General features: G+C 71.8%; 33 protein-coding genes. 23 read left to right on the top strand and 10 right to left on the bottom strand.

Going from position 1 to position 41,150, the window contains the following annotated elements; translation table 11 throughout:
* Window positions 1–378, top strand: a 378-nt coding sequence (locus ADY59_RS26895; protein WP_049567291.1) for a helix-turn-helix domain-containing protein, incomplete at its 5' end; no start/stop codon positions are given.
* Window positions 379–437: 59 nt separating this feature from the next.
* Here ADY59_RS26895 and ADY59_RS26890 read toward each other — a convergent pair.
* Window positions 438–932, bottom strand: coding sequence for a DUF2087 domain-containing protein (locus ADY59_RS26890; RefSeq protein WP_049567271.1), 495 nt, complete (start codon window positions 930–932; stop codon window positions 438–440).
* 17 nt (window positions 933–949) lie between these two features.
* Here ADY59_RS26890 and ADY59_RS26885 point away from each other — a divergent pair, with 17 nt between their 5' ends.
* The gene (locus ADY59_RS26885) at window positions 950–1,519 is read left to right on the top strand and encodes a sensor domain-containing protein (protein ID WP_049567270.1); all 570 of its coding nucleotides are present in this window, start codon (window positions 950–952) and stop codon (window positions 1,517–1,519) included.
* 120 nt (window positions 1,520–1,639) lie between these two features.
* Here the strand turns inward: ADY59_RS26885 and ADY59_RS26880 are convergent, their stop codons facing one another.
* Complete coding sequence (locus ADY59_RS26880) at window positions 1,640–4,138, bottom strand: DEAD/DEAH box helicase (RefSeq protein ID WP_049567269.1); 2,499 nt, start codon at window positions 4,136–4,138, stop codon at window positions 1,640–1,642.
* Between the two features lie 44 nt (window positions 4,139–4,182).
* Window positions 4,183–5,439 (bottom strand): acyltransferase family protein, encoded by a 1,257-nt coding sequence (locus ADY59_RS26875; RefSeq protein WP_049567268.1) that lies wholly within the window; start codon window positions 5,437–5,439, stop codon window positions 4,183–4,185.
* 185 nt (window positions 5,440–5,624) lie between these two features.
* On the opposite strand from ADY59_RS26875, the gene ADY59_RS26870 reads away from it, so the two are divergent.
* Window positions 5,625–6,872, top strand: coding sequence for a sensor histidine kinase (locus tag ADY59_RS26870; RefSeq protein WP_049567265.1), 1,248 nt, complete (start codon window positions 5,625–5,627; stop codon window positions 6,870–6,872).
* A complete protein-coding gene (locus ADY59_RS26865) occupies window positions 6,863–7,510 on the top strand; it encodes a response regulator transcription factor (protein WP_049567262.1) in 648 nt (215 codons plus the stop codon). Before ADY59_RS26870 ends, ADY59_RS26865 begins: the two co-directional genes overlap by 10 nt.
* A gap of 156 nt (window positions 7,511–7,666) precedes the next feature.
* On the opposite strand, the gene mihF is transcribed toward ADY59_RS26865, so the two are convergent.
* The 3 genes from mihF to ADY59_RS26850 form a co-directional block, all read right to left on the bottom strand.
* Entirely contained in the window at window positions 7,667–7,972 is a 306-nt protein-coding gene (mihF, locus tag ADY59_RS26860) for an integration host factor, actinobacterial type (protein WP_049567253.1), read from the bottom strand.
* 105 nt (window positions 7,973–8,077) lie between these two features.
* Window positions 8,078–8,461, bottom strand: a complete 384-nt coding sequence (locus tag ADY59_RS26855; RefSeq protein ID WP_049567250.1) for a heme-binding protein — start codon at window positions 8,459–8,461, stop codon at window positions 8,078–8,080.
* 132 nt (window positions 8,462–8,593) lie between these two features.
* Complete coding sequence (locus ADY59_RS26850; RefSeq protein ID WP_063780796.1) at window positions 8,594–9,799, bottom strand: ROK family protein; 1,206 nt, start codon at window positions 9,797–9,799, stop codon at window positions 8,594–8,596.
* A gap of 24 nt (window positions 9,800–9,823) precedes the next feature.
* Between ADY59_RS26850 and ADY59_RS26845 the strand changes: the two genes are divergently transcribed.
* The 14 genes from ADY59_RS26845 (at window position 9,824) to ADY59_RS26780 (ending at window position 34,150) form a co-directional block, all read left to right on the top strand.
* Window positions 9,824–11,044, top strand: a complete 1,221-nt coding sequence (locus ADY59_RS26845) for an MFS transporter (protein WP_231618905.1) — start codon at window positions 9,824–9,826, stop codon at window positions 11,042–11,044.
* A gap of 198 nt (window positions 11,045–11,242) precedes the next feature.
* A complete protein-coding gene (locus ADY59_RS26840; protein ID WP_082310423.1) occupies window positions 11,243–12,352 on the top strand; it encodes a LacI family DNA-binding transcriptional regulator in 1,110 nt (369 codons plus the stop codon).
* Complete coding sequence (locus ADY59_RS26835) at window positions 12,349–13,260, top strand: carbohydrate ABC transporter permease (protein ID WP_049567243.1); 912 nt, start codon at window positions 12,349–12,351, stop codon at window positions 13,258–13,260. Before ADY59_RS26840 ends, ADY59_RS26835 begins: the two co-directional genes overlap by 4 nt.
* Window positions 13,257–14,075 carry a carbohydrate ABC transporter permease gene (locus ADY59_RS26830; protein WP_049567241.1) on the top strand — a complete coding sequence of 273 codons (819 nt, stop codon included), beginning with the start codon at window positions 13,257–13,259 and terminating at the stop codon, window positions 14,073–14,075. Before ADY59_RS26835 ends, ADY59_RS26830 begins: the two co-directional genes overlap by 4 nt.
* A gap of 10 nt (window positions 14,076–14,085) precedes the next feature.
* Window positions 14,086–15,396: an ABC transporter substrate-binding protein gene (locus ADY59_RS26825; RefSeq protein ID WP_049567239.1), complete on the top strand. Its 1,311-nt coding sequence runs from the start codon at window positions 14,086–14,088 to the stop codon at window positions 15,394–15,396.
* On the top strand, window positions 15,393–16,388 hold the full coding sequence (locus ADY59_RS26820) for an ADP-ribosylglycohydrolase family protein (protein ID WP_049567236.1): 996 nt from the start codon (window positions 15,393–15,395) through the stop codon (window positions 16,386–16,388). The genes ADY59_RS26825 and ADY59_RS26820 overlap by 4 nt, the downstream gene beginning before the upstream one ends.
* 5 nt (window positions 16,389–16,393) lie before the next feature.
* Complete coding sequence (locus ADY59_RS26815) at window positions 16,394–17,362, top strand: ADP-ribosylglycohydrolase family protein (protein ID WP_049567235.1); 969 nt, start codon at window positions 16,394–16,396, stop codon at window positions 17,360–17,362.
* Entirely contained in the window at window positions 17,359–18,498 is a 1,140-nt protein-coding gene (locus ADY59_RS26810) for an ADP-ribosylglycohydrolase family protein (RefSeq protein ID WP_049567234.1), read from the top strand. The genes ADY59_RS26815 and ADY59_RS26810 overlap by 4 nt, the downstream gene beginning before the upstream one ends.
* Window positions 18,498–19,826 (top strand): ADP-ribosylglycohydrolase family protein, encoded by a 1,329-nt coding sequence (locus ADY59_RS26805; RefSeq protein WP_049567233.1) that lies wholly within the window; start codon window positions 18,498–18,500, stop codon window positions 19,824–19,826. Before ADY59_RS26810 ends, ADY59_RS26805 begins: the two co-directional genes overlap by 1 nt.
* Window positions 19,823–20,707, top strand: a complete 885-nt coding sequence (rbsK, locus tag ADY59_RS26800; protein WP_082310422.1) for a ribokinase — start codon at window positions 19,823–19,825, stop codon at window positions 20,705–20,707. Before ADY59_RS26805 ends, rbsK begins: the two co-directional genes overlap by 4 nt.
* A 213-nt stretch (window positions 20,708–20,920) precedes the next feature.
* Window positions 20,921–21,151 carry a hypothetical protein gene (locus tag ADY59_RS26795; RefSeq protein ID WP_049567232.1) on the top strand — a complete coding sequence of 77 codons (231 nt, stop codon included), beginning with the start codon at window positions 20,921–20,923 and terminating at the stop codon, window positions 21,149–21,151.
* A 471-nt stretch (window positions 21,152–21,622) separates the two neighbouring features.
* Window positions 21,623–27,484 (top strand): LamG domain-containing protein, encoded by a 5,862-nt coding sequence (locus ADY59_RS26790; RefSeq protein WP_156325752.1) that lies wholly within the window; start codon window positions 21,623–21,625, stop codon window positions 27,482–27,484.
* Window positions 27,485–27,542: 58 nt separating this feature from the next.
* Window positions 27,543–33,593, top strand: a complete 6,051-nt coding sequence (locus ADY59_RS26785; RefSeq protein ID WP_053175182.1) for a polymorphic toxin-type HINT domain-containing protein — start codon at window positions 27,543–27,545, stop codon at window positions 33,591–33,593.
* Between the two features lie 92 nt (window positions 33,594–33,685).
* Complete coding sequence (locus ADY59_RS26780; protein WP_197093872.1) at window positions 33,686–34,150, top strand: hypothetical protein; 465 nt, start codon at window positions 33,686–33,688, stop codon at window positions 34,148–34,150.
* A gap of 34 nt (window positions 34,151–34,184) precedes the next feature.
* Here the strand turns inward: ADY59_RS26780 and ADY59_RS26775 are convergent, their stop codons facing one another.
* Window positions 34,185–34,874, bottom strand: a complete 690-nt coding sequence (locus ADY59_RS26775; RefSeq protein ID WP_049567230.1) for a FadR/GntR family transcriptional regulator — start codon at window positions 34,872–34,874, stop codon at window positions 34,185–34,187.
* A 203-nt stretch (window positions 34,875–35,077) separates the two neighbouring features.
* On the opposite strand from ADY59_RS26775, the gene leuA reads away from it, so the two are divergent.
* Window positions 35,078–36,775 carry a 2-isopropylmalate synthase gene (gene leuA / locus ADY59_RS26770; protein WP_082310420.1) on the top strand — a complete coding sequence of 566 codons (1,698 nt, stop codon included), beginning with the start codon at window positions 35,078–35,080 and terminating at the stop codon, window positions 36,773–36,775.
* Here the strand turns inward: leuA and pyrF are convergent.
* Window positions 36,739–37,545: an orotidine-5'-phosphate decarboxylase gene (gene pyrF / locus ADY59_RS26765; RefSeq protein ID WP_049567225.1), complete on the bottom strand. Its 807-nt coding sequence runs from the start codon at window positions 37,543–37,545 to the stop codon at window positions 36,739–36,741. The two genes, leuA and pyrF, sit on opposite strands and share 37 nt — an antisense overlap.
* 179 nt (window positions 37,546–37,724) lie before the next feature.
* Between pyrF and ADY59_RS26760 the strand changes: the two genes are divergently transcribed.
* On the top strand, window positions 37,725–38,201 hold the full coding sequence (locus tag ADY59_RS26760) for a DUF2283 domain-containing protein (RefSeq protein ID WP_049567222.1): 477 nt from the start codon (window positions 37,725–37,727) through the stop codon (window positions 38,199–38,201).
* Here ADY59_RS26760 and ADY59_RS26755 read toward each other — a convergent pair.
* Complete coding sequence (locus ADY59_RS26755) at window positions 38,198–38,557, bottom strand: hypothetical protein (protein ID WP_231618903.1); 360 nt, start codon at window positions 38,555–38,557, stop codon at window positions 38,198–38,200. The genes ADY59_RS26760 and ADY59_RS26755 overlap by 4 nt on opposite strands.
* 52 nt (window positions 38,558–38,609) lie before the next feature.
* Here ADY59_RS26755 and ADY59_RS26750 point away from each other — a divergent pair, with 52 nt between their 5' ends.
* On the top strand, window positions 38,610–39,407 hold the full coding sequence (locus ADY59_RS26750; RefSeq protein ID WP_197093870.1) for an HAD family hydrolase: 798 nt from the start codon (window positions 38,610–38,612) through the stop codon (window positions 39,405–39,407).
* 8 nt (window positions 39,408–39,415) lie between these two features.
* Here the strand turns inward: ADY59_RS26750 and ADY59_RS26745 are convergent, their stop codons facing one another.
* Window positions 39,416–39,763, bottom strand: a complete 348-nt coding sequence (locus ADY59_RS26745) for a winged helix-turn-helix transcriptional regulator (RefSeq protein ID WP_231618902.1) — start codon at window positions 39,761–39,763, stop codon at window positions 39,416–39,418.
* An 82-nt stretch (window positions 39,764–39,845) separates the two neighbouring features.
* On the opposite strand from ADY59_RS26745, the gene ADY59_RS26740 reads away from it, so the two are divergent.
* Together ADY59_RS26740 and ADY59_RS26735 are read left to right on the top strand one after the other, a co-directional pair.
* Complete coding sequence (locus ADY59_RS26740) at window positions 39,846–40,520, top strand: NADPH-dependent F420 reductase (RefSeq protein ID WP_049567219.1); 675 nt, start codon at window positions 39,846–39,848, stop codon at window positions 40,518–40,520.
* A 195-nt stretch (window positions 40,521–40,715) separates the two neighbouring features.
* Window positions 40,716–41,090, top strand: a complete 375-nt coding sequence (locus ADY59_RS26735; protein ID WP_049567216.1) for a hypothetical protein — start codon at window positions 40,716–40,718, stop codon at window positions 41,088–41,090.
* The last annotated feature ends 60 nt before the right edge of the window (window positions 41,091–41,150 follow it).

Genomic DNA, 41,150 nt, shown 5'->3' with positions numbered 1-41,150 from the left:
TCATCGGAGGTGCTGTTGGTGGCGACCGCGACGGCGCGGCCGGTGGAGGAGGGGGGTGACGGGCGGGTCCGGCGGGCGCTGGCGATGATCGCGGCCGAGCCGGGGGCGCCGCACAGCGTCGCGTCGCTGGCCCGGGCGGTCGCGTTGTCGCCGTCGCGGTTCGCGCACCTGTTCGCGGCGGAGACCGGGCGGACGCCGATGCGGGCGGTGCGGGAGGCCCGGCTCCGGCATGCGGCGATGCTGCTGGAGGCGACGGATCTGGACGTGGGCCGGGTGGCGTCGGCGTCCGGCTTCGTGAGCCCGTTCCACTTCAGCCGCGCCTTCCGGCAGGAGCACGGCCTGCCGCCGCGCGCCTACCGGGCGCGCGTTCGCCCCTGACCGGCCGCCGGGACGCCAAGCCTCCCGTGCCGCCGTGCCGTGCCGCCGTGCCGCCGGCGTCAGACGTCCACGGGGCCGCCGCTGCGCCAGTAGACGTTCGCCTCGCGCGTCAGCAGGCACTCGTCCACGAGATAGCGGCGCAGCGCGGCGTAGTCGTCGTGGAAGGCGCGCAGCATCACGTTGACGTCCTTCTCCGGATAGCGCACGCCCGGCTCGAACAGCCGGGAGATGTGGCGCAGCACCACGAGCCGCTTGTCGCGCTTCATCGGCATCGTGCGCAGCCGCCCGCCGTCCAGGTAGTTGCGCAGCACCCGGTCCTCGTCGCTCAGCTCCCCGGCCGGTCCGGCGTGCGCCCGCAGCAGCTCACGGAACCGCTCGGGCCTGGCGTGCCACACCCCGGCCTCGTCAGGGGCGGCCAGCCCGCCGCTCTTCAGCCGGTCCAGCGCCCCGGCCGGCGGCTCCCCGGCCGCGCCCAGGACGAGCCCGGCGAACGCCCGCAACGTGTCGTCCTGCGACAGCAGCCCGAGCACTCGTCTGATCTCCGCGTCACTCATCCCTACAATTTTGACCCATGGTCTCCATTGTGGTGTTAACCGCCGCTCTCGCCCTGGGCATCCCCGGCGGCTTCATGCTGTACGAGAAGGACGCGGCCAAGTCGGACCCGAACCCGGAGCACAGCTGGCAGGTGAGCGGCAGGACGTCGGCCAGGCTGGTCGTCAACCCGTGCCAGAAGGCCACGCTCGGCCGCGCCGGGCGCACGGCGGCCAAGACGCTCATCTACACGGCCGTGCCCGACTACTCCAAGTCCGAGCAGGTCATCCTCTACTCGTCCCGGAGCGCCGCGAAGAAGGCGGTGCGGGACCTGCGCGCGGCCGTGCGCGCGTGCGGCTCCGCCGACTACCGCTACTCCTACCGTCCCGTACGGCTCGGCGACGAGGCGGTGTCGGTCACCGGCCAGGCCTACCAGAGCAAGAAGCCGGCCATCGGCGGCGAGCGGGCCGTCGTGACGCGCCGCGCCAACGCGCTGATCGTCTACACGGTGTCCGGCGAGTGGGGCAAGCCGGCCGCCGCCGACTTCAAGCAGCAGTCCAAGGACACCAAGCGCATGCTGAGCAAGATCTGCCGGATCGCCGACTGCTGACTGGAAATGTCCCGATCTTGAGACATTGTCATGACGCGTTGCCGAAGTACGCGACCCGAGAATAAGAGAACAGGCGTGTGCCGGGACGCCCTTGCCAGTCCGTTCCGGCACACGGCTATCTCAGAGCCGGTTGAGCCCCGTCACGTGCACGACCGCGCGCCCCTCCTCGTCGGAGGCGGCCAGGTCGATCTGCGCGTCGATGCCCCAGTCACGGTCGCCCGCCGGGTCCTTGACCGTCTGGCGCACCCTCCACAGGCCGCTCTCCTCCTCGATGCGCAGCAGCGCGGGGCCGCGCGCGTCGGCGTCGGTGAGGATCTCCTCGTGGTCGGCGTAGTAGGCGTCCAGCGCGGCGCCCCAGTCGACGTCGGGGGCCAGCTCCTCCAGCTCGGCCTCCTTCTCCAGCGCGCAGAGCTCGACCAGCCGGAACATCGCGTTGCGCACCAGCACCCGGAAGGCCCGCGGGTTGCCCGTCACCGGGCGCACCTTCGTCTCCAGCGCCTCACGCTCCTCCAGCGCCAGATCGGGGTTGGCGAGCTTCTCCCACTCGTCGATCAGGCTGGAGTCGACCTGGCGGACCAGCTCGCCCAGCCACTCGATGAGGTCGGTCAGGTCCTCGGTCTTCAGGTGCTCGGGCACCGTGCGCGACAGCGTCCGGTAGGCGTCGGCCAGGTAGCGCAGCACCGTGCCCTCCGACCGGGCCAGCTCGTAGAACTGGATGTACTCGCCGAACGTCATCGCCCGCTCGAACATGTCGCGCACCACGGACTTCGGGCTGACCGTGTAGTCGCCCACCCACGGGTGGCCGCGCCGGTAGGTCTCGTACGCGCCGAGCAGCAGGTCGTCGAGCGGCATCGGGTACATGACCTCGGAGAGCGCCTCCATGCGCTCCTCGTACTCCATGCCGTCGGCCTTCATCTGCGCGACCGCCTCGCCCCTGGCCTTCTTCAGCTGGGCCGACAGGATCTGGCGCGGGTCGTCGAGGATCGACTCGACGATGGACACCATGTCGAGCGCGTAGCCCGGCGCCTCTTGGTCGAGCAGGTCGAAGGCGGCCAGCGCGAACGTCGACAGCGCCTGGTTGAGCGCGAAGTCGTCCTGCAGCTGGATCGTCAGCCTGGCGCGCCGGCCCTGCTCGTCGGGCTCGGCCAGCTGCTCGACCACGCCGCCCGCCAGCAGCGACCGGTAGATGGCGATGGCCTGGCTGATGTGCCGGCGCTGCCACTTGCGGTCCTCGTGGTTGTCGGTCAGCAGGTGCTTCATCGCCTGGAAGCAGTCGCCCGGCCGGTTGATCACCGCCAGCAGCATCGCGTTGCTCACCTTGAAGCGCGAGTTGAGCGGCTCGGGCTCGGCCTGCTGGAGCTTCTCGAACGTCTCCTCGCTCCAGCCGACGAACCCCTCCGGCGGCTTCTTGCGGGCGTAGCCGCGCCGCCGCTTCGGATCGTCGCCGATCTTGGCCAGTGCCTTGGCGTTCTCGATGTCGTGCTCGGGCGCCTGGCAGGCCACGTAGCCGATCGTGTCGAACCCGGCCCGGCCCGCCCGCCCGGCGATCTGGTGGAACTCGCGGGCGCGCAGCCGGCGCACCTTGTTGCCGTCGTACTTCGACAGCGCGGTGAACAGCACCGTGCGGATCGGCACGTTGACGCCGACGCCGAGCGTGTCGGTGCCGCAGATGACCTTGAGCAGCCCGGCCTGCGCCAGCCGCTCCACCAGCCGCCGGTATTTCGGCAGCATCCCGGCGTGGTGCACGCCGATGCCGTGGCGCACCAGCCGCGACAGCGCCCGGCCGAAGCGGGTGGTGAACCGGAAGCCGCCGATCATCGCGGCGATGGCCTCCTTCTCCGCCTTGGTGGACATGTTGATGCTCATCAGCGCCTGCGCCCGCTCCATCGCCGCCGCCTGCGTGAAGTGCACGACGTAGACGGGCGCCTGGCCGGTGGAGAGCATCTCCTCCAGCGACTCGTGCAGCGGCGTCATCCGGTAGGAGTAGACCAGCGGGACCGGCCGTTCGGCGTGCTTGACCACGGCCGTCGGCCGCCCGGTGCGCCGGGTCAGGTCGCGCTCGAACATCGACACGTCGCCGAGCGTCGCCGACATCAGGATGAACTGCACGTCCGGCAGCTCCAGCAGCGGCACCTGCCAGGCCCAGCCCCGGTCGGGCTCGGCGTAGAAGTGGAACTCGTCCATCACCACCTGGCCGATGTCGGCGGCGGCGCCGTCGCGTAGCGCCACGTTGGCCAGGATCTCGGCGGTGCAGCAGATGATCGGCGCGCCCGCGTTGACGCTGGCGTCGCCGGTCATCATGCCGACGTTCTCGGTGCCGAAGACGGCGCACAGGTCGAAGAACTTCTCCGACACCAGCGCCTTGATCGGCGCGGTGTAGAAGGTGCGCACGTCCCTGGTCAGGGCGGCGAAGTGGGCGCCGGCGGCCACCAGGCTCTTGCCCGAGCCGGTCGGCGTGGCCAGGATCAGGTTGCTGCCCGACACCACCTCGATCAGCGCCTCCTCCTGCGCCGGATAGAGGGTGAGCCCCCGTTCGGAGTTCCAGGACGCGAAGGCGTCGAAAATGGCGTCGGGATCGGCGTCGATCTCTTCCGGCAGGCGGTCAACGAGAAGGCTCACACCCCTATCCTGCCGAAGTTCACCGCGTGGTCGAACCGGTGGCCTCACATCCGGGCCCGCGGCCCGGTCAGGAGCAGCCCGCCGAGGACCGCGATCACGGCCAGGAACGGCACCCCGCCGGGCGCGAACCCGGACACCGTGAGCGCCAGCAGCCCGCCGCCGGTCAGCGCGGCCGCCCCCAGCGCCGTCGCCCAGGTCGCCCGGCCGTACGGCAGCGCGGGTGGCTCCTCGAACCGGGAGAACCAGCGCAGCAGCGGCCACAGCAGCAGGCACAGCGCGCCGAACCACAACGGCCACCCGGCCAGCCAGAACGCGCTCCCCGGCGCGGGCGTCTCGACGCGCATCCCCACCACGACCACGCCCGTGACCGCGAACAGCGCCGGCATGTGCCACAGGTACGCCGTCATGATGCGCGGCCCCGCCCAGGCCAGCACCCGCTTCAGCGGCAGCCGCACGATCCACGGCCGCAGCAGCGCAGCCAGCCCGACCTGCCCGAAGGAGACGGCCAGCATCGCCAGCGTGGGCGGCGCCATGTTCGACATCTCCGCCCCGGGCAGCCCGATCATGCTGCCGGGGTAGGGGCCGTAGGCCACCAGCAGCGCCGCCGCGCCGAAGCCGCCCGCGCTCATGAGGGCCGGCAGCCGCAGCCGTCCTTCGGCGTACAGGAACCCGAGCTGGTGCACCGCCAGCCACACGAACACGATGTTGGCGTAGCCCAGCGCGTCCACGCCGGAGGTGAAGCGCGCCACGTCGGTCAGCACCGCCCCCGCCGACAGCGCCGCCACCACCCGCCATCCGTGCGCGGCGTGCAGCCGCAGCAGGTACGGCGTCGCCGTGACCGCGATCAGGTAGACGGCCAGGAACCACAGGAGCTGGCCGGTGAGCCGCGCCCCCACCTCCAGCGGCTGCGCCGGCACACCCAGCGTGAGCAGCACGTGGGGCAGCGGCAGCCACACCGCCGCCAGCGGCAGCAGCGGCCAGGCCAGCCGGCGCACCCGGGTGACCACCCACTGCGGCCCGCCGTGCGCCGCCCGGCCGAAGCTGATCGCGTTGGCCGCGCCGCCCGCGAAGAACACCAGCGGCATCACCTGGCTGATCCACGTCACCGCCCACACGCCCGGCATGGCCAGCGCGTTGCCCGTGGTCAGCCGCGCCCCGTCGTAGTCCAGCACCGGGATCGTCCAGTGCTGCAGCACCACCAGCGCCATCCCGAACACGCGCAGGATGTCGATGAACGGATCCCTGGCCCGGCGCGGTGAACCGGTGCGTGCCGGTGCGGGCCGCTCCAGCAGGACGGTCATGGAAGCCTCGTTTCATCGGGGGGCGGGTGATGCCTCAAGGCTTCCGTCCGGGCAGCTCAAGCGCACTGCCGGGAACCGCCGTCTTGCGGTCGCCCCATCACCACCCCGGAGGTGGGGCTGGCCCTACCATCGGCAGACCGGCGCACCGGTTCGAAAAGGGTGCCGCCGGGATCTAGCGTGGGGGCATGCGCTCCCTGATGAGGCGGGTCCTGCTGGACACCCGCTACACCCTGGTGGGGTTCCCCACCACCGTGATCGGCTTCGCCGTCGCCCTGGCCGGCCTGGCAGCGGGCGTGGGCAGCGCCGTGGTGTGGATCGGCGTGCCGGTGCTCGCGGGCACCCTCATGGCGGCCCGGGGCTTCGCCGACGCGGAGCGCGGCTGGCTGTCGGACGTGCTCAAGCGGCCCCCGGTGCGGCCCCGCTACAAGCCCGCGCCGGCGGGCGCGGGCCGCTTCCGCCGGATCGTCAACCCGCTCACCAGCGGGCAGTCCTGGCTCGACCTGCTGCACGCCATCGTGAACTTCCCGCCGGCGCTGCTCGCGTTCGTGCTCACCCTGGTCTTCTGGGCGCTGCCGATCACCGGCCTGACGTACCCGATCTACGGGCTCATCACCTCGCGCATCGAGAACAACGTGGAGCTGCCCGAGCTGCTCGGCCTCGGCGAGGGCTACCTGGTCAACTCGATCTTCTACGTGGCGCTGGGGCTGCTGTTCCTGCTCATCATGCCGTTCACGGTGCGCGGGGCGGCGCTGCTGCGCGCCGGGCTCGGCCGGGCGCTGCTCACCGGCGTAGCCGAGTTGCAGGAGCGCATCGACGACCTGGCCCAGGGCCGCGCCGCCGCCGTGTCGGCCGAGGCCAACGCGCTGCGCAAGCTGGAGCGCGACATCCACGACGGGCCGCAGCAGCGCCTGGTGTCGCTGGCCATGGAGCTGTCGCGGGCCCAGCGCCAGCTCGCCAAGGATCCCGAGGCGGCCCAGGCCACGCTCACCTCCGCGATCTCCGCCACCCGCGAGACGCTGGACGAGCTGCGCGCGCTCTCCCGCGGCATCGCGCCGCCCATCCTGTCCGACCGCGGCCTGGCCCCGCTGCTCGCCGCCCTGGCCGGGCGCTCGATCGTGCCGGTTGAGCTCGACGTGAGCGCCACGGACCGCTACGAGGCCGCCGTGGAGAACGCCGTCTACTTCGTCGTCGCCGAGACTCTCACCAACGTCGCCAAGCACAGCAAGGCGACCGTCTGCACCGTCCGGCTCACCCACACCGGTAGCTCGCTGCTGCTGACCATCGTGGATGATGGGGTCGGCGGCGCACACGTCGCCAAGGGACATGGTCTCGCCGGGCTTGCCGACCGGCTCCGCGCCGTCGACGGGGAGTTCGAGGTGCGCTCGCCCGACGGCGGGCCGACGGTGATAGCAGCGGAGGTACCGTGCGCGTAGTCGTGGCCGATGACGCGGTCTTGATCAGGGAGGGCCTGGTCAGGCTGCTCGAAGAGTTCGGCTGCGAGGTGGTCGCGACCGTCGGTGACGGCGACGGCCTCGTCGAGGCGGTGGCCGAGCACCGGCCCGACGTGTCGGTGGTGGACGTGCGCATGCCGCCGTCCTTCACCGACGAGGGGCTGCGGGCCGCCGTGGAGGCGCGCCGCCGGGTGCCGGGCGCGCCGGTGCTCATCCTGTCGCAGTACGTCGAGGTCTCCTACGCCGACGACCTGCTCGCCGACGCCCGGGGCGCGGTGGGCTACCTGCTCAAGGACCGGGTCGTCGACGTGGACGAGTTCCTCGAGGGCCTGCGGCGGGTCGCCGCGGGCGGGACCGTGTTCGATCCGCAGGTGGTGTCGCAGTTGATGGTGCGCAGGCGCAAGGACGACCCGCTGGCCCAGCTCACGCCCCGTGAGCGTGAGGTGCTCGGCCTGATGGCGGAGGGCAAGTCCAACCCCGCGATCGGCCGCCAGCTCGTGATCAGCGACGGAGCCGTGGAGAAGCACATCAGGAGCATCTTCAGCAAGCTCGGCCTCTACGCCGACGACAGCGACCAGCATCGGCGCGTGCTCGCGGTCCTCGCCTACCTGCGTTCGTGACCGCCCGGCCCTCCCGGAGCGACTCCGGGGAGGTCCCTGGCGCGGGCGTCGCGGATCTCCGGGAGACGGCCGGTGGTGCGGAGGGGTGTGCCGGTCTCCAGGAGTGTTGCCGGCCGGTCCGCGCGGCGCTGCGCGCGGACCTGGCCGCCCGGCCTGTCAGCCGAGCGCGTCGACCAGCTTCTTGCGCTGCTGGGCGCCCAGGCCGCCGAGGCGGCGCTTCTCGTCGACGCCCGCCTCCTCCATGAGCGCGGTGGCCTTGGCCGGGCCGACGCCCTTGACGGCGCGCAGCGCCTGCGACACCTTGATCTTCTTCGCGATGTCGTCGTCGCGCTCCAGCAGCTGCGAGAACGACAGCTCGCCGGTCTTGACCTTGGCGAGCAGGGCGGTGCGGGCGGCGCGAGCCTCCGCGGCCTTCTCCAGCGCTGCCTTACGCTGCTCTGGGGTGAGAGTGGGAAGTGCCATCTGTTGTTCTCTCCTCGGGGAGTTGACGATCGGGGTTTCTGTTACCCGTAGTGCAGTGGCTAATCATGGCGGATACCAGCGGTTCGTGTTGCCCAAAGCGCCCGGTCAACGTGTCCGCCACACCGAGGCGGCCGCTTCGGCGCACGCCTGGTCCTGCTCCGGCGTGCCGCCGCTGACCCCCACGCCGCCGGCCACGCACCCGCTCCCGCCGTAGCCCGGCCACAGCGGCAGGCCGCCCGCCGTACGCTCGTACGGCTCCGCGCCGGGACCGCCCGTCCCGGCCAGTTCGGCCGTCGGCCTGCGGTGGGCCACCGCGGCGCACGCCCGGCCCGGCGCCAGCGTCGTGCCGGCGAACCCCGCACCCGCCATACGCTGGAACGACACCAGATGGCCGCCCGAGTCGACCACCGCCACGGAGATCGCCGAACCCTCCCGGGCGGCCTGCCGCAACGCCGCCTCGCACATGCGCAACGCGATCTCCAGATCCACCGGCCGTCCCTCCAGCTTCAGGTCTCCTGCCTGCTCGACGCGTCACCGCCGTCCCCGGTGCACAGACCGGGCGATATCCCCGCGCTGTTCACATGCCGGATGGTCGTTTTCAGCCCTGGCGGGTGGTTTGCATCACACTCTGCTTCCGGGCGTGTCGCGGGCCGGCCAGGCGGCCAGGCCGTCCGTGGTGAGAAAGGCGTCGAAGACCGACTCCATGGCGCCCAGCAGCGAGCCCCGCCGGCCCAGCGCGGACGGGGTGATGAGCGGCGGGCGTTCGCGGCGGATCGTCATCAGGCCGTTCCGGCACGCCTCGGCGAGTACCGCCCCGGCGCGGTCGTGCAGGTCGGCGCCCAGGCCGGAGAGCGCTACCACCTCCGGGTCGTGCGCGTTGACCAGGGCGGCCACGCCGCGGCCGAGCGTGCGCGCGGCGGCCGCCAGCGCCCGCGCCGCCTCGGCCTCGCCCGCCTCGGCCCGGGCCAGGATCAGCTCGGCCTGCTCGCGGCCCCGGCCGCCGCCGTGGGGCAGGCCCATGTGGCGCAGCAGCGCGTTCGCGCCGACCTCCAGCGCCCAGCAGCCGGTCGCGCCGCACGGGCATGGCATCGCGCCGCCGGTCAGCGGCATGTGGCCGAACTCGGCGCCCATCCCGCCGGCCCCCTCCAGCGGCCGGCCGCCGACGATCAGCACGCCGCCTAGGTCGAAGTCCACATGGATGTGCAGGCCGACCTCGACGCCGCGCAGCAGCCCGCGCCTGGCCTCCGCCAGCCCGGCCAGCGCCGTGTCGTTACCGACCCGTACCCAGCCGGGTGGCAGGCCCAGCAGCGCGGGCACGTCCACCGAGCGCCAGCCGAGGTGCGAGACGTCCACCCGGCCGCCGGCGGCCACCGGACCGGCCACCGACACGCCGGCGCCCACGGCCCGCGCGCCGTAGCGGGCCCGGTGCTCGCGCATCGCCGCGCCCAGCGGCCCCAGCGCGTCCTCCGGCGTGCCGTCGTGGCCGCGCACGGCCAGCACGGAGACGCGGCCGCCCAGCTCGCACGCCGCCAGCTCCCAGGCGTCCTCCCGCAGGTCGGCCGCCAGCACGACGGGGCCGCGCGGATGCGGCCCCGGCACCATCGTCGGGCGGCCCCGCGCGTGCTCGGGAGCCGGCTCCTCGTGCAGCAGCTCGTCCTCGGCCAGCCCGCCGACCAGAACCGACGCGGTGCCCCTGGCCAGCTCCAGGTCGCGGGTGAGCCGCGACCTGGTCAGCGTCGCCCCGCAGTCGTGCACGGCCCGCAGCAGGCGCACCCGGTTGTGCGCCCGGAGCTGGCCGCTCGTCGTCGCTCCACCATTCCCAGACATCGTGACACTCATTATGCTCTAGACGTGAACAAAAGACACGATGACGCACGACGTGCCCGTATCGGGGTGTTCGGGTTCTTCTTCCTGGCGGGATTGGTCATGGGCCTGTGGGCCGCGGGGCTGCCGTCCCTGAACGACCGGCTGGAGCTCGGCCCGGCCAGGCTCGGCAGCGTGCTCCTGCTGATCTCGGGCGGCGCGCTGGTGTCGATGCTCGTGGCCGGGCCGCTGGTGGACAAGTGGTCGAGCCGGGCGGTGAGCTGGTTCGCCGGGCCGGTGTCGGCGCTGGTGCTGCTCGGGCCGGCGCTCGCGCCGAGCTACCCGGCGCTGGCGGCGCTGGCGGTGCTGTTCGGCATGGGGCTGGGCGTCACCGAGGTGGCCATGAACGCCCACTCGGTCGAGGTGGAGCGGCTTTACGCACGGCCGATCATCTCGGCGTTCCACGGCACCTGGAGCCTCGGCGGGGCGGCCGGAGGCGCGATCACCGCCCTCGCCCTGCAGACCGGGCTGGACGCCCAGACGCTGCTCGTCGCGGCGGCCGTGGTGGTGCCGTTCCTGTACCTGCCCGCGGCGCGGCTGCTGCTGCCGGACCCGCCCCGGCACGCCGCCGAACAGGAGGCCACCCGGTCCGGGTCGCCGCTGAAGTGGGGGCTGATCGCGCTGCTCGGCGTCGCCGCGTTCGCCGGGCACCTGGCCGAGGGCGCCGCCATCGACTGGGCCGCGCTGCACGCCCGCTGGGTCCTGGACGCGGACCCGGCCGCCGCGCCGCTCGCCTACACGGTCTTCGCCGTCGCCATGACGACCATCCGGCTGCTGGGCGACCCGATCCGGGCGCGGCTCGGCTCCGTCCGCACCATCCAGCTCGCCGGCCTGCTGGCCACCTGCGGATACGTGCTCGTGCTGGCCGCGCCCGTGACCGGCTCCCTCGCGGTCGTGTGCGCCTGGACCGGCTGGGCCCTGGCGGGGGTCGGCCTGGCCACCGTCGTGCCGGTCATCTTCAGCGCGGTCGGCGCCGCGGGCGGGCCCGTGGGCAAGGCGCTGTCCTTGGTGACGGCCTTCGGCTACAGCGGGCTGCTGGTCGGCCCCGCCGTGCTCGGGTACGTCGCCGAGGCCTCCTCCCTGCCGATCGCCCTGATCGTGCCCGCCGTGCTGTCGGCCGCCGTGGCCTTCACCGGCGCCCCGTCCATCCGTTCCCTCGCCAAGCTGTCGGCCACCCCCGAGCCGGTGCCCGCCGCGGCCCGCGACTGACGCTCGCCGATGCGGGCCTTCCGGGAGAGCTGACCGCGGACAGCTCTCCCGCTTCCCCCGATTTGAGAATCAAGCCCCTGACCTGGTGTTATGGGATCGTGACTTGACCCTGCGGTTACGGGGCTGTTTCATGTGCCAAACGCCGTAAACGTTTACAGCAATGTGTCTGAAATCGTTTACGAACTTGGAAGGACAGCCTTGGCCGACGGACCCACGATCACCACGATCGCCGAGCGCGCCGGTGTCTCCATCGCCTCGGTGTCGCGGGTGCTCAACGGCCTGCCGACCAGGCAGGAAACCGTGCGCAAGGTGATGGCCGCCGCCGACGAGCTGGGATATGTGCGCAACGCCGTAGCCCGCTCACTCAAGTCGCGCCGCACCCACCAGGTCGCCTTCGCCATGGCCGACGTCGGCAACCCGGCCTACCTGGCCATGCTGCGGCAGATCCAGCCGGTGCTCAAGGCCGCCGGCTACCGGCTCGTGCTGCACTCCACCGACGCCGTGGCCGCCGACGAGATCGACGTGCTGCACAGCCTCGGCGAGCGCTACGTCGACGGGCTGATCATGAGCCCGCTGCGGGTCACCGAGCAGCACCTGGAGATGCTGCGCGGCGCCCGCGCCCCGGTCGTGATCATCGGGTCGGTGCCGGAGGGCACCCCGGTCGACAACGTGCGCGCCGACTCGCGCACCGGCGTGAAGCTGGCCGTCGACCACCTGCACGCGCTCGGGCGGCGGCGCATCGGCATGGTCAACGGCCCGCTCGACACCGTGCCCGGCGCGGCCCGCGGCGCCGCCTACCGTGAGGCGCTGGAGACGCTCGGCCTGCCCTACGACGAAAGCCTGGTCGAGATCGGCGACTTCTACCGCGCCGAGGGCGGCCGGGCGGTGGCCGAACTGCTCCGCCGGGCCCCGGAGGTCGACGCGCTCATGTGCGCCAACGACCTCATCGCGCTCGGCGCGCTGGACGTGCTGCGCGCCGCCGGCCGGCGGGTGCCGCAGGACGTGGCCGTGGTGGGCATGGACGACACCGACCTAGCCGCGGCCTCCTGGCCGTCGCTGACGAGCGTCTCCCTGGGCTCGGCCGAGCGTGGCAAGGCCGCCGCCGAGCTGCTGCTCGACCGGCTGCGGCACGGCGACCGCGAGCCCCGCCTGGTCACCGTCCCGCCCCGCCTGGCGGTACGCGCCTCGACGACGGGGGAGGAGCCCGCGCCGTACCGGGCGGAGGGGCGTCCGCGGGCCGGGCGGACCCGGCGGTCCGGGGCGGCAGGCCGTACACGAGCTGACGAGATGGAGGGGGGCAGGTCATGACGGCCACCGCGACGAAGCCGGCGCCGCCGGCGCGGCACGCGCGCGGCCGGCAGCGGCCGCGGCACAACCGCGAGATGTGGGTGCTGATGCTGCCGGCGCTGGTGCCGGTGGTGCTGTTCAGCGTGGGCCCGCTGCTGTACGGGATCGGGCTGGCGTTCACCGACGCCGAGGCCGGGCGCAACCACGAGACGACTTTCGTGGGCCTGGCCAACTTCGTCGACCTGCTCGGCGACGACGACTTCTGGTCGTCGATGCGCATCGGCCTGATCTGGTCGGTGACGGTGACGGTGCTGCAGTTCCTCGCCTCACTGGGGCTGGCGCTGCTGCTCAACCAGAAGCTGTTCCTGCGCGGCCTGGCCAGGGTGCTGGCCGTGGTGCCGTGGGCGATGCCGCCGGTGGTCATCGGCCTGATGTGGCGGCTGGTCTACCACCCCGACGCGGGCATCGTGAACAGCACGCTCGGCACCGACATCAACTGGCTGGCCGACTTCTCCTGGGCGCTGCCCGCGATCATCGTCATGGGCATCTGGAGCGGCATGCCGCAGACCACCGTGGTGCTGCTGGCCGGCCTGCAGAACGTGCCCAAGGAGCTGTACGAGGCCGGCGCGATGGACGGGGCGGGCACCTGGCGCAAGTTCTGGAGCATCACGCTGCCCCAGCTGCGCCCGATCATCGTCACCATCACCTCGCTCGACTTCGTGTGGAACGTCAACCAGTTCAGCCTGGTCTACGTGCTCACGCAGGGCGGGCCCGGCGGGCAGACGCGGCTGCCGATGCTGTTCGCCTACGAGGAGGCGTTCCGCTACGGCTTCTTCGGCTACGCGGCCGCGCTCGGCGTCAGCATCGTGATCGTGGTGCTGGCCCTGCTCGGCGTCTATCTGTGGCGGCAACTGAGGGAGGCGTCATGAGAAAGATCCCCCAGTACGCCGCGCTGCTGGCGTACATGGTGTTCCTGGCGTTCCCGCTGGTGTGGCTACTGTCGACGGCGCTGAAGACGCCGCAGGAGATGGCCGGCCTCGACCCCACGTGGATCCCGGCGGACCCGACCCTGGCCAACTTCTCCGACGCGTTCGGCGAGCAGGACCTGATCGGGGCCGGGCTGCGCAGCCTGATCGTGGCGCTGGCCAGCTCGGCGCTGACGGTGGCCGTGGCGCTGCCCGCCTCCTACGCGCTGGCCCGCTACCAGGGCGTGCTCAAGCGCGTGGCGCTCGGCTGGGTCCTGGTCAGCCAGGTCTTCCCGTTCATCCTGATCATCATTCCGCTGTTCATGGTGCTGCGGCAGCTCGACCTGGTGAACACCCTGCTGGGGCTCATCGTCGTGCACGTGACGTTCACGCTGCCGTTCGCGCTGTGGATGCTCCAGGGCTACGTGCGGTCGGTGCCGCGCGAGCTGGAGGAGGCCGCGTCCGTCGACGGCGCGACCCGCCTGCGGGCGATCATCAGCGTCGTCGCGCCGCTGCTCGCGCCCGGCGTGGTGGCGACCCTGCTGTTCTCGTTCATCTCCTCGTGGAACGAGTTCCTGTTCGCGCTCGTGGTCCTGAAGGACCCGGACGTGATGACGCTCCCCCTGACGCTGGTGAGGTTCACCGGCCCGGAGGGCGTGTCGAGGCTCGGCCCGCTCGCCGCGGCGTCGCTCATGGCGACGATCCCGAGCCTGATCTTTTTCGCAATCATCCAGCGCAGGCTGAGGTCAGGTCTGATGGCCGGCGCTGTGAAGGGCTAGGAGGGCTCACATGCGTATCAAATCCGCGTTGGCTGCGGCGGCGGTCGTCGCGCTGGCCGCCGGGTGCGGCGGTGGCGGCGGGGACAGCGGGTCCTCCGAGAAGCCGGGCCAGCCGGTCAAGCTCGACTTCCTCAGCCTCGCCTGGCAGAAGGAGTCGGTCGCGGCCAACAAGCAGCTCGTCGACGAGTGGAACAAGGCCAACCCGAACATCCAGGTCACCTACGTCCAGGGGAGCTGGGACAACGTCAACGACCAGCTCGTCACCTCCTTCGAGGGCGGCGACGCGCCGGACGTCATCCACGACGACTCCCCGGCGCTGTCCGGCTTCGCCTCCAAGGGCTACCTGCTGGAACTGACCGACAAGCTGCCGGCCGAGCTCAAGAGCGACATCCCGCAGGCCGCCTGGGACACCGTCACCTTCGACGACGGCAAGGGCAACCAGGGGATCTACGGCGTGCCGTTCCTGCAGGAGTCGCAGGTCATCATCGCCAACAAGAAGCTCCTGGACGCGGCCAAGGTGCGCATCCCCACCACGGACGAGCCGTGGACGTGGGACGAGTTCGCCGAGGTCAGCAAGAAGCTCACCAAGGGCGACACCTACGGCGTCGCCTGGCCGATGAAGTCGCCGGTCAACAAGACGCTCAACCTGGCGCTCAACTTCGGCGGCACCTTCTTCCAGACCGGCGCCGACGGCAAGACCACCGTCAAGGTCGGCGCCGAGGAGAAGGAAGTCCTGCAGCGCATCCACGACCAGCTCTACAAGGACAAGACGGCCGACACCTCGGCGCTCGGCATGGGCACCGCCGACCCGCTGCCCGGCTTCTTCGCCGACAAGTACGCGATGCTGCCCGTCGGCGTCTACCTGCGCCAGCAGGTCGCCGAGCAGGCGCCGGACGGATTCGAGTGGGTGACGCTGCCGCCGCTCAAGGGCACCACCACCGAGCAGGGCGCGGTCTCCCAGACGCTGTCCGTCGCCGCCGACAGCGAGCACCCGGAGGAGGCCATGAAGTTCATGGCGTTCTTCCTCAACGGCCCCAACCAGGCCAAGCTCGCCAAGGGCGACTGGCTGCTGCCGACCTCGCAGAAGGCCGCCGCCGACCCGGCCATCACCACCGAGGAGAACGGCTGGGACGTGGCCACCGGCACCGCCAAGAGCCTCGTCGTGGCGCCGTTCCTCAAGGTGAACGGGTTCGACGAGTGGAAGAGCAAGGTGGCCACGCCGGTGCTGCAGGAGTTCTTCGCCAACAAGATCAGCCTGGACGAGGCGGGCAAGCGGCTCGTCGAGGAGGGCAACGAGGTGCTGGAGCGGTACCAGCGGTGACGTATCGCGACAGGGCCCGGGGGTGTCTGCTCGGCCTCGCGGCCGGCGACGCCCTCGGGGCGCCCGCCGAGAACCTGACCCCCGCCGAGATCCGCCGCCGCTGGGGGCGGCTCACCGAGATCGAGGGCGGCGGCACCGACGACACCGAGTACGCCATCTTCGCGGCCTCGCTGCTGGTGGCGCACGGGCACGACCTGACCCCGGCCGACGTGGCCGCCGCCTACCGGGAGCGGATCATCCCGCTGGTGACCGGTCCGATGCGCGGCGCCGGGTTCTCCGAGCTCGGCACCATCGAGGCGCTGCGCCGGGGGCTGGAGCCGCCGCTGACCGGCATGGTCCACCAGCACGGCTGGTCCGACGGGCTGGCCATGCGGGCCGCGCCTTACGGGGTGTTCTGCCCCGGCGACCCGGCGGAGGCGGCCCGGCTGGTGGAGCAGGACGGCCTGGTCAGCCAGTCGGGTGAAGGCATACTCGGCGGCCGCGCGGTCGCCGGGGCGGTCGCCGCCGCCATGGGCGGCGCCGCGCCGCGCGACGTGGTGGACGCCGCGCTCGCGGTGGTGCCCGCCGACTCGTGGACGGCCCGCGCGATCACCCGCGCCCGCGCGGCGCTGGAACGGTCCGGCGCCGGGGACGGTGCTGGGGACGGTGCTGGGGACGGGCCGCTGGTCGAGGCGCTGCACGAGGCCGTCGTCGTACGGCACTACCCGTGGACCGACGTGGCGCCGGAGGCCGTGGCGCTGGCGCTGGCCGCCTATCTGGCCGGTGACGGCGACGTGGAGGCGTCGGTGACGTTCGGGGTGAGCCTCGGCCGCGACGCCGACACCATCGGCGCCATCGCCGGCGCCGTCGCGGGCGCGACCTCGGGAGAGAGCGGCGTGCCCGCCCGATGGGCGGCCCGCATCGGCCCGGTGACCGGCAAGTGCCTGCCCGTCGTCGCCGGGAAGCACGTGCTGGACACCGCGGACGAACTGGCAGACGCGAGAGGACGCTGAGGACGATGTCGGGGGACAGGATCACGGGGGCCTTCGTCGGGCTCGCCGTGGGCGACGCCGCGGGCTGGCCCGCGACCAGGCACCGGGCGGCGCTGCACGCGCCGTGGAGCCGGCGCCTGCACCGCGAGCTCGACGCGTTCGCCGAGGAGCACAAGGTCACGACGCTGCCGGTGCCGTTCGCGCTCAACCAGCCGATCGCGCCGCTGGCCATGGGCCCGTCCGACGACGCCGAATGGCTCGCCTGGACGGCGCTCACCGCCGCCCGGCCCAGGGCGGAGGCGTTCCGCGCGCTGGCCGGCCGTGACGACATCCGGGCGCGCGTGTCCGTGGCGACCGCGCTGGACAACCTGGCCAGGGGCGTCGAACCGCCCGCCAGCGGCCACGACAACCCGCACCACTTCGACGACGCGGCCGCCGTCCGGGCGGTCGCCTTCGGCGCGCTCGGCCGCGACCCCGGCGAGGACGCCCGGGTGACGAACGCCGGCGACGGCGTCCTCGGCGCGCTCGCCATGGCGGCGGCCGTGGCCGAGGCGGTGGCGACGGGCTCGGCGGCCAAGGCCGTGCGGGCCGCGCTGGACGTCCTGCCGGGCGACACCGCCATCGGGCACAACGCCCGCGTGGCGCTGGAGGCCGCCCGCGCCGCGGGCGACCCGTTCGCGGCGGTGCCGGCGCTCGACGCCGCGCTGCTCGACCACGTCTACAGCTACGGGGTGGGCGCCGCGCAGACGGTGCCCGTGGCGCTGGCCCTGACCGAGGCGGCCCAGGGGGCGCTCGGCCGGGCCGTGCCGGCGGCGGCCTGCCTGGCCGCGCTCGCCGACTCCGCGCCGGCGCTGACCGGCGCGCTCACCGGGGCCTGCGGAGGGTACGGTGCGATCCCGGAGGGGTGGACCGCACCGGCCCGCAGGCTCGCGGGCTGCTGCCTGCCCGAACTGGCAGGCCAGGATCTCATCGACATTGTGGAGGGACTTTCATGACGCCGCTTGACGACAGGGCGATCGGCTGCGTGGCGGGGGCGGCGGTCGGTGACGCGCTGGGCGGCGCCACCGAGGGCTGGACCCCCGAGCAGATCGTCGAACGCTACGGCGGCCAGGTCGAGGGCATCGTGCCGCCGTTCAACGAGGACTGGCGCAACGCCCGCCCCATCGCGCCCTACCACAAGGGCGACGGCCACATCACCGACGACACCCTGATGACGCACGCGCTGATCCGCGTCTACGAGAAGGTCGGCGACCACCTGGGCGCGTACGCGATGGCCGAGCACATGGTGCCCGAGCTGATGGGGCGGCGCCAGTGGATCCCCGAGCTGGAGGCCGAGGCGCTGCCGCTGCAGCGGATCTTCCTGGCGGAGAAGTGGATCGTGGCCCGGCTGCACTACGGCCACGTCGACCCGCGTGAGGCCGGTGTCGGCAACATCGTCAACTGCGGCGCGGCCATGTACGTCGCGCCGGTCGGCATCGTCAACGCCGCCGACCCCGACGCCGCCTACGCCGAGGCCGTCGACCTGACCGGCGCCCACCAGTCCAGCTACGGCCGCGAGGCCGCCGGCGTCCTGCCGGCCGCCGTGGCCGAGGCCATGCGTCCCGGCGCCACCGCCGACTCCGTCGTCGCCGCGTGCCTGCGCCTGGCCAAGGACGGCACCCGCGCCGCCATCGAGGCCGTCTGCGAGGCGGCCCGGGGGCTGGGCCACTGGGACGGCTCGTTCGCCACGCTGCGCGCCGCCATGCGCCCGTACGACACCGTCGCCGACACCTACCGCGACCAGGGGCTGGGCGCGCGCCGCCCGAGCCGCACGCACAGCATCGAGGAGCTGCCGCTGGCGCTGGCCTTCCTGCTCATCGCCAAGGGCGACTTCCGCGACACCGTGCTCGGCGGCGTCAACTACGGCCGCGACGCCGACTCCATCGCCTCCATGGGCGGCGCGATCGCCGGCGCGCTCGGCGGTATCGCCGCCGTACCGGTTGAGTGGGTCGAGCGAGTGGGTACGGCAAGCCGCACCGATCTCGTGGGACCGGGCCGCGCCATCGCGGAGGTGGCCCGCCGCGTCCACGCCGGCGACGTGGCGCGCCGCCGCGCCCACGAGGCCGCCTTCGCCGGTCTCCTGGAGGATTGATGATCCGGCTGACCTGGGTGCAGCCCGAGGACCTGGTGGGGCACGAGCTCCGCCAGGCCGCCGAGGACGGCAGGGACGCGCGTGCCGTCGCCGCCCGGTGGCACGCCGCCGGCGGCCATGACGCGCCGCCGCGCGCCGGCGCCTCCGAGCCCGGGGCCCAGCGGCTGCGCGGCCTGGCCGAGGAGCTGCTGGACGAGCTCGCCGGGCTGACGTCGCCGCTGGACGAGCCGGACGACCTGATCGCCGTCATCGCCGCCTGCCCCGACTGGCCGCAGCCGCACCCCAGCTTCGTCGTCTCCCGCGACCGGGTGCTGGGCGCCTGGCAGGGCCGGGCGGCGGGCTGCGTGCTGGGCAAGCCGGTGGAGAAGATCCCGCGCCAGGGCATCAGGGAGATCGCCGAGGCCACCGGCAACTGGCCGATCCGCGGCTGGTTCACCGCCGAGGGCCTGCCCGCGGAGGTGGCCGGGCGGTGGCCGTGGAACCGGCGCAGCGCCGTCAACTCCCTGGCCGAGAACATCGACGGCATCCCGGAGGACGACGACCTCAACTACCCGCTGCTGGCCCTGTCCGTGCTGGAACGGCACGGGCGCGGCTTCACCACCGGCGACGTGGCCAAGCTGTGGCTGGACGAGTTGCCGGCCGGGCGCACCTTCACCGCCGAGCGGGTCGCCTACCGCAACCTGCTGGCGGGCTTCGAGCCGCCGGGGACCGCCACCTACCGCAACCCGTTCCGGGAGTGGATCGGCGCGCTGATCAGGGCCGACGTGTACGGGTGGATCAACCCGGGCGACCCGGGGACGGCGGCCGAGTACGCCTGGCGCGACGCGCGGCTCACGCACACCGCCAACGGCCTCTACGGCGCGATGTTCGTGGCCGCCATGTGCGCCTCCTCGATGGTCGCCGGCACCGTGGAGGAGGTCGTCGAGGCCGGGCTGTCCGTGGTGCCGCCGCGCTCCCGGCTGTACCGGGCGATCCGTGAGGCGGTGGACGACGCCGCCCGGGAGAGCGACTTCGAGCGCGTCGTCGACCGCCTGCACGAGCGGCACCGCGGCCTGCACTGGGTGCACACGATCAACAACGCCGCCCTCGTCGCCGCCACGCTGGTGCACGGCCGGGGCGACTTCACCGCCTCGATCGCCGGGGCGGTCGCGGGCGGCTGGGACACCGACTCGGCCGGGGCGACCGTGGGCTCCGTCGTGGGCGCGCTCAACGGCGGCGTCCCCGCCGAGTGGCGGATGCGCGACTCCCTGGCCAGCAGCCTGACCGGCTTCGACGGCATCGGGCTGGCGGAACTGGCCCGCCGTACGCAGGAGATGATGAACCCGTGATCTCGGTATTCGGCAGCGCGAACATGGACCTCGTGGCGTACGTCTCCCAGGCCCCCAAGCGGGGCGAGACGGTGACGGGCCGGGAGTTCCGCACGATCCCCGGCGGCAAGGGCGCCAACCAGGCCATCGCCGCCGCCCGCGCGGGAGCGCGGGTGGCCTTCCTCGGCGCGGTGGGCGACGACGCCTTCGGCGCGGAGATGCGGGGCACGCTCGCCGGCGCCGGGGTGGACGTCGAGCTGGTGCGGCAGGTGTCTGGCATGTCGGGCATCGCGCACATCGTGGTGGACGACGCCGGCGGCAACTCGATCATCGTGGTGCCCGGCGCCAACGGCACCATCAGCGGGCCGACCGAGGAGGAGCGGGCCGTCATCGCCGCGTCCCAGGCCCTGCTGCTGCAGCTCGAACTGCCCATGGAGGCGGTCATCGCGGCCGCCAGGGCGGCCAGGGAGGCCGGGGTGCCCGTCATCCTGACCCCGGCGCCGTCCCAGAAGCTGCCCGGCGGCCTGCTCGACGCGGTCACGCTGCTGCTGCCCAACGAGCACGAGGCCGCCGACATCACCGGCGAGACCTCCCCGGAGGCGGCGATGGACGCGCTGCTGGAGCGGGTCGACGAGGCCGTCATCACGCTCGGCTCCGAGGGCGCGCTGTACGGCGAGCGGTCGGGGGAGCGGCTGCGCGTGCCGGCGGTCAAGGTCAGGGCGGTCGACACCACGGCCGCGGGCGACACCTTCGCCGGGGCCTTCGCGGTGGCGCGCGCCGAGGGGCGGGCGGCGGCCGACGCCCTGCGGTTCGCCACGGCGGCGGCGGCGCTGTCGGTGCAGCGGGAGGGCGCCAGCACGTCGATGCCCGGCCGGGCCGAGATCGACGCCGCGCTCGCCTGACCGCCCCGCCCGGACCCCGGGAACCGCGCCGCCCGGGGCCCGATCCGGCACCTGTCCCCGCTGCCCGAAGCGGGCCTGCAGATCGGCGTCGACCTCGCGGAAACCCCGCCCCTTCGACTCCGGCACAAAGAGCCGGCTACCCATAGTGACGGACGTGACGCGATTCGCTGTCGTCCAGGCATCAGGACCTCCCTGGAGGGCAGATGTCACGACATGAGCGACAAAGCCGACGAGTTGCCGGAAGCCGTCTTCGGCCTGGGCGGGGAGAGCGACGTGGTGGCCGAGCGGTCGGGGGCGACCACGGCCAAGGCCCGCCGCCCTGTCCCCGTCGACCCCCCGGAGGCCATGGACGAGGCCGAGGACGACGACACCGACGACACCGAGGGCGACGAGGACGACGACGAGGACGACGTGACCCGGCCCGACGCCGGGCCCACCGGCTAGACGGGCCGCAGCCAAGGCGCGCGGGCTGGAGAGCTCGCGGCCGAGGTCCGGTTGCCTCGGCCCGTACCCGTACGATCAGGGCCGCTGCGCATGGCGCCGGCTTCACCTTTTTTCGCCGTCGGCGAAGCCGGCGCAGCAAATTCGCCAGGTGTCGCGTTACTCCTGCCAATGCTTTCCGCCAGGTCTCGGCCACGCATCAAGGTGTGGCACAGTCGTCTTTCCGGCTGTTTCCGTCCGAGATTCCGAAAGCACGGTGCTGAGCATGGTTGACCTTCGGGGATGGCCCGGCAGCCGTGTCGCCGCACTCTCCGGCAGTGCCTCCGGGCCGCCGCGGTGAAACGCGTTTCCACTTTCCCGGCCGGCCTTTGATTTCGATCGAACAAACTCTTATTCAGGTACGTGGAGTTCGCCATGCCCCGGACGGGGAAAATAAACAGCGTATTAGGCCCTGTCGCCATATTGTCGCTGGTCGTGCAGTTCTTGTTCTTCCTTCCTCGTCCGGCCGGCGCGCAGGCGACGGCCGAGCCGCCGGTGGCCGAGGCGAGCGGCACCGCGCAGGCGGTGGCGGCCGCGCGTGCGCAGAAGTCGCCGGTGGTCGTCGCCGACCTGACGACCGAGGACAGGATGGTACGGGCGCAGCCGGACGGCACGCTCGTCGCCGAACTGAGCCCGGGCATCGTCCGCGTGCGGCAGGACAAGGGCTGGGTCGGCGTCGACACGACCTTGGAGCGGCGCGCCGACGGCACGATCGCGCCGCGTGCCGTGTCGGTGGATCTGGCGTTGTCCGGTGGCGGCTCCGGGAAGCCGCTGGTGAAGTACGGCCGTGCCGGGAAGTGGCTGGCGCTGTCGTGGCCCGGAGCGTTGCCCGAGCCCGTGCTGTCGGGCAACACCGCGACGTACGCCGAGGTGTTTCCCGGCGTCGATCTGGTGATGCGGGCCAACGCCGACGGCTACGCGCAGTATCTGGTGGTCAAGACCGCTGACGCCGCGAAGCGCCCGGAGGTGGCTTCGGTGCGGCTGGGGATGCGGACCGGCGGGCTGACGGTGCGCGCCGACGCGAAGGGCGCCTTGACGGCCGAGGACGCCGAAGGCGAGGTCGTGTTCGAGGCTCCGCCGTCGCTGATGTGGGATTCCGGCGAGCACGGCGATCGGGGTGCCAAGCGAGCCGTCGCCGCAGTGGCGGTCGACGAGAGCTCTCTCACGTGGGAGCCGGACAAGAAGCTGCTGGCCGATCCGGCCACGCGGTTCCCGGTGACCGTCGACCCGGTCTGGGTGACGCCGAGGCGCATGGGCTGGGCGAAGGTGTTCGAGGGACTGCCGGACGACGAATACTGGGACGGCGGCGTTGACGGCGGCGAGGCCAAGGTCGGCAGGTGCTACGACCGCGAGGGCTACTGCTACGGCATCGGAGTGGCCCGTTCGTACTTCCAGTACGAAACCGCGTTCCTTCGCGGAACGGACATTCTGGAAGCAACGCTGAACACGACCCTCACTTACGGCCCGTCCTGCCACTGGCGTGAGCATGGGGTGTATCTCGCCTCGGGGCAGATCAGTCCCGCCACCAACTGGCGCAACAAGCCCGAGGGCGGCCTCGTCAAGGCGTTGTCGGTCCACTCCGCCTACAGAGATTGCGTCGGATACAAGCCGGTTGGGTTCAACGTGAAGGGCGGCATCCGGACCGATGACGTCTCCACGTACTTCATCAAGGCGACGGACGAGAGTGACGACCTCGCCTGGCGCAAGTACGACCCGGGTACCACCAACCTCGTCGTCCGCTACAACCGCATGCCCAACGCTTCCTACGATCTGACCACCGCGCCGTCCCTGCGGGCCCCCTGCCGCTGGTGCGGCGGCCTGCCCTACTTCGGCGATGCCTCGATCACGCTGAAGGGCAAGCTGTCCGACCCCGACAACGACCAGGTTCGCCCGATCTGGGACATCTACTACAGCGGCGCGCGGGACTACCGCGACTGGGGCCCCACCCAGGGCAGCGGATCGTCGTTCAGCACCGACGTGGACCTGACCGCACATCATGGCAAGACGGTCAGCTGGCTGCTGAAGGCGAACGACGGCGAGAGGGAAGGGCCATCGATCTCGGGCCCCCCTTTCGCCGTGGACATCACGCCCGTGATCGTGCCACCAGGAGTGACGGGCACCCTCTACCAGGATGACAACCGGTGGCACGGTGGTGCGGGCGTGCCGGGAACTTTCACGTTCGACTCCGCCAAGGTGGACGACATCGACCACTTCGTCTACGGCTGGGATGACTCCCTGAGCATGCGCGTGGATGCCGACGCCCTGGGCGGCAAGGCCACGGTGTCGACCGCCCCGCCCGGGGACGGGCCCCAGGCCCTGCGCGTGCGGAGCGTGGACCGGGCGGGGCACCCCAGCCCGGTGGTGCGCTACCACGTCTACGTCCGGGCCGGGAACGGCCCTTACGCCAAGTGGCCGTTGGAGGGCACCGCGGAGGACAAGGCGTTCCTCGGCACCCGCCACGGGACGCTGAACGGATCGGTGACCTACGCCAAGGGCGCCGTGGGTGACGGGCTGGCCTTCGAACGAAGCAGCACACCCGGAGCCATGACCGCCGCCGACGGTGTACGTTCCGACGCCAGTTTCTCGGTGTCGGCCTGGGTCAAGCTGGACACCTCGGCGACCACCACGGTGGCCAGGGCCGCGGTGAGCCAGGACGGCTCGAACTTCGGCGGATTCGTGCTCTGGTACCGGCCGGACGACGGCGGCAGATGGGTCTTCGGCATGTCCAGGTCCGGCGACACCTACAAGGGCACCGACATGGCGTCCTCCGCGACGGCGCAACTGGGTGTCTGGACGCACCTGGCCGGCGTGTACGACCTCGACACCAAACAGCTGAAACTGTATGTGAACGGCGAGCTGGCGGGTACGGCGGCGCGGACGGGCACGCCCTGGCACGCGGACGGGCCGGTCCGTGTGGGCCAGGTCAGGTGGAGCGGCGCACTGACCGACAACTGGATCGGCGGAGTCGACGAGGTCCAGCTCTACGATCGGCCCTTGTCGGAGGCGGAGGTCCAGGCCGCCGTGAGCGCCGACAACGTCCACCTGGGGCACTGGCCGCTGGACGAGAAGGACGGCACCACCGCGGGCAATACCGCGCCGGGCGGGCAGAGCGCGGTGCTGTCGACCGGCGCGGCCTTCACCGCCGACCCGCAACGTGGTCAGGTCGTGGCGCTCAACGGCACCAGCGGTCACCTGAGCACGCACGGGCAGGTGCTGAGCATCCGCCAGAGCTTCACGGTCGCGGCCTGGGTGAAGGCCGGGCAGGTGGACGGTTCGCGGGTGGTCCTCTCCCAGGACGGCAACCGCGTCGGCGGCTTTCAGCTACAGGCGGAAGGCGGCCGGTGGGCGTTCGCGATGTTCGGGGCGGACGTCGACGGCGGCGGCCGGGTCGACCGCGTCCAGGGCGGGGAGGACGCCCCCGACGGGCGAGTCCAACCGGAGGTGTGGACCCACCTGACCGGGGTCTACGACGCGAAGAACAAGCAGATCAAGCTGTACGTGAACGGCACTCGTATGGGCACGCTCGCGCACGAACAGGTCTGGGACGCGGCGGGACCCTTCACGATCGGGCGAGGGAGGTCGAACGGCGTTCCGGAGAACTTCTGGCCGGGTTCGGTGGACAGCATCCGAATCTACAGCCGGGCGCTGCCGGTCGCCGAGATCCAGGGGCTGGTCAGCATGGACAACGTCTCGGTCGGACGGTGGAACCTGGACGGTGACGTCGTGGACAGTTCGGGCAAGGCGCGGCACGGCACCGTCGACGGCAAGGTCGCCTGGGCCGCCGGCCAGACGACCTACCCGCAGCCGCACGACCTGGCCCTGCAGCTCGACGGTGCCCGCCCGAACGGCGTCAGCGCCGGCCATGCGGTGAACGCGCTGCAGAGCTTCTCCGTGGCCGCCTGGGTCAGAGCCGACAAGAGCGACGTCGACCAGGTGGTCGCGTCCCAGGACGGTTCCTTCCTCCTGGGCGCCACGTCCGATGGCACGTGGGGATTCGTGATGTACAACACGATCACGGGTGGCACACAGGGCGAAGTGACCGGGGGCGCGGTCAAGACCGGCGCGTGGGCCCATCTCGTGGGCGTCTACGACGCGGGGGCCAAGCGCATGACGCTGTACGTCAACGGCGCGCTGGTGGCCTCCGGCGAGCACGGCCAGACCGCCGACCGGGCGGACGGCCGCCTGCGCCTCGGCTACTGGCAGAACGGATCCTCCGCGGAGGGCCACTTCGCCGGAGCGATGGACGACGTGGCCGTCTACAGCCGGCAGTTGTTCAGCGAAGAGATCAAGGTGATGTCGGGGCGCGATCTGTCCCTGGTGCACCATTGGCGCTTCGACGAGCCGGGCGGTGACGAAGCCGGCGACGCCGTCGGCGCCAGGCACGGCAAGCTGGACGGCGGCGCCGGGTACACGGCCGGCCGGGTCGGCAACGCGGTCGAGCTCGACGGCGTGGACGACAGCGTCTCCACCGACGGGGCCGACGTGCGGACCGATGACAGCTTCACGGTGACGGCCTGGGTGCGTCTGCCCAGCTCCGCCGCGGACAACTGTGATCTGAGCGATCCGCCGTACTCCTGCAGGGCGACGGCGGTGAGCGTGGACGGCGACAGCTCCAGCAAGTTCCGCCTCGGCTTCCTCAAGGACGACGACGAGAACACGGAGGGCGCGTGGATCTTCGAACTGCCCGAGGATGACACGGACAACGCGCGGGTGACCAAGGCGGCCGTCTCGGCCGTCACCTCCGACTTCGACTCCTGGGTCCACCTGACCGGTGTCTACGACCGCCCGGGCAGGTCGCTGGTGCTGTACGTCAACGGCGCGAGGCAGGGCGAAGGAACGCTGCTCAACCCCTGGAAGCCGGTCGGCGGGGTGCAGATCGGCCGGGGCATGGCCGACGGCGACGAAACCGAGTTCTGGCCGGGCCGGATCGACGACGTCCGGCTGTACAACGGCGCGCACGACAAGGCCAGGGTCAAGAGCCTGCACATGTCCTATCCGCCGATCCAGGGCCCGGCCACCCTGCCCGCCGACGCGATCGGTCACTGGATGCTCGACGAGGGCAGCGGGACCACGGCGGGCGACAGCCGGGGCGGCGCCACCGCGACCCTGCACGGCGGCGCCGCCTGGACCGGCGGGCGCGGCGGCAACGGCCTGTGGCTGGACGGCACCTCGGGCTACGCGCAGGCGGACGGGCTCGAGCCCGACACCGGAGCCGGCTTCTCGGCGACGGCCTGGGCCTATGTCGCCGCCCCGGGGTCCGGGCAGCTGAAGAGGGGGACGGTCATCGCCCGGGACGGCGCGCGCACCAGTTCCTTCGCACTCACCTACGACCGGGCCGCCGGCGTCTGGGCGGCGGAACTGGCCGCCGAGGACGACGACGATCCGCCCATCGTGCTCAAGTCGGTGGAACCGGCGCTTCACGGCCGGTGGACCCACCTGGCCGTCGTGTACGAGGCGCCACTGCGGCAGGCCAGGCTCTATGTCAACGGCGTCCTGTCGGCCGTCCAGGTCGGCGTCTCGGTCTTCAAGGCCGACGGCCCGCTGACGATCGGCAGAGCCCTGCGCAAGGGCGTTCCGACGGACTTCTTCGGACGCGGGATCGACGACGTTCGGGTGTTCGGCCGGGCGCTCAGCGACGGGGAGATTCGCCGCGTTCACGACGACGTCCCGGCCGTCGCGTGGGCCCACTACACCTTCGACGACCGCACCGCGAGCGACTCCTCCTGGCGCAAGGCGCACGCCACCTTGTCGGGGGGCACGTCCTTCGTGCCCGGGAAGATCGGCCTGGCGCTGCAGTTGAACGGCTCCTCCGGCTCGGCGGCGACCTCGATGCTCGGCATCGGGATGGAGGACAGTTTCACGGTCTCGGCCTGGGCCAGGCTCGACAGCACGGCCAAGACCGCCACGGTGGTGGGTCAGGACGGCGCCCGGATGAGCGCGTTCGCGCTGCAATATCGAGCGGGCCTGAACCGCTGGGTGTTCGGCGGATACGAGCGCGACGCCGATGGTGCCGAGTTGGTCTACGCCCGCTCGGCGGCGGAAGCGGTCGCCGACCGGTGGACCCATGTGACCGGGGTCTACGACTACGCCGCCCGCCGGCTCCGCCTCTACGTCGACGGGAAGCTCGCCGGGGCCAAGGACGACGTGGCGCTGTGGACCGCGGTACGCGTTCTCAGCATCGGGCGCTCGAAGGTCGGCGGCGAGTCCGCCGACTACTTCCCCGGGGCGCTCGACGAGGTGCGTGTCGAAAAGGGGATCGTCCCGGACTCGGTGATCGCCGAACGCGCCGCCGCCTGACCCAGCCTTGTTGCGAAGAATCAGCACAGAGGGACAGATGCTACGACAAATAGGGAATGTGCGCGCCATCGTCACCACGGTGATGGTCACGGCGCAGTTGCTCGTCGTCCCCCCTGCCTCCGCGGCGGCGACAGGGCCTTCGGTGGACCTGCCGGAGCTGACGCCGGTGGCTGTCACCCAGGAGACGATGGGCGCGCGAGGGGATGACCAGGCCAGCCGGGAGAGCCAGAAGAACAACCAGCCGACCGGCGGCAAGTGGCTGGACGGTGCCGGTGTGTCGACGGCGTCGCCGTTGTCACCGTCCGCCACCTGGGACGTTTCTCCTCATACCGGTGACTTCACGTGGTCCTATCCGTTACGGGTGCCGCCGGCGCCGGGTGGTCTGGAGCCGAAGCTGGCGCTGGGTTACGCCTCCTCGATCGTCGACGGCAGGACCAGCGCCAGCAACAACCAGCCCTCGTGGGTGGGCGAGGGCTGGAATCTGTCGGTCGGATTCATCGAGCGGCGATACGGCGCGTGCGCCGAGGACGACATGGGAGGGACGGTCCCGCCGGAGACAGGGGACCTGTGCTGGCGCAGTGACAACGCCTTCATCACCTATCCGGGCGGCAGCGGCAGCCTGGTCAGGAACGACGCCGACGGCGACTGGCGGCTGGAGAGCGACGACGGCTCCCGGATCGAGCGGCTGACCGGTGCGGACAACGGCGACGACAACGGTGAGCACTGGAAGATCACCACGGTCGGCGGCGTGCAGTACTTCTTCGGATCCCGCTCCGAGTCCGCGTCCACCTGGACGGTGCCGGTGTTCGGCGACGACGCCAGGGAGCCCTGCAACAACGCCTCGGGCTTCGCCGCCTCGTCGTGCTCGCAGGCCTGGCGGTGGAACCTGGACAAGGTCGTCGACCCGCACCAGAACATGATCTTGTACACCTACGACAAGGAGGTCAACTCCTACGGCCGCAACCTGCAGGACGCGGCGGTCTCCTACGTCCGGGGCGGCACGCTGAAGCTGGTCGAGTACGGCCTGCGAGAGGGCTCGCAGGCGCGGGCCGCCGGGCAGGTGGCGTTCACGCGGGCCGATCGGTGCGTTCCGGGCAGCGACTGCACCCCCAGCAAGAAGGAGAACTGGCCGGATGTGCCGTGGGAGTCCAAGTGCGACTCCACGATCTGCCCGGACCAGCACGCGCCGTCCTTCTGGTCGACCAAGCGGCTGGCGTCCGTCACGACGCGGGTGCTCAAGGGCGGCGAGTACGAGGACGTGGACTCCTGGACGCTGGAGCACGCCTACCCCGCGCCGGGCACAGGGGAGAAGGCCGCGCTGTGGCTGAAGGGCATCACCCACCAGGGTCACGCGGGTGGCACCACGGTGTCGCTGCCCGCGGTCGAGTTCGAGGGCACGAGCATGCCCAACAGGGTGCACGCGGTGGACGGCGTGAGCCCGCTCAACCGTTATCGGATCACCGGGGTGGTGTCGGAGAGCGGCGGGGTGCTGTCGGTGGCCTACGCCCGGCCCGAGTGTGTGTCGGGCACCAGCATGCCGCTCACCGCGCAGGCGAACACCATGCGGTGTTTCCCGGTCACCTGGGCCTTACCCGGGCACGATGAGCGCACGGACTACTTCCACAAGTACGTGGTCGCGCAGATCACGCAGTCCGACCGCATCGGCAGTTCCTCGGAGCAGGTCACCAGCTACGAGTACCTGGACGGTGCCGCCTGGCACCATGACACCTCCGAGTTCACCAAGGACGAGGATCGGACCTGGAACGAGTTCCGCGGTTACGCCCGGATGCGGGTCAGGAACGGCATGGCCAAGGGCGAGTCGGGCCCGGTGCAGATGAGCGAACTGCGCTACTTCCGCGGAATGGACGGCAACCACCGGACCGACGGCGCCAAGACCCCGCCCGTGACGGACAGCACCGGCAAGGAGCATCCGGATCACGACTGGCTGCGCGGTCTGCAGCTGGAGTCGATCGCCTACAACGGCGAGAACGGCCCGATCGTCTCCAAGAGCATCACCACGCCGATGTGGACGGGGCCCGTCGCGACCCGGGGATCGCTGAAGGCGTACCGGGTGCGCCCGGACAGCGTGGCCGCCTACACCGCGCTGGCGGCCGGCGGCTATCGCACCACGAAGGTCGAATACACCTACGACGACCGCGGCCTGCCGCTCACGGTCAGCGATCTGGGGGATGTCGGCACGCCGGACGACGATCGGTGCACCACCACCACGTACGTACGCAACGCCAAAGACTGGCTGCTCAACCTGCCGGCGAGGCAGGAGACGGTCGCCGCCGCGTGCGAGGCCGATGTCTCGCTACCGGCGGACGCCATCTCGGCGGTCCGCACCGCCTACGACGGCCTGGAGTTCGATCAGGCACCCGCCAAGGGTGACGTGACCAGGGTGGAGGAGGCCGCCGAATGGCCGGCGTCCGGTCCGGTGTGGGCACTGGTCTCGACCGGGACGTTCGACGCCCACGGCCGGCCGTTGACCAAGGGCGACGCGCTCGGCCGTACCACCACCACCGTCTACACCCCGACCGACGCGGGGCCGCTCACCGGGATTCGGGAGACCAACCCGGCCGGTCACGTGGCCTCGGTCGAGCTCGCCCCGGCATGGGGGGTACCGGTCAAAATCATCAACCCGAACGACCGGGTGGTGACCGAGATCGCCTATGACGCTCTCGGCAGGAAGACCGAAGTCTGGCTGCCCAACCGGTCCAGCAGCAGCCAGAGCGGCAACCTGAAGTACACCTACGAGGTCAACACCGACGCCCCGTCCGTGGTCACCACGCAGGCCGTGGGCCCTAACGGGGTGTACGTCACCAGCAAGACGCTCTACGACGGGTTGATGCGGGTACGGCAGACGCAGACGCCCACCGGGGGCGGCCGGCTGCTGACGGAGACCCACTACGACTCCCACGGACGTGCCTTCCAGAGCACGCAGCCGTACTTCTCCGACGCCGAGGTGGACGGCAAGCTGTGGACGGCTCCCGACACCGACGTGCCGGGGCTGTCGCTGACCCGGTTCGACGCGGCCGGGCGCCCGAGCGAGGTGGTCTTCCAGGCGGGCGCGCAGGAGAAGTGGAAGACCAGTTACGCCTACGGCGGCGACCGCGTGCACATCACGCCGCCGGGTGGCGGCACGGCCACGACCACGATCGTCGACGCCCGTGGCCAGACCACGGAACTGCGCCAGCACCACGGCGCCACCGCCACCGGCGCCTTCGACGGCACCAAGTACACCTACACACCCGCCGGCGCCCTGGCCACGACGAGTGACCCGGCCGGCAACGTCTGGCGTAACACCTACGACCTGCGCGGACGGCTGCTCGAATCGGTTGACCCGGACAAGGGCCGATCGACAAGGACCTATGACGCCGCCGGCCAGGTGGAGACCGTCACCGACGCCCGCGACGTCACGCTGACCTTCGCCTACGACGCTCTGGGCAGGACCACGGCCGTCTGGAAGGGCTCGGCCACCGGGACACCGCTGTCGCGGTGGACCTATGACACCGCCACCAACGGCAAGGGGTACCTGGCCTCTTCCACCCGTTACGACGGTGACGGCAACGCCTTCGTCAACGACGTCACCGGCTACAACAAGCTCGGCCTGCCCAGCGGCAACAAGCTGACCATCCCGGCCACGCCGCTGACCCGGACGCCGAAACAGACGCTGGCCGGTGTCTACACGACCACGGCCAAGTACAACCCGGACGGCAGCCCGGATGCGCACGTCCTGCCGGAGATCGGTGATCTGCTGCGGGAAACGGTGGACTACTCCTACGACGACCTCGGCAGGTCGACCACGCTGCTCGGCAGCTTCGGCGACGGCACGGTGGACTACGTCAGCAAGACCGACCACACCGGCTACGGCGAGGTGGAGCGCATCCACCTGGGCGAGAACGAGCAGCGCGCCTGGGTGTCGCGCTACTACGACCCCAGCACGCGCCGCCTGGAGCGGGTGATCGTCGACGCCGAGGTCCCCGCGCCCATGCAGGCGGACATCGGCTACACCTACGACCCGATCGGCAACCTCACCGCCATCGCCGACACCCCCAAGGACAAGCCGGCCGACACCCAGTGCTTCCGCTACGACCACCTGCGGCGGATGACCGAGGCGTGGACACCGCGTACCGGCTGCGAGGCCGGCCCGAGCGTCTCGGAACTGGCGGGACCTGCCCCCTACTGGCACTCCTTCACGCTGGACGCGGTGGGCAACCGCCGCTTCGAGACCCAGCACACCGCCGGCGGGGACACCGTGCGCGACTACAGGTATCCCGCGGCCGGCGCCGCCCAGCCCCACGCCCTCACCTCGGTGATCACTAAGACGGCCGGCAAGTCCATCACGGACGGCTACCGCTATGACGCCGCGGGGAACACCATCCAGCGTCCGGGCCAGGAGCTCCGGTGGGACGCCGAGGGACGGCTGGCCGAGGTCACCGCGGGGGGCGGCAGCACGCAGTTCCTCTACGACACCGAGGGCAACCGGCTGATCCGCCGCGACCCCACCGGCATCACGCTTTACCTGCCCGGGCAGGAATTGAGGCTGACCGAGGCGACCGGCGCTCTAACGGCCACCCGCTACTACACGCACGCGGGCACCACCGTGGGGATGCGCGACGCCGGCGGCCTGACCTGGCTGTCGGCTGATCATCAGAACACCATCCACACGGCGATCGACGCGGACACCCTGAAGGTCAGCCAGCGCCGGCAGACCGCCTTCGGCGCCCCCCGGGGCACCCCGGCGGCCCTGCCCGGTGAGCTCGGTTTCGTCGGCGGGACCGTCGACGCCTCGACCGGGCTGACCACCCTGGGCGCCCGCCAGTACGACGCGGCGATCGGCCGCTTCCTTTCGGACGACCTGATCACGGACGTCACCGACCCGCAGCAGATCAACGGCTACGCCTACGCCAACAACAGCCCCGTCACCTACAGCGACCCCGACGGGCTGCTCCATGAGTCGTGTCCCGACGGTGTCTGCGGCGACGGCAGCGGAGGCGCTCACCAGAACCGCGCCAACAACCCGGCCGACACCTACAACCCGCCCGTCGATCACGGCTCGAACGATTCGATCAAGGGCGGCCCGTGCGGTGCCCGTCCATGCTGGAAGTACGAGGTGGCCTTCGTCCCCAAGAAGTACCACCGGGAAATGGAAGACCACCCCGTCGCGGCCTTCGTGGCTGAGGTCACCGGCGTGGACGCCGCCCAGAGGTGCTTCGAGGACGGCGACCTCTACGCGTGCCTGGACACAGGCCAGACGATCTTCACGCTCGGTCAGGGCAACGTGCTCAGCAGGGCCGCCGGGCTGGGAGGGACGCCGAGCACGACCTTCACGAGGTCCGGCAAGTGCCTGACCAACAGCTTCGTGCCGGACACGCTGGTGCTGATGGCGGACGGCAGTCGCAAGCCCATCGAGGAGGTGCGGGTCGGCGACAAGGTCCTGGCCACCGACCCCGAAACCGGTAAGACCGGTCCGCACGAGGTCACGGCCCTGATCAGCGGCGACGGCATCAAGAACCTGGTCGAGATCACCGTCGACACCGGGCCGGGGAGCTCCGCGAGCGTGGTGACCGCCACGGACGGCCACCCGTTCTGGGCCCCCGAGCCAGGCAAGTGGGTCACCGCGGCCGAACTGAGCACGGGCATGCTCCTGCGGACCAGCGCCGGCACCTATGTCCAGGTCAGCGCGGTCAAGAAGCGGACAGCGAGCTTGCGCGTCCACAACCTGACCGTCGAAGGACCGCACACGTACTATGTGCTGGCAGGCCAGGCGCCGGTCCTCGTTCACAACTGCGAAACAGGCGGACTGAGCCTCGCGGATGCGCGGCAGGTCAGCGGACGCTTTCCCAATACCGCCAAACCCGGGGAAATACTTTTCCGCCAGAAAGAGGATGGGACGGTCACTGCATATGCGCGATATGATGAGGAAGGACAGATCTCCCAGCGTGCGGACCTCCTTCCTGACTCGAAGGCGCATGCTCACGTACCGGCTCCACACATTCTCGATGTAGTCAAGAACGTCAATCCGAGAACGGGTCAGGTCTTTCGTGACTGGGCGAAGCTGCCACGGCCTCTGCGCCCCGAAGAAGAACTGTGCGGTTGCCGGTAGGCCGAGCCGGTAGAAGTGCGTCACCTCAGGCGCCCGCAACGGCATGGCGGGCGCCTGAGGTGTCTGAATCCGAATCCCCGGCCCCTGCGCGAATGACGGAGGAACTGTCAGTGAATGACCCGATGGATTACTCCGGAATCAAATCCTGGGCAGCGGAATGGGGAGGGGGCGTTGATTATCTGAATTATGTGAAGGCGCATGGCGACCTGGGAATGCTGGTGGCGTTCTCCCGGATCTTCTGGCCGCGTTTCGTGGAGGCGGAGGGGTGTGTGCTGTGGGATCGCGCCTACGAAGAATCGAATTTCCAGGCCTGGCGCAAGAGCCTTTCCGGCGACGTCCGGAAGATTGAAGCGACGCTGAACCAGCTGCGAGTCTGGCAGATCGTCGATTCGGATGACGTCGAGGAGGACCGGCGGGCGCAGGCTTACTTCGCCGAATGTGTCGCAAAGACCTGGGGTGCCGCACTGTCCGCCGCGTTTCCCCGCCGGAGTTTCGACGTCCGGGTCATCGGTTCCGAGGACGGTCCCATTGTCACCTTCTCGTCCGGGCCGGGATAGGGTCACCGGCCCGTCGCGGAAGGCCGTTCCCCGCTCAGGCGCGGCGCAGGTGGGCGAGCGTGTGTTCCAGCTCCGACTGGAGGACGGCCTCGGCCCGGTCGCCGTCGCCCTCCTCGATGGCCGCGACCAGGGCGGCGTGCGTGTCGTCGCCGGGGTTGGGGTCGTGGTGCCGCAGGCCCAGCAGCTCCACCAGGTCGATCAGCCGGCCGCGCAGGGCGGGCGCGAACTCGGCGAACAGGTCCGTCAGCACCGGGTTGCTGGCCGCCGCGACCACCGCCGCGTGCAGGGCGATGTCGGCGTCCACGAAGGCCGCGTCGCCGCCGCCCGCCGCGGCGCGCCGGGCGGCCAGCGCGGCTCTGAGCGCCGTCACGTCGTCGCCGGTACGGCGTGACGCCGCCAGGCGGGCGGCCCGGGTCTCGACGATCATGCGGACCTCGTACACGTCGGTGATGGCGGCGCGGCGCAGGCGGGCGGGCCAGTCCTCGGCCGGTTCGGTGGCGATGACGAAGACGCCGCTGCCCTGGCGGGGCTGCACCAGGCCGGCGCCCGTGAGGGCGCGCAGCGCCTCGCGGACCGTGGAGCGGCCGACGCCGAGGGTCTTGGCCAGGGCGTTCTCGCCGGGCAGGCGGGTGCCGACCGGCCAGTGGCCGGCGGTGATCTGCTCGCGCAGGCGGGCCGTGGCCTGTTCGACCAGCGGGCTGGGGCGCAGGGCGCCGAGCGGCATCGACGTTCACCTCTCAGCTTGTCTGAGGACCTGAGTTGTGGTTAGTGTACCCGGCATGACGTACCGCGGTCTCCTTCTCGGCCGCCGCGGCGGGGCCTGACCGGGACCGGCACCCCGCCGCGGCGGGTTCGAGTGCTGCCGGTCCGCGTTCTGACCAGGAGAAGGAGACAACCGTGCGGTGGAATCCGCAACAGCCCAGCGTCATGCCCTCGCACCGCTACCGGCCCGCGCACGAGCGGGTGCGCGTGCCGCTGACCGATCCGCGGTGGCCGTCCCGGCGGATCGAGGCGGCGCCGCTGTGGGTGCCCGTCGACCTGCGCGACGGCAACCAGGCGCTGGCCGAGCCGATGGACCCCGGGCGCAAGCGCCGCATGTTCGAACTGCAGGTGCGGATGGGGTTCAAGGAGATCGAGGTCGGCTACCCGTCGGCCAGCCGGACGGACTTCGACTTCGTCCGGCTGCTGGCCACCTCCGGCACGGTGCCGGACGACGTGACCGTCGTGGTGTTCACCGCCGCCAGGGCCGATCTGATCGAGCGCACGTACGCCGCCGTCGAAGGACTGCCGAAGGTCGTCGTGCACCTCTACACCGCCACCGCCCCCACCTGGCGGAACGTGGTGCTCGGGCACGGCAGGGACGAGCTGCGCGCCCTCATCGTGGACGCCGCCGCGTACGTCGCGAAGCTGGGTGACGCCCGCGAAGGCGTGCGCTACCAGTTCTCGCCCGAGGTGTTCAACCTGACCGAGCCCGACTACGTGCTGGAGGTGTGCGACGAGCTCACCGAGCTGTGGGACGCCGCCCCCGACCGGCCGGTCATCCACAACCTGCCCGCCACGGTCGAGATCGCCACGCCGAACGTCTACGCCGACCAGATCGAGTACATGGACCGGCATCTGGCCCGGCGCGACTCGGTCATCCTGTCCGTGCACCCGCACAACGACCGCGGCACCGGCGTCGCCTGCGCCGAGCTGGCGATGCTGGCCGGGGCGCAGCGGGTCGAGGGCTGCCTGTTCGGCAACGGCGAGCGGACCGGCAACGTGGACCTGGTCACGCTCGCGCTCAACCTGCACTCCCAGGGGGTCGACCCGATGATCGACCTGTCCGACATCGACGCGGTCCGGCGCACCGTCGAGCACTGCAACCGGCTGCCCGTGCCCGAGCGCCACCCGTACGCCGGAGACCTCGTCTACACCGCCTTCTCCGGCACCCACCAGGACGCCATCCGCAAGGGCCTGGCCCACCACGCCGCACGGGCCGCCGAGCTGGGCGTGCCCGTCTCGCAGGCGCCGTGGGAGGTGCCGTACCTGCCGATCGACCCCGCCGACGTGGGCCGCGACTACCAGGCGGTCATCCGCGTCAACAGCCAGTCGGGCAAGGGCGGCATCGCCTACCTGCTCGGCACCCACCACGGCCTGGAGCTGCCGCGCAGGCTGCAGATCGACTTCTCCGCCGTGGTGCAGCGCGACGCCGACGGCAGCGGCGAGGAGATCACGGCCGGGCGGCTGTGGACGCTGTTCCGGGAGACGTACCTGGACGTGACCGGGCCGCTGACGGTGACCGCATGGCGCACGGCCGAGACCGCGCCGGGCACGCACGAGTTCACCGGCACGCTACGGGACGGCACGCCGCTGCGCGGCACCGGCAACGGGCCGCTGGCCGCGCTCGCCGCCGCGCTGGCCGGGGCCGGCGTCGAGGTCGACGTCCTGCACTACGCCGAGCACGCCACCGGCACGGGGAGCGGCAGCCAGGCCGTCGCCTACGTCGAGGCGCGCGCCGGCGGCGTCACCCGCTGGGGCGCGGGCCGCGACACCTCGGTCCTGACGGCCTCGGTGCGCGCCGTGCTGGCCGCCGTCAACCGCGCCCTTCAGAGCGACAGCGCCTTGGCGCACTCGTCCCGGTAACGCTCGGTACGGGCGCGCAACCGCGCCGGGTCGGCCAGCACCGCCCGGGACACCGACGGCACCACCGCGTGACGTACGGCGGCGAAACGCCGGCCCACGTCGGCGGGGGTGGCGCCCTGGGCGCCGAGCCCGGGCGCGAGCACCGGCCCGTTGAGCCGGTCGAGCGGGTAGCCCGGCGAGTCGACGGTCGCGCCGACGACCACGCCGACCGACCCGAGCGGCCGCCGGGCCTCGTTGGCCGCCCGCACCCCCTCGTACACCTCGCCGGCGACCGCGCTCTGCAGCGCGGCCGCCTCCGGGTTGGAGGTGCGGGCCAGCACGAAGACGCCCGCGTCGCCGGCGAGCGCCGAGGTGATCGCCCCGCTCAGGCTGCCGAACCCGAGGTACGGGCTGAGCGTCACCGCGTCGGCGGCCAGCGGGCTGCCCCGGTCGAGGTACGCCTCGGCGTAGGCGGACATCGTGCTGCCGATGTCGCCCCGCTTGACGTCGAGCAGCACCAGGGTGCCCGCGTCGCGCAGGTCGGCGATCGTGCGCTCCAGCACCGCGATGCCGCGGCTGCCCCAGCGCTCGTAGAAGGCCGACTGCGGCTTCATCACCGCGACCAGGTCGCCCACCGAGTCGGCGACCGTGCGGCTGAAGCGCTCCAGCCCGATCGGCGAGTCGTCGAGGCCCCACGCCCCGAGCAGCTCCGGGCTCGGATCGATGCCCACGCAGAGTGGTCCGTACTTGTCCATCCTCGCCCGCAACCGTGTTCCGAACGGCTCATCCATCCCCAGGCCCCCTCACGACCGGTAGGAAGACTATTGCGCGGGAGCCGCACAGTTGAAGGTCCAGGCGGCGGATATATGGGGCTCCCACTTCACACAGCATCCGATATGTCCGGCATGTCGGCTAGAGTCCCGCACTCCAGCAGTCTTCCCGGGTATGAGTCAGGGGTAGATCAGGCAACATGTACGAGATCGCCCGACGGACGCTGACACTGCGCACCGAGCCGCCGGGGGAGGTGGTCGCCGCGGTCGGGATGCCGTACGAGGAGGCCTCGGGGGAGTGGTCGTGCCCGTACCGGATCGACGGGCTGGCCGGGTGGGAGCACGAGCGGAAGGTCACCGGCGAGGACTCGCTGCGCGCGGTGGAGCTCGCGCTGACCACCGTGCGGGCGGCGCTGGCGGGCTCGCACGAGGCCAAGGAGGGGCTGCTGGCGTGGGACGACGAGCCCGGCGGGAGACGGCCGCTGACCGTGTACGTGGATGTCGACACCGGCCATGACATCGCCTATATCGCGATGAAGCACGAAATGGTGCCAGATGAGGTGGTGCGTCAGGTGGTGGCGGAGGACGTCGTGCTCGACTACGGCGACTCCGGCGAACTCCTCGGGCTGGAGGTGACCAGGGCGGGCGCCCGGCTGCCCCCCGAGCTGCGGATCTAACGCCCCAGCAGCCACCGCCAGCGGGGCAGCTCCAGCACCAGCGTGACCACGGCCAGCACCGACACGACACCGGCGGCCACCGGGTGCCAGGCCGCCCACGACGCCGCCACGGCCACGACGAGCTGCAGCAGCACCAGCGCGATCGTCACCACCCCGGGCACCGCGACCAGCACCTGCCGCCTGTCGCCCGGCGTCGCGAACACCGTCGGCAGCCCGATCAGCACCACCACCGACAGCACGGCCAGCGGCGCCGAGTACGGCGCCAGCGCCCACGGCGCCGACACCCACGCGAACAGCTCGGTGGCGAACCGGAACGCGGAGGCGACCCGGTCGTCCGGGCGCTCGGAGGAGATCACGCGCGGCACCTTACCGGAGGCCGGCGGCCGGTCGGGACCCATAATCGGGGGCGTGAACTCTCCTCGCATCGTCGCCACCGACCTTGACGGCACCCTCCTGCGCTCCGACGGCACCGTGTCCCCCCGCACCAGGGAGGCGCTGCGGCTGGCGCGCCGCGCCGGGGCCGAGGTCGTGTTCGTCACCGCCCGCCCGCCGCGCTCCATGGCCCCCATCGCCCGCCAGGCAGGCGAGCTCGGCACCGCCGTGTGCAGCAACGGCGCCATCGTGTACGACGTCACCGCCGACGAGATCGTCACCATGGAGGCCATCGAACCTGCGTCGGCCAGGAAGATCCTGGACGCGCTGACCGAGGCGCTGCCCGGCATCGCGTTCGCGGCCGAGACCGGCAGAGGCGTGCTGTGCCAGCCCGGCTACGGCCGCACCCATCCCGGCGACGAGCTGTACCGGCGGGGCGTGCCCGACGTGTGCGCGGCGGGGGAGCCGATCGTGAAACTGCTCGCCTGGTCGCCGGAGCATCCGCTGGACGACCTGTTCACCGCGGCGGTGGCGGCGGTCGAGGGACAGGCGGAGGTCACCCACTCCGGCGTGCCCGGCCTCCTGGAGATCAGCGCGCCGGGGGTGACGAAGGCCGGCACCCTCGCCGGCTTCTGCGAGCGGCTGGGGGCGGGGCCGGCCGACGTGGTGGCGTTCGGGGACATGCCGAACGACCTGGCGGTGCTGGCCTTCGCCGGAGCCGGCTACGCCATGGCCAACTCCCACCACCTGGTGCTGCAGGCCGTCGAACGCCGCACGCTGTCGAACGACGAGGACGGGGTGGCGGTGGTCCTGGAACGGCTCTTCACCCGCTGACCCCGATCTCACAGTTTGCGCGCCGGGCCCTCGTCCTGCGCGGCCATCACCTCGTCGGCGTGCGCGAAGGCCCACTCGCCCAGCACGCCGATCGGCTCCAGCAGGCTCCGGCCCAGCGCCGTCAGCTCGTACTCCACCCGTGGCGGCGCCTCCGCGTACGCCTGCCGCGTCACCAGGCCGTTGAACTCCAACCGGCGCAACGTCTCGGTCAGCACCTTGGCGCTGATGCCCCCGATCTCCGCCCGCAGATCCGCGGGACGGCGCGGGCCGTGGCGCAACGACCACAGGACGACCGCGTTCCACGTGTTGGAGATCAGGTCGAAGGCCAGCCTGGCCTGGCAGTCGGAGAGAAACACGGGCCCTCCCGATAGGCACCGAACGGTGCGCGACGACATTCCTACAGTTCCCCATGCAAGCAAACGCATCGGGAGGATGAGCATGAGGATCGGGATCCTGGGCGCCGGCGGCATGGCCGCCGCCGCCACCCTGACCGCCGCGGCACCGCCGGTTCGCCGGTCCCTCTCTCCGGCGGACGGCTCCTCGTCGCCCGGTTCCTCGTCGCCCGGTTCCTCGTCGCCCGGTTCCTCACCGTACGGTCCGCCGTCCGGGGGCGTCAGGACGGGGACGTGGGAGGACGTCGCGCGGTTCGGGGACGTCGTCGTGGTGGCCGTGCTGGAGGAGGCGGTCGACCAGGTGGTACGCGCCGCCGGTCCGGCGCTGCGCGGCAAGCCGCTGATCGACGTGACGAACGCCGTCGGCCCGGGCGCGTACGACGTGACGCGTTCCGTGGCCGAACGGATCGCCGCGCTCACCGGCGGTCACGTGGTGAAGGCGTTCAACCTGTGCCACGTGGACGTGTGGCGCATGACGCCCCCGGTCTTCGACGGCAGACCGCTGGCCGTACCCCTGTGCGGCGACGACGAGCACGCCCTCACCCTCACCCGCGCGCTCGTCTCCGACCTGGGCTGCACCCCGGTGCACGGGGGCGGGCTCGGCAGGGCGAAACTCCTGGAGGCCACGGCCGCGTTCATGATCGGCCTGTGGATCGGCGGTGCCGACGCCCAGGCCGTACTGCCCCCCTTGCTCCACTCGGGCGCCCACCCCGCCTCCTGACGCCCCTCCAGCCGGCTTCACGGTGCCCGACACCCCCTCGGCTCACGGCTCCGACGCCTCCTCAGGTTTCCCGGGGCCCGGCTGCCGAGGGGGACGTACACCCACCGGTGTAGGGCGGATGACGACGAGCGGTGGATGCCCGCGCACCCCCGGCCCCGCGATCCTGAAGCCCCGCACCGAGCGAAGGAGAGACGAGTGGTCACCGAGGTCGCCCCCCGGACGAACGGATACCTGACCGCCTTCAAGGCAGCCGCCGTGCTGAACGCCGCCGCCGTACTGCTGCAGGCCGTGACGGCCGGGCAGCTCATGGAGGGAGCCGGCCGGGCGCTGCACGGCGCGGGCGCGGGCGCCGTCCACGTGCTGGGCCTGGCGCTGCTCGTCACCGCCGTCCTCGTCTGGCGGCCCGGCCGAGGCCCGATCTGGCCGGCCGCCGTCAGCCTGGCGGTGCTGCTGCTCGGCATGGTCCAGTCCATGGCCGGCGGCTCCGGCGCCGTCGCCGTCCACGTGCCGCTCGGCATGGCCCTGTTCGGTCTCAGCGTCTGGCTCCTGGCCTGGTCCTTCCGCCGCTGACCCCTCCGCCGCCCACCCCCCCCCTCCGGAAACCCCACCCCGTCTCTTATACACCTCTTA

Source organism: Nonomuraea sp. SBT364, from assembly GCF_001083785.1.
Lineage (GTDB): Bacteria > Actinomycetota > Actinomycetes > Streptosporangiales > Streptosporangiaceae > Nonomuraea.
The sequence above is the reverse complement of the archived record's forward strand: the minus strand, read 5'-3'. Positions and strand labels throughout refer to the sequence as shown.

Excerpts from the sequence above, each read along its gene's own strand:
- ADY59_RS26890 (WP_049567271.1), bottom strand. The coding sequence starts at position 932 with ATGAGTGACGCGGAGATCAGACGAGTGCTCGGGCTGCTGTCGCAGGAC.
- ADY59_RS26885 (WP_049567270.1), top strand. The coding sequence starts at position 950 with ATGGTCTCCATTGTGGTGTTAACCGCCGCTCTCGCCCTGGGCATCCCC.
- ADY59_RS26875 (WP_049567268.1), bottom strand. The coding sequence starts at position 5,439 with ATGACCGTCCTGCTGGAGCGGCCCGCACCGGCACGCACCGGTTCACCG.
- ADY59_RS26870 (WP_049567265.1), top strand. The coding sequence starts at position 5,625 with ATGCGCTCCCTGATGAGGCGGGTCCTGCTGGACACCCGCTACACCCTG.
- mihF (WP_049567253.1), bottom strand. The coding sequence starts at position 7,972 with ATGGCACTTCCCACTCTCACCCCAGAGCAGCGTAAGGCAGCGCTGGAG.
- ADY59_RS26850 (WP_063780796.1), bottom strand. The coding sequence starts at position 9,799 with ATGTCTGGGAATGGTGGAGCGACGACGAGCGGCCAGCTCCGGGCGCAC.
- ADY59_RS26835 (WP_049567243.1), top strand. The coding sequence starts at position 12,349 with ATGACGGCCACCGCGACGAAGCCGGCGCCGCCGGCGCGGCACGCGCGC.
- ADY59_RS26830 (WP_049567241.1), top strand. The coding sequence starts at position 13,257 with ATGAGAAAGATCCCCCAGTACGCCGCGCTGCTGGCGTACATGGTGTTC.
- ADY59_RS26825 (WP_049567239.1), top strand. The coding sequence starts at position 14,086 with ATGCGTATCAAATCCGCGTTGGCTGCGGCGGCGGTCGTCGCGCTGGCC.
- ADY59_RS26815 (WP_049567235.1), top strand. The coding sequence starts at position 16,394 with ATGTCGGGGGACAGGATCACGGGGGCCTTCGTCGGGCTCGCCGTGGGC.
- ADY59_RS26810 (WP_049567234.1), top strand. The coding sequence starts at position 17,359 with ATGACGCCGCTTGACGACAGGGCGATCGGCTGCGTGGCGGGGGCGGCG.
- ADY59_RS26805 (WP_049567233.1), top strand. The coding sequence starts at position 18,498 with ATGATCCGGCTGACCTGGGTGCAGCCCGAGGACCTGGTGGGGCACGAG.
- ADY59_RS26795 (WP_049567232.1), top strand. The coding sequence starts at position 20,921 with ATGAGCGACAAAGCCGACGAGTTGCCGGAAGCCGTCTTCGGCCTGGGC.
- ADY59_RS26780 (WP_197093872.1), top strand. The coding sequence starts at position 33,686 with ATGACGGAGGAACTGTCAGTGAATGACCCGATGGATTACTCCGGAATC.
- ADY59_RS26775 (WP_049567230.1), bottom strand. The coding sequence starts at position 34,874 with ATGCCGCTCGGCGCCCTGCGCCCCAGCCCGCTGGTCGAACAGGCCACG.
- leuA (WP_082310420.1), top strand. The coding sequence starts at position 35,078 with ATGCCCTCGCACCGCTACCGGCCCGCGCACGAGCGGGTGCGCGTGCCG.
- pyrF (WP_049567225.1), bottom strand. The coding sequence starts at position 37,545 with ATGGATGAGCCGTTCGGAACACGGTTGCGGGCGAGGATGGACAAGTAC.
- ADY59_RS26760 (WP_049567222.1), top strand. The coding sequence starts at position 37,725 with ATGTACGAGATCGCCCGACGGACGCTGACACTGCGCACCGAGCCGCCG.
- ADY59_RS26740 (WP_049567219.1), top strand. The coding sequence starts at position 39,846 with ATGAGGATCGGGATCCTGGGCGCCGGCGGCATGGCCGCCGCCGCCACC.